The following is a 49,177-nucleotide window of genomic DNA, read 5'->3' on the forward strand; positions in this document are numbered from 1 at the left end:
CCAGAGTTATAGTACCGATCAACTAACTTTTCTATTTTTTTTAATTTAAATATTTCTTCAAAGCTTAAATATTTGTTTTGGAGCACTTCATAGGGTGGATATTCCCTGTACAAATAATGGTGACTTTCAGAGTTTTTACGTATTTCTGAACCTTTAAGCATTTTTAAAAAACCAAGCTGCAACTTATGAGGTTTTAAATTATAGACTTCATCAAATGAATTTTTAAATGAACTATAATTCTCATAAGGCAAACCTGCAATTAGGTCAAGATGTACATGGATATTTCCTAAGTCTATCAATTTTTTTGCATAATAAAACACCTTTTCAGTATTTGTCCTTCTGTCTATCTCCTGTAACGTAGGTTCATTTGTAGACTGAACACCAATTTCAAATTGTATTATACCTTCTGGGGCTTTAGATAATAATTCTAACATATCACTATCAAACAAATCTCCAGCAGCTTCAAAGTGAAAACATGTATTAACTGAGTTCTCTATTACGAACTTAAATATTTCCATAACTCTTTTTTTATTACAGTTAAATGTTCTATCAACAAACTTAACAAGCTTTACTTCCTCATCTAATAATGTTTTTAACTCCTTTTTCACTCTATCCATTGAAAAATACCTTACTCCTTTAAAAGTAGATGATATACAATAAGAACATGAAAAAGGACATCCTCTTGAGGATTCGTAGTAGATAATTTTATCCTTTACCGATTCAATCATTTCCTTTGTATACACTGTAGGTATGTCATCAAGATTTTCTATTAAAGCCGGTTCTTCTCCCGAAACCACCTTTTTATTCTTTCTATAGGCTATACCCTTTATGTCATCAATATTTATATTTTTATGCTCAAAAAACTGTAATAATTGCCTGAAACTAAATTCTCCCTCACCTGATATTATATAATCAATATACTTATTGTTATTTAAAATGCCCTCCGCATTATGTGAAACCTCAGGACCTCCAAGGACAATTTTTATATCAGGAGCTATTTTTTTTAAATTAGCAGATGTTTTTAAGACATGTTCAATATTCCATATATAACATGAAAAAGCTACCACATCACATTTCTTAAAATAGATATTTCCAAGAATATCTTCTAAATTTTCATTTATAGAAAACTCCTTTACCTCTATGTCATCAAAATAATCTTTACAACTTGCCCAAAGATACCAAGGTGCAAGAGCTGAGTGTATATACTTTGCATTAATAGCTGTTAAAAGTACTTTCATATATTTTAAAACTCCATTTATCTTATTCTAATACTCAACCATCTATTTTAAGGGTATGTGCATACACCCCAACAACGCCATCTTGACTTTAACTCTAGCACTTAGACAAAGCAGTGTCAAGCATCACAAACTTTTTTTATTAAAGAAAACCATACATATAATATTTCATTAAAATAGTCACCATACTCCTTTTTAGGTATTTTATTCTTTGTCTTTAAACCTGACCTTGCAATCACTTTGTCATCAATGCAAAATTTTACTTCTCCTACCTCAACATCTTCAAATACAGGTGCATTTATAGTTCTTTTTACAACTATTATTTTTTTTAATTTTTCTTTTTCAGGTAAAGTCAAAGGAATTTTGATATCTTTCATAACTACTGCTAAGGCTTCTTCCTTTTTACCTCTATCTACATTAACCCTGCCTCCTATTTCGCCAAATTCAGCTAAACTATAAATTTTATAATTAGAAAAAGCAAAGTCTAAAATATCTTTACTGCTTTGTGCCCTTGTAGTTCTGCTTGAGCAATTTAAAACAACAGATATGATTCTCCAGTTATCTCTTGTTGCTGATGTTACAAGACATCTTCCTGCTTTTCCTGTATAACCGGTTTTCACTCCATCAGCTCCTGGGTATATACTAAGCATCTCATTTGTTGTATGAAGACTTCTATTTGTTATAGTAGTGTTTTTTGTACCTACTATCTCAGAAAAAACAGGATTTTTTAATGCATAACGTGCAAGCTTAGCCAACTCATATGCAGTAGAATAGTGACCGTTAGCATCTAAACCATGTGGGTTTTTAAAAGCTGTATCCTTAAGTCCTAATTCTTTTGCCTTACTATTCATCATTTCTGCAAATCCTTCTACAGAACCGCCAACATGTTCTGCTATAGCTATAGCAGCGTCATTACCTGACTTTATAAGCAGACCATAAAGAAGCTCTTTTAAAATTAGCTCTTCTCCTGCTTTAAGGTTTATCACTGAGCCCCTTATTGAAGCAGCCCTTTTGCTTGCTTTAACCTTATCATCAAGATTTCCATTTTCAATAGCGACAATGGCTGTCATTATCTTTGTTGTACTTGCCATGGCTTTTCTTGAATGAGCATTTTTTTCGTATAAAATCCTTCCACTAACTGTATCTAAAATAACTGCTGCACCAGCACTGATTTTAGGAGGTTTAATCCCACTATAAGTATCACCTTCAATATAAACTACCTCTTTTAACGGCTCATTTTCGTCAAAATCATCTCCTTTTAGATACATGAATTGGTTTGCCAAAACTACAATGCCCAACAAAATACTTATAATTGATTTTTTTGTCAAAATATCACACCCTGTATTTAAATGATATAACCATATAAATATATGAAGTTTATACAAACTTTATAATTACTATAGTGTAAAAATTTAAACTGGAAGAGTAAAGTTTTTTTACCTTTGCTATTCCGCTTGACTCTAAGCCTTTAAAACAGGAATATTTTTTCTGTATACTTTTTTGTTAAGGTATGATATAAATTTACCGATACACTTTGTGAGGGGGAACGATAAATGAAAAATCAAACTATACACTGTAACGAATATGTGATTATATTTGCAAAAAACAATGAAGTGTACCTTGAAACAATTAAATCTGGCTTTTCATTAGAACAATTCAATGAAATAATTTCTATGTATCCCTATGTTGCTATCGATAACCACACACATGTAAGGAATGTACTAAACGTCGCTCCAAGCCCCCCTCAATTAATAGGTAAAATAACACAAGCAATGGAATTAGTTGTTAGTGATGATGAATTAAAAGCATCACTAACTCTTCATTTATCTAAAGAAGAACTGGAACTTTCATGCCGAAAAGAATTAACAAAAAAAGTATATGCCTTTTTAGGCGAAAAGGGTATATCTCATGGCATTAAACAAGAAATATTTTTTAACGAATTGAAAAATGATACCTCTTACACAATTGCTGAAGGAACACCTCCTCAGCATGGAGAAGACAGCAAAATTAAAATGTATGAAATAAGTGAACCCAAACCAGAGATTAAAGAAGACGGCAAAGTAAACCACTATAATTTAAAGCTAATTAACAAGGTTAAAATTGGCGATTGGCTTGGCGAAAGAATTAATGCCACTAAGGGTATTGAAGGAAAATCTGTCTATGGAACTAGCATACCAGCAGCAGACGGTAAAAACCATCCTTTAAAATACGATAGAAAAACTGTTTATGAAGCACATCAGGAAAAGATAACTCTTATCTTTTCAAAATTAAACGGAGCTGTTAGCTACAATGATGACGGTTCTATCACTGTTTCCAATCACCTTGAAATTGATGGAGATGTTGACTTTAAAACAGGAAATATAAAGTTTGACGGATTTGTTACTATAACCGGAATTGTTGCTGATGGGTTTCATGTTGAAGCCACAAAGGATATAGAAATAAATGGTTCTTTAGGTCTTGGTAATATTAAGGGAATAAAAAGTCTTGAAGGAAATATCTATATTAAAGGTGGAATCGCTTCTAAAAATCATGTCGAAATAAAAGCTAAAAAAAATGTATTTATAAAATTTGTTGATAACGTAACAATACAATGTGGTGGTTCTGCATATATAGGTTTTTACTGTATTAATAGCAATATATATGCTGAGGAAGTATATGTTGAATCATTGAAAGGATGTATAATAGGCGGACTAACTAAAGCTCAGTTTAAAATTTCTGCCCCTATTTTAGGTACAACATTAGAAAAAAGAACTATATTAGAGGTTGCTGGTTTTAATAAAAATGCATTTTTATGTGAATTAGATAACATAGATAAAAAAATAAATGATTTAAAAACCACAATGTCTAAAATAAGGCAAGCTTTGATGAAAGCAGATACAATCAAATCTCTTACTCCACAACAAACATCTGAGTATAATAGAAGGCTAAAAAGGCTTATGTCTATTAAGGATGAAATAAAAGTATTAGAAGAAAATAAAAAAAGCATTTCTAGATATTCCAATGTAAAAGGCGAAGGTGAAATTGAAATCACTAAAAGAATTCATCCAAATTCTTGTGTTTCTATAAAAAATCGCCAAATAGAAATAAAAAATCCTCGTCTTCATACAACTTTCTTTTTCCAAGATGGGAAAATAAGAGAAATATAAACATCTTATAACATCTCCATGTTTTATAAAATGCTCTCTAACACTTGGTATATAAAAATTTATTATACATAAAATATTTCTATGTCAAAATTTAAGTTAACGTAAAAAATCTTTAGTAAAACTTTCTACTCATAATAGACGCTATTTTTGAAAAAATAAGACTAAGGAGGTGATAGTAATGGCAAATTATAATAGTAACAGTAAAACTCAATTTGATAATATGAAGTATGAAATAGCCAAGGAAGTTGGCATTAACTTAAAACAAGGTTATAATGGTGATTTAACTTCAAAAGAAGCTGGTAAAATAGGTGGAAATATTGTTAAAAAAGTATTTCAGACTTACACTGGAAACAGCTATCCAGCTGAACGTTTAGGCGACACTTCAAGATAACTTATGTAATTTTAGGTTATAAAAAAATAAAAGCTCGATGCTATTTTGCATCGGGCTTTTATATATATAAAACAATTTACATGCTCTATACTGCAAAACTTAGTTTCTGAAACATTGTTTTTCACACTTAATATACACACCCTAAAATATTTGGGACTTGTTTTCACATACATATTTTGATAAAATGTTAGTAAGAGTTTATATTAGAAGTAAAATGATATAAGTGAATAAAACAAATCATAATTAAAGCAAATTCGATTGTTAAGGCTCTAAGCACCAGAGCCCTAAGTAAAGACTTCATTTAGTTTTCATATATCTGTGACAAATAGCAGTTTTGTGTCTCAAAAAGACAAAGTATCTCTCTATCAATTAAAAATTTTTTCTGTAGTCATTTTTTTAAAACTTTGTTTTAATAAATTTCACATGTTTCCAAAATACAACAAGGGGTTTATTAGCATCACAATATAGCATTACAATATGCTCTATACTAAGAATAGATGGTGATTAGATGATTAACAATGACCTTTTTGATGGAAAATACAAAATAATAGACATTCTTGGAAGAGGTGGCATGAGCACCGTTTATTTGGCTGAAAATGTTAAGCTTGGCACACTGTGGGCAATTAAAGAAATAGTAAAAGAACCAGATTCTAAAATAGATGTTTACATTGAACCCAATATTCTAAAAAGACTTAACCACCCTGCACTTCCAAGAATTTTTGACATTATTGAAGATGATGAAAAATTTTATATAATTATAGACTATATTGATGGATGTACTTTAGATGAAGAACTAAGAAAATGTGGAAGGTTCTCTGAAGAAATTGTAATTGACTGGGCTATTCAAATATGTGATGTGCTTATATATCTTCACTCCTTTAAGCCCAATCCTATAATATACAGAGATATGAAGCCTTCAAACATTATGCTTACAAAAGATGGCAAGATTAAGCTGATAGATTTTGGAATAGCTCGCGAGTATAAAACATCTTCAGCTACTGATACCGTATATATAGGAACCAAAGGATATGCCGCACCAGAACAATACGGAAGTGGACAGACAAATGAAAAAACAGATATATATAGCTTAGGAATAACCCTTTATCATTTTTTGACAGGAATAGGACCTAATGATCCACCTTATCAGATAAAACCCATAAGATGTTTTGATCAAAATCTTTCAAAAGAAATAGAAAGAATAGTAGATAAATGTACTCGTCAAAACCCTGATGAGAGATATCAGTCAGTGAAAGAACTATTAGAATCACTTAATTTTAATGACAACTCCAGCACCATCCCTAGAAATTCTAATTCTTTTAAAAAAAATGATTCTAAAAAGAAAAAATCTTTTTTAAATCGTCTTATAACAAAACAAAAAGGTGAACCAATAAACCAATTAGACAGATCTTTTAAAAGCATAAGTGGCGGCATGAGTAAGATTGTTGCAATTACAGGCCATAGAGGATCTGGAGTAACAAGTTCAGTTGTGAACTTAGCTTCTGTTGCCTCAAAAAGAGGATTAAGTACCATAATAATAGATATGGACATTGATTACAGAAGCATGAATATGTATTTTAGTGCATTTTATGAAAAAACAAAGAAAGATGAACAAATAAATTCTTCACTTGTAAGAACACTTGCAAGACCACAAGATTATATGACCACCTCATTTAACATCAAGGATAATTTCTGGCTTACATCATTAGGATATGAATTTTGCGATGTAAAGCTTATAAATCAATTTTACAATAATATAAAACTCATTGGCATGCTGTCATTTTTTCGAAATAAATTCAATTTGATAATTTTAGATATGCCTTTAGATTTAATGAAAAACTTTCAGGAAACTCTTATACACATAGATATATTCGGGCTATGTGTTTCAAATAATATTTATTCAATACTCAGTTGCCTTAGAAATATGGAAGTAGCTCTCAATAAAGAACAAATGTCAAATATAAATGTAAAGTTAAAATTGTTAATAACTAAATACAATGATCGATCTAGATTTCAGAAAAAAATCTTTACCCAAGAAAGAGTATGTGAGGTTATAACCTCTGGATTAAGTGAGTATTTTGTAAGTCCAGTATCTTCATCAGGTATTATTCCATATATTCAGGAATTTGACTTACAAATTGAAAGAGATGTTCCGATAATAAATATAACAAAAAATTCTGAAGAAATGTATGGAAATATATTATTAAGATTAATGGAGGGGATTGGATAAATGGATTTAGGTAATGTAAAGAGCGTCTCACCAGGTAAAAAGCTGTTTAAAAAAATACTGGCTATTATTTTTGCTATAGGAGTTATTGTAATCTCTTATACAATATTAACTAATGCTGACAAAGCTGCAACAGATACAATTGAAGTTCTTAGAGTAAGATCTGGAGAGGGAATTCCTGCTTTTGTAGTTTTAACAGAAGATAAAATTGAAAAATATAACATTATAAAAAGAGAATACACTGAAGATATGGTTTTAGCTGAGGATATTTCTGATGTTTTAGGTAAGTTCACTAAATATTATTTAAGACAAAACAGCATCATTTATGAAGATCAATTTACAGATGAAAAGCCTCTTAGAAATGAATGGCTCTACGAAATGAATGAAGAAAATGAAGTACTTACCCTTCCCTACAACCTTTTAGAGTGTGGCGGCGACATACTTATGCCAGGTGACAGGGTAAGGATACGTGTATCATACGAAGTGGAAACAGATGAACCAATTGATGACAACAGTCCCAACAATGTTCTAACAAGAACCAGAGGCAGGACAATTCAAACAGATATTTTATTTGAAAGCATTGTTATAAAAGATATGTTAAACGCAAACAGCCAATCAGTATATGAAGTGTATCAAGAAGTTCTTAAGTTAGATGAAGATTCTAGACAAGACGTTATGAAAAGTGAAGACTTTTTAAACAACATTCAACCAAGAGCCCTTTTGCTTGAAGGGACAAAGGAACAAATGAATGAATTTGCTAAATACAATGCCTATTCTGATAAAGCTTTTTTAATAACCATGTTAAGCAGAGCAGATAGCGATGTTATACTGGATTTTAGGGATGAGGTGGGACTATATGGACTTGAAAGGTAAAAAAAGAGTTTCCAGCATGATAAGTAAGATATCTTCAAAAGAGTTAATAGGTTCAGAGCTTCAAGAAAATAAGCTTATATATAGTGTAGTTGGATTTCTTCCATCCTGTGATTTTGTGGACAATGCACTTTTAATAAGCAATTTAGGATATCTTCTCAGTCAAAAAGGCTTGAATACCTGTATTGTAGATTTAAAGGTTTTTTATCCAAATTTATATCAGTTTTTAGATGTAAAGCCTAATAAAAAGTCTGACGGGTTAATTAAGGTGTTAAAAAGTGACAAGGTTGATATACGTGAAGAAATGCTTCATACAAGATATGAAAGACTATATCTTTTATCCCCTAGTCCCCACGATTTAATGGAAGAGTACTATGATTTTGATTTTGAAAATATTGAACGTGTAATATCAACGCTTAAAAATACATTCGACATTGTGCTAATTGACATTCCCAATAATCCACCTTTAGAATTCTGCCTTGGAGCAATGAATAACTGCCATGTAGGTTTTTTTACTGCTTCAGAGAGAATCGAAGTATCTGGAAACATGATGAAACTTTTAGATTATGCAAATTCAGTGGGAATAAGCACTGCAAAATTTACCAGTGTAATATTAATGAACCTTTTAGGCCTAGACTATGACTACAAAGTTATTGAGGAAATGGGATTTAATATTGCTGCAAAAATTCCTTTTGTTAAATCTGCCATAACCTACTCTCTTGAAGGAAGGATTTATGTAAAAGATAATCCTTTGATAAATAAATATTTTAAAAGAGAATTACATAAACTTGCAGATAATCTTTCAGAACAGTAAAAGTGAGGTGAAAAAATTTGCTTAACAGAGGTAAAATCAGTAATATGCAACAAAAGACATCTTATAAGTCCAATAAGCATGAAGATGGTGAACATTTAAAAAAGAAATATACAACCATTAGTTTTGATGAAGCATTAGAATTATGCCAAAAGTACATTACAAAAATTGCAACAAATGCTTTTAGAAGAGAACACAACCCGGCCAGAAAACGTGAAATGACAAAAGCATATATTTATGAATTTGTAGATTCACAAAAACCTGTAGTAGAAGGTTTTAATGATTTATCAGATTTAAAAAAGTCTCTCACAAATGAAATAACTCATTACGGCCCAATTACAAAAGCCATGCAGGATGCTTCAATAGATGAAATACGGGCTAACGCTCCTGATCAAATTTTTGTTGAAAGCGGAGGTAAAACTCTAAGGTGGGAAGAAAATTTTAATGATAGAGAACATATGGAAAGAATAATATCAAAACTTATAGGTGTGTCTAAAGTTCGACTTACGCCTAAGATACCCATGGTTAATGCTAGGACAATTGAAGGCTACAGGGTAAATGCAACTCATGGAGAAATATCTCCATATAGTGCACCGGCTTTTCTTATCAGAAAATTTAGCAAAAAGAGCATTACTCCAGAGGTAATGATAAAAAATGAATCCTTTTCAACTAACATGTTTAAATTGCTTTCACTTATTCCAAAATCAGATTTATCATGGATTACAGTAGGTCCTACTGGAAGTGGTAAAACCACTTTAAATGAAATTCTTGTAAAGGAAATTAATCCTATGTCTAGGATAATAACTATAGAAAATCCATCTGAAATGAGACTTATTCGTAGAGAAGGTAACAGTGAACATGGAAGAATAATTAATGATGTTTTGCAGTATGAATCTGTTCCAGACGATGATGATTCTAGTCCGGCAACTATGGAAAACCTTCTTATAAATGCTATGAGACAATCTCCCCATTGGATTGGACCGGGAGAACTTAGAACACCAGGAGAATTTGCAACTGCTCTAAGAGCAGCTCAAACAGGTCATTATTTCTTTACAACGCTTCATGCTGAAGGAGACAGAGAAGCAATATATAGATTTTTGACAGCATATCTTATGGCATCTAATGAGCCGGCAGAACTTGCACTTAGAAATATATGCAATGCTGTTAAGTTTGTGGTTTATCAAGAAAAATTAGCAGATGGAACCAGAAAGGTAACTTCTATATCAGAAATCTTAGGTTCAGATGGATTAGAGCCAATAATAAACCCAATTTATAAGTTTGTCTGTGAAGATGTCTTAGAAGAAGAAGGAAGCCATAAAGTACTTAAAATACTTGGAAAACACAAAAGGGTTGGAAGTTTGTCTGAAAAAGTTCAACAATCAATGCTTAAATCAGGAATTAAAAAAAGCAGATTTAATTTTTTGACAGAACCACCAAAAGACTTAGAAAAAGAGGTGTATGAACCAGATGGACTTAACATTAATTATTAGTATTATATTTGGAATAGCAGCATTTGCATTAATTAATATAGTTTTTGAAATTAAATTTTTTGAAGGATTCTTAAATGCTTTCCTTAACATACTGGATAATATGGCAGAGAGCTTGGGCAAATATAATACAAAAAGATATATTGAACGTATAAAAAAAGAGAGAATTGTAAAAAGAAAAGAAAATATCTTTGCAAAGTATAATAGATTGATTGAAAGACTTATACTTGACTTTAATATGCCTTTTACCCTTGAAAGTTTTACGTCCATACTATGTATACTTTTTGCTATAAGTGTTCTTGTTATTGTATTTTTTATGCAAAACATAACATTGTCTGTAGTTATTGCAGTTTCAATTTTTATTGGAATACTTACATACTTTGTAATGCAATCTAAATCAATCAAAGCCGAAAAACTTGAAAACATAATGGATGCTGAGGATTTGATATGTCCTTTAGCTCGTGAAGGTGTTCTTGTTGCAATAAAAAAAGTAATGGAAAGTGATGAATACATAAGTCCAAATATAAGACCATTCTTTCAGCAGTTTATAGACAACTGTGAAAATAACGGCTACTCTTTCAAACAGGCTATAACCCTTTTAAACAGACAGTTAGGCCCTAAATTTGACAACTTTACTAAAAAGGCAATTGTATTTGAATACAATGAAAGAAAAGGTATGGCAGATATATTTTTAGACATCGTAGATGAAAATGCTGTCTTAAGGGAGATAAACACCAGAAAGGATAGAATTTTTAGAAAAATGAACAGAGATTTCATACTAAAAACTATAATTATTATTCTATTTTTTATATATGCATTGACTGTTCAAGAGTTCAGGGAATTTATGATACATAGTGATTTAGGAAAGCTTATTAATACTGTTCTTATAAGTGCTATATGTTTAAGTTTTGCCAGATGTCAGGCACTTCAGGGTAATCTAGGTCCAGGAGGTGAATTTCATTGACTTTTTTAGCAAAACTTTGTGCATTTATTTCAATTTTATACTTAATTAAAGTTATAATTTATCCCTTCTTTAAACCTGTAAGCAAGAAACAGAAAAAGCATGTTCGCATGTACATGAAAGAACGTAAAAATGTAAGGTTTAAAGAAAAATTTAATAGCTTAAAAAAAGAGTTTGCATTCAAATATGTAAGAAATTTAATTGGAAATGCTGAAAAAACAAGATTTCAAAAGATTATTGACAGGCTAGACCTTGGAATTAGACCAGAAGAAATAAGAATAAATCAATTAATGTATACATCGGGAGCTGTGATTTTAACTGTATTTATGACAAGTGCAAACAGACTTTTAGGATGTGTAGCTGCAATATTTATAGTATTAGGATGGTTATACCCGGTAGAAGAGCTTGAAAAGATAATAGAAAAAAAGGATAAAAATATCTCTTTTGAGTTCCCTTCTTTTTACAGCATGGTTTACTATCAGTACTCTAAATCGGTAAATATTTATCTTGCTGATGTTATAAAAGACTATATTAAAAATGCTGGACCTGATATGGCAGATGAACTTGGGGTAATGCTTGACAATATGGTATATGGAGAAGAATATGCAATAAAACAACTTAAAAAACGTGTTCCTCTTCATCATATAATAAAATTTTGTGACATAATGGAAACACGTCTTAACGGCTATGACAATATATCACAAATGTCTTACCTTAAAAATGAATTAGACGAATATAGAATAAGGGCACTAGAAAATGAGCTTCAAAAAAGACAGAGCACTAATTCAAGAATACAGCTTATACTAATTGTAGTTCTTATGATATATATCGCTATATATTATCTATTTATGGTTTTGGCATCCTTAAAAATGTTTCAGTGAAAAAAGAAAATTTTTTTCATATAGATTACAAGTTGTACGTTTTAGCATCTTTTGAAATATTTCAATAAAAAGAAAATGGAGGTATTATTTATGAAAACTAAAAAAATAATTAGAAATTTATTAAAAGACCAATCAGGAGAGTTTGGAGTAAAACAAATTGCTATAACTGTTGCAGTCATAGTAATTATAGGTTTTATTATTGTAATTGTTCAAAATAACCTAGATGGTTGGATTGGAGAGATATGGGATTTATTTATGGAACAAATAGAAAACTTGATATCTTAAGGCGGTGTAATAAATGCAGGGTATAGCAAAGGCTTTGCTGACAACAATACTTGTAACCATATGTATGCTGTTGTTTACAAACCTGATTTTCTTTTTTCCTTGGTATATGACATTGATTATTGAAACTTTTAACATATCCCAAGTTGCTGCCAGTGATAATTACATAAAACAGTCTTATTATGACGATGCAATGGAGAGACTCAGTGATCGACCTATATTCAGGGAAAACGCAGGAGCTATAGAAATAACAGCTATTAATGAAAGTGGCACAAGTGCTATAGGAAACGATAATGAAACATATTATGAAGAACTATCAGAAAATCAAAAACCTTACAGACAACGGGGCACCCCTATAACAGTTGAAATAAGTGCCGTTTATCCTTTGACAATAACTCTTTGGGGTGAGGAGTATGAAAGAGAATTACCTGTTTCCTTTTCTATTACAACAACAGGTCTTAAGCATTATAAAGATTTAGACTATTATTTTGAGTGAATGGGAATGAGGACTATTGAAAAATATTGCAATAGGTATATTAATAATAATATTGACGTCAATAATTATAGAACCAATGGTGGAGACTGTAAATATTTTAAGAGAAAGAGTGATATTAACATCTGCTCTAACCAACTCTTTTCGTGCAGCTAAAGATAGAAGTATTGAAGAAGACAGTAGAAGAGATCTTCACGCAAGTGTGGATGAAGAATTATTTATAGAATATTTTTGTGAGGCATTTGAAGATGCTATGAATTTGAGTTTATCTTCAATTCATGGAAATGAAATAATTTTTGTTTGTGAAAACGAAAATTATAATGATTTTAATATTACAGTTAAAATAGATGAATATGAAGATGATATAACAGGTCAAATAGTAAGTGAAGTTAATTTAAAGGCAGCATCAATATATAATTTTAAGACAAAATATTTAAATCTTGCTGAAAACTCTCTTAGCTCTGATTATATGTTGACAGGAGAGCGAACGTTTCTACTGTTTGTAAGAAACTAACAAGCCTATGTAAGTGAGTGAAGTCGTTTAGCTAAAGCTAAATCAAAAACACGGCTGTGCTACTTATTGCAACACAGCCGTAATTGTATTTTTAAAACTTTTTTAATTTAAGCAAAATATAGAACTTTTAACAGTTACTTTATTGCTGTAATCAGATATTCTTTCACCATTCTCATCTACAACTGCTACATAGTAATCATAACTTCCCCATAGGGAAATTGTAAAAAACATTTTAATTGATGTTTCCGCTATTTTTTCAGGCTCATCCTCTGACCATGATGGCTTTGCATATATACCATAACGAACACATGATGCTTCATTATAATCCCATTTAACCTTCGTTATTAGACCTATTTCCTTAGATATCCTTAAATTCTCAGGTTCATTTAAATATGCTTCAACAGTTACAGCATTACTAAAACCTGATATTCTGTTTCCATCTTCATCAACTAATGCTATGTAGAAATCGTGTATTCCTGGAAGAGTTTCCACAGTTATTTCAGTTTCTGTTGTTTGTGCTATTTTTTCAGGTTGCTCTTCAGAATCTGTCTCTTTTCTATATATTCCATAATTAGCCTCCGAAATGGCATCCCATGTAAAATCTACTGCTAACTCCTCTACATCTGTCATTTCAAAATTTCCAGGTGCTCCTAGCAATAGTTCCACTGAAGTAAAAGCATCTATGACAGTGTTAACATCATCATAACAGTAATAAATGCTGTCTTCTCCTTTTATGCTACTATGACTATACTGTTCATTTTTCAGTAAATTTACAACAGTAACAGCATAACCTGCAAAATCTTTCAGTGATGATTGGGGTACAACATAACCATCAGTCATGGCTTTATAAAATATACCTGCAAGCTTACTATAACCTATGGCTTCTATTTCTTTTTCATTGTGAGTGCCACCTTCTGCAATAAGATATGCGGCCTTTGTAATAACTCCTCCTGCATTATGTGGTATAAAAGGATCCATGTTTGGAACATCGCTATACTGTGTTATTTCAGGATATGCGGCATTTCTCATGACCTTCCCTGTATCCTCGCCTATATACCAGTCAAACTCTCCCTCACTTAAAAGATAGTCTTCTAAGGCATATTCACTGATAACTCCAAATGTATCTGCTAATCCTTCATGCAAAGCCATATTTTCCTGACCATCATTATAGTCCAATCCTTCATGGTAAAGTATTAAATGTGTAAACTCATGTGCTACAATATCCAATGCAGCAGCTGTGCTTTTTCCCTCAGTAATCTCATTTCCCTCTTCATCAAGAGGTTTTCTGTTAAAAAACCAAACCTCACTATGATCTCCCCAATTACCATATGGTTCTGCACGTGCATTATGAGGTCCAAACATTATTCTACACCTTATTAATCCTCCCTCATCATCATATGAATTTCGATTAAAATGGTCATTAAAGAATTCTATTATTTTAGTTAAATTATAATGTGCATCAACTCCATGTGTAAGTCTGCTTATTGGCAAATCTGGATCTGCTTCAAAATGATTTTCTGTGTTGTTAAATACTTGAAAGTTTACTGCTTCACCAGTTTCAAAATTTTCATCTGGATTAATTAAATAAAATATCTCATTTTCTTCAACCATCTTTAAATCCTCAATAAGACCAAACTCACCAACTCCTGTTCCACAAACGCTGTTTTGTGAGTCGGCTCCAACTCTCTCTACATTAATAACATCCAGATTTTCTCCACAAATATAGTAAGTAAAACTATTTGGCTCTGGTTCTAATATACTTGTTGTAACTTTGTAAACATACTGATAAATATCATCAACAGGGTAAAGAATCAATTTAGGTGAAGACATATTAAAAATTTCAATTCTATAACCTAAATCCCTTTCTATTAGATTTATAATTTCTTCTTCTGATATTCTTAAAGGAGTGCTTTTTTTACTTAATTCTCCTATGTTCCCAATGCTTTTTCCTGATACAACTTCAACAACACCTTCATTGTTTACGTGAAAATTTTTTTCACTTCCATATACAGGGACTCCACCTTGCACCTGTACAGTTTTTACAACTGTCCTCCCCATTGAATTTGTAATCTGTTCAGTAATTTCAAATTCTAGTTCATCTACTTTTACTTCCCGTTCTTCAAAACTTTTAGCATAAACGCTTCTTACTATCTCTTCCGGTAATTCTTCTGACCTTTCAGTTAATCTACCTGAAATAAATGTTACGTCATCATTAGTTTTGTTCATTAAAGCTATTTCAGGTGTAAATTCTTTACTTTCCTCTACATCACCATAACTAACAATAGTGCCACTTGCAATAATACCCACTAACAAAATAATGCACAGAACTTTTGCTAAACCTTTCATTTGTAATACCTCCCTGATATATATTTTTGTTGCATACTACACATGTAAGCCAATTGGGTATTTTATGTTAACCAGTGGGTTCAATTACATAATGTTACACTTTCAACTTTTTATACATTTTATCATTTAAAATCCAATTTGTAAACAAAGTTTTACATCACTTCCCTTCCATCTAAAAATTTAAACTGTGATATAAAAAGCTCATAGTACATACCTTTTTTATTTATAAGCTCCTCATGAGTTCCCTCTTCTTTAATACCTTTATCATCAATAACCATTATCCTATCTGAATTCTGTATTGTTGAAAGCCTGTGGGCTATTACAAAAGACGTTCTGCCCTCTAAGAGATTTTGTATCCCCTGCTGGATAGACTTTTCAGTATAGGTATCAATACTGGCAGTTGCTTCATCTAATATGAGTATTCTTGGATTTGCTAAAAGCACTCTTGCAAAAGCAATTAGCTGTCTTTGTCCTGCTGATAACCTAGAACCTCTTTCATTTACATCGGTATCATAACCATCTGGAAGTTTTTTAATAAAATCATGGGCACAAACTGTCTTAGCAGCTTCTATAATTTCTTCATTACTTGCATCTAACTTTCCATATCTTATATTATCCTTTACCGTTCCCGAAAAAAGAAATGTATCCTGAAGCATTATTCCTAACTGACTTCTAAGACTCTCTAATGTTACTTTTGTCACATCTAACCCATCAATTAAAACTTTTCCCCTTGAAGTTTCATAAAATCTGCTTATAAGATTTATAATTGTAGTCTTTCCTGCTCCGGTAGGACCTACTAAAGCTACAGTTTCCCCCTCATTTATATAAAAATTTACATTTTGCAATACTGTCTGACTTTTATCATATCCAAAAGTTATATTTCTAAATTCTACATTTCCTTTTATTCTAGGCATTAAGTCAGCATTTTCACAATCTTTTATATCTGGCTTAATATCCATAATTTCAAATATCCTTTCAGCTCCAGCCAAATTTGTAATCAGTATATTGTAAAAATTAGATATATTCATAACAGGCACCCAAAACATTGATATATAACTTGTAAAAGCCACTAGAACCCCTATAGTGATTTCATCTGCATTTAAAAGTCTTAATCCATACCAAAAAACCAATACCGTTCCACCACCCCATGATAATTCCACTAAAGGCCAGAACATATCATTCATTCTAACAGCCCTCACAAAAGCAATTCTCTGATCATTTAAAAGTTCTCTAAAAGTACGTCTAGTCTTTTGCTCTCCGTTAAAGCCCTGTACAACTTTTATACCTGAGAAATTTTCGTGACTGTATGCGTTTAAATTGGATGTTTTTTTTCTTTCTATCTGCCATCTCTTTCTTGACACTATTTGAACTAAAAACATTAAAACAAATAGTATTGGAAGTGTACTAAAAGAAACCAGTGCCAGTTTGTAATTCATAGAAAACATTATTATAGCAATTACCACCATTTTTATTAAATCAGGAATAAGATTTGTAATGCTATTTGTAAAGAGCTCATTTAGAGCATTCACATCTCCAACTATACGTGCTAATATCTTTCCCACCGATCTATTGTCAAAAAAATTAAATGAAAGTTTTTGAATATGGTTATAAAGCTGTTGCCTTAAAGACAAAAGTATTTTATTAGATACTCCAGACATTATAAGTATTCTATATTTTGCACAAATCATTGCAGCAAAATTTGCAAAAGCCATAATAGATCCTAGTATTAGAAGTCCCTTAACATCACTGTTTGAAATATATGTGTCAATTCCAACTTTCATAAAATAGGGATTTAAAAGTTCAACAAAAATCACTATACCAATTAAAATTAATACTTTTATAACAGTCCGAATATACGGTTTAAGGTATGAAAACAGGCGCATTACAACTTTTATATTTACAGTTTCTTTTAAGTTTTCATCTTTTCTAAAATTATTAACAGGCATTACACTACCTCCTCTTCGTCATAAAATGTTATTTTGCCAAGCTGATTTAAGTAAGTTTCATAATATTTCCCCTTTAAATCCAAAAGTTGCTGATGCTTGCCTCTTTCAACTATTTCACCATCTTCAAATATTAAGATTTCATCTGCATTTTTAACTGCAGAAATCCTGTGAGCAATAATAAATTTAGTTACACCCTTATGTTCATTAAGAGATTTTTGTATATCATGTTCTGTCTCCATATCAAGAGCTGATGTGGCATCATCGAGTATTAATATCTTAGCATCTTTCATAAAAGCTCTGGCTATCGATATTCTCTGTTTCTGTCCTCCTGAAAGCCCAACACCTCTCTCCCCAATGACAGTATCAAACTTTTGAGGCATCTTAGATATAAATTCATAAGCATTAGCATCTTTAGATACTGAAATAAGTTTTTCCTCTGATGCTTCATCTACTCCAAACTTTATATTTTCTTCTATAGAATCTGAAAACAAGAATACATCCTGCATAACAATTGAAATTTTACTACGTAAAAAATCTAAGTCCATATCTTTTACATCAATGCCATTTACCAAAACACTTCCTGATGATACATCATAAAACCGTCCAATTAAATTTATAAGAGATGTTTTTCCAGAGCCGGTAATTCCCATTATAGCAACTGTAGTCCCAGGCTGTGCATTAATATTTATGTTTTTTAATACAGGTATCCCCTTGTATTCAAAAAATACATCTTTAAATACTACATGCCCATTAAATTCTCTAGGCTTTAATGGATTTTCAGGACTCTTAATATCTGGCTGTTCTTTAAATATCTTTTCCACTTTTTTAAGAGACGCATAACACTGAGCAATAATATTTGTCAGCCATCCCATCATTCTCATAGGCCATATAAGCATAAAAATGTAATTGCTAAAAGCAACAAGGGTTCCTAATGAAATCTCATCGCCTATTACCAAAAAACCACCAACAGTTACTACAAGAACTATAATAAAATTTGACAAAAATTCGATTTTTGGAAAATACTTTCCCCACACCTTTGTCTGTTCCATATTGAGTCTGTAATTATGCTGGTTTTTCTTTAAGAATTTATTTATTTCAAACTTTTCCCTAGCAAATGCCTTGACAAGCCTCACCCCTGCAATATTCTCCTGAGCAGTTGTATTTAAGGCCGCTCTCTGATCACTTATTTTTCCATGAGTTTCTCCCACTCTTTTCTCAAGCTTGAAAACAACATATGCAAGAAAAGGCATTATCAGAATAGTCAAAAGAGCCAACTTCCAGCTAAGTGTAAAAAGAAGCACAGAAGCAACTAAAAAATACAGAGCTTGCTCAATACAAAGCATTATTCCAAAGGCAAGGGCATGTAAAATATTTTCAGTATCATCTTTAATTCTAGACATAAGTTCGCCGGTATTTACTTTGTCAAAATAACTAAATGAAAGTTTTTGAATATGATTAAACATATCCTGCCTTAAGTCCATAATTACTTTTGCAGCAGATAAATCAAAAGAATACTCCTTGATATAACAAAAAATTGCTTTTAAAACTGTTATAACTATAAGAGCTGTTATTATTCCAGAAAACAGATGAGTTTCACCTCCAATAATAACTCTGTCAACAATACTTCCTATTAGTCGAGGGCTGAACATATCTAGAGTTATACTTAAAAACATCATTAACAATGCTAATATATAAAACCACTTATATTTTTTCATATATAAAGCCAATCTTTTCAAAACCTTTGACCTCCTATTAACTAAATTCATTCTGCAATCATTTTAAAAACATATTGCTTATAAAATAACTGATTTTTCACCCCATTTATCTCTACTAAATTACAAAAAGGCCACGGAATATAATTCCATGACCTTTAAATATATTAAAGACCATGGGGTAAACCCTTCACCCCATGGTCTTGTTACCAACAAAATCTTATAACAAAAATCCATCATTTGAGGCAGGATTAGCAAAAATCAAATTTAAACGAAAACTTCCATTCAATGTCATATGAATAGTCTTTAACATACTTCCTACCTCCTTTCAAAAAAATTAAAAACACCGTATTTAAAATATTAATACATTACTTTACTTCTGTCAAGATATGTAACGTTTTTTTTAAATAAAATAATTTACATTATATAAATCCCAATTGTTGACTTGTGAATAATTGTAATAATAACTCCGCCTAAAACTGCATATGAAAAGCGAAAAACACCTGATTTGTCTTCATCAAATTCCTGATATTCTTCAAACTTCATTACGGTAAATAAATATTTTAAATATAAAAAAAGCTTTTTAAATCTTTTAGAAAAGTTTTTCCTTTTAATCATTATAATCAATGCTAAAAAACCACCAAATAAAAATGAATATGCCATACAATAGATTATAAATCTCAATCCCATTACAGCACCTATTGCAGAAAATAGTTTAACATCTCCTGCTCCAAGAAATCTTAATGCATAAAACAAAAACAAAATTATAAAGGGAACAATAATCCCTAAAAGAGAATCTTTAAAACCATCAGTTCCCGACATGATTAAGTTGGTTAGAAGTCCTAATAATATAGCTGGATACACTATGAAATTTTTGATTTTTGAGTATTTATAGTCAAAATAGACTGATAAAATAACAGTTAGAGAAAGCAAGACCAGTTTAATTATCATAAAATATTAGCCACCTTTGTAAATTTTTATATCAAGGTTTAAAGCCAAAAACGATTACCATACATTATATCATTTTACCAATATCTCTTCCACACTTTTTTCTTCTCGTAGGTGTATATATAAAATTATAGTTGTCAAAATATCTGTTTAATTGTAAAATAGTATATAAGGGTAATAAATTCTATATATGCAAATCAAAATCGTTCACCTAAAAGGAGGAGCCTCTCTATGAATAATTTCTACAGTGAGAAGCTGGAATTTGATTATGAAAGCAGTGCTTCAGGCAATTTTCTTGTAATAAGTATTGATGCGTCTGAGAAAATACATGAATATCAAGTAGGAATTTTAGCAAATAATCCAAACAAAAATATTTTGCCTTTGGATGTACGGCAAAAAGATGACAAACATAATTTATACTATAACATCACTTCTAAATTATCATTAGCTCAGTACCTTAAGCGCAATAAAATAGACAAAAATACTTTTGTTTCAATTTTTTCAGGCATTACAAAAACAATTTTATCTTCAAAAGACTATCTGTTTTCAGAGAAATCATTTCTCTTAATGGATGAATACATGTACATAAATCCAAACAACCTCGAAATTGCCCTTGTGTACTTACCTTTTAATGTGAATACACAATTGAATATTAATGATGTATTAAAAGAATTCACCAAAAACTTTATAATCAACAGTGCAGACATGGACGAATCAAATAATGATAATTTTATACAAAAAGTTATCAATTTACTTAAACTAGATACATTTACTGTTTTAGAATTTGAAAAACTTTTAAAAGAATTAAAAGTGCAGCAACCTTATAATAAAAACACAATCAATAAACCTGCCCCTACAGCTTCAGAGCAATTTAAAAATAAATCAAACAATACCCCAAAACCTCAAAGCGACTGTTTTGAAAAAAACAAACCTGACATACCACCTAGCAAGAATAATTTTAACATTCCTAAACCTCCAAAGAAAACTCAGAAACCTAAATCTTCTGTAGAAAAATCCAGGAACACAGAAACAAAAATGAAATATAATTCTAATGTAATTGTATTGGGTTTTGTGCTACAACTTATAATCGTGACTGGCTCTGTCATTTTATTAACATCTGATGCTTTAGATTCTTTAGGAAATGATATGGGAACAAATATAGTTGGCATAGTTATTTTAGCAGGTGCTATAAGCCTTCTTCTTTGGAAAAATATTTTAAATAAAAAAAATATCATAGAAACTGTTTCGTCAAAAGAGCCTGCACATCCAAAACCTTCAAACTCAAATATTAGCAAACCACAAGTAAACACCAATAAAAAAGAAATCCTATCTTTCTCGCAAAACAAACATCACCAAGAGCAAAATATCCAACCAAATGTTTTTAATACTAACTCTAAAGCTTCTGATGAAACAACATTATTATCTCAGGAAGGTCAGGACGAAACTACACTTCTTAACTCTCAAGACCCATCGCCACCATATTTACAGGCAAATAAAGATGGTGTATTAGAAGAAATAAAAATAACAAAACCTGAATTTATAATTGGCAGACTAAAAGATCAAGTTGACTATGTAACCCAAAACAAAGCAATTGGAAAAGTTCATGCTGAAATAATAACAAAGAACGGCCAATATTTTTTAAAAGATTTAAATTCCAAAAATGGAACATTTATAAATGATAAAAGACTAAACAGCAATGTAGAATATGAAATAAAAGACAACGATATAATTGTATTTGCAAATAGTAAATATATATTCAAAATTCCTTAAAAATCTATATAAAGTTATTAGGAGAAAACTCATGAATAATTTTAATGTAGGAGCAATATGCGACACAGGGAATATAAAAAAAATAAATCAGGATAATTTACTGGTCAAAATAGGAGAAACTCATTTTGGAGAGTTTGGTCTTTTTGTTATAGCAGATGGCATGGGCGGGCTTTCTGCTGGAGAAGTTGCAAGCAGCATCATTGTGAGTAACTTTAAAAAATGGTGGGAAAAGGATTTGTCAGCACTAATTAATACTGACAATTTTAACTTGCATTTAATTGACATTGGTCTGAAAAAATTAATACAAGCAATTAATCAAAATATACTAGACTATGGGACTTCAATAAAAGAAAGTGTTGGCTCTACCCTTTCAATGCTTTTTTTATATAATAATTCATATTTAATTAAGCATATTGGAGACAGCAGAATATATCTTATAAATAAAAATATAACCAAACTTACTAAAGACCATTCTTGGGTAGCACAGCTGGTAAGAGAGGGAAAACTAACTTGGAAACAAGCTAAAAATCATCCTAAACGAAATGTCCTCACAAAATGCATGGGAGTGTCTAACGATATTGACTTATATGAATTAAAAGGTTCTATAATGGAAACGGATAATTTTTTGCTATGCAGTGACGGATTTTATAATTATCTTGATGAACAGGAAATTTTAAAATATATACAAAAATGCAAAGGTAGCAACAATCATGTTCAAGAATATTTGTCAAGCATGTTAAAGAAAATTAAGTCCAAAAAAGCTCATGACAACATATCAGCTATTGCTGTCTTACAACACCATCAAAAGCCCAATGGTAAAAGACATTTTTTATTTCGTCAATGACCTTTTGGTGTACCATAACCTTCTTTTTCAATAATTGAAATAGCAGGCTTTTTATCTGCTGCTTCCTCTTTTAATTCCTCAAACATCTTTTCTGCCTCTTCTGTAAGAGCTCCTTCTGGTACTACCACAATAAGTGTTCTTGAAGTAATATCTTCATTGTCCTTTGTTTCTGAATACAATTTATTAATATTACCTCTTATTGAACTCTTTGCAACACTTATATTTTGATAGCTTTTAGCATATAGATTAATGCTTCTTACGTCATACACATCCTCCCCTTCCCCTGATTCATATTTTTTTAGTTCCTGTTCTTTTATATAGCTTCCATATTTAAAATTTTCTTGATCCCATACTGACTCACCTGCTTTCTCTATTTCTTCTATCATTAATGCTGGAGATGCATCACCGTCCATCCATCCTCTAACTGTTGCCCTCTGCTTTATATGGATTTCTGGAAGTACATTTATGGGAAGCACCGTTTCAATTTTATAACTAACCACTATATCTATGGATTTATTATCAGAAAAAATACGATTGTCAAACTCAAAAGCTCTTAAAGGATTTTCTCCCTCTCCTACAGCAATATAAGCTCCCGGTCCGCCCTGACTATTTAAAATGTTCTCGTTTATATATTTTCTCATAAAAAAGCGCACAACCGGCTCTGACAGCTCACTTTTAATGTTTTCATATCCTGCTCCGACAAATAGTGCAGCTACACTTATAAACTCTTTTTCAGGCTCATTTTTAACACCTTCTAAAACACCTTCCACTGCTGACACACTGTCATCATACAAACTTTCAAATTCATTTACATCTATATCCTCTCTGTTATTTCCCTGAAAACTGTTTCCCAGTGAATCAAACACTTCTAGAAGACCTGTCATATTCTCAGATGCACTTTCTCCATATTTATCAGTACTTTCAGTAATCTCATCATTCAAACTTTGAAGACCTGAAACTGAGTAAAGATAACTGTATGTTGAAAGCTCGTTGGCTGCACCATTTATAGCATTTTGCACATTATTTTGTATGTATCCCACCCTCATAAAAAAAGCTATGCTTAAAAAAACACACATAAATAAAGGAAGTGCAATTGCAGCTTCTACAGTCAATGAACCTTTATTTTGTCTTATAAGTCCAGAATAAAACAATTTTAATCATCCTCGCCAACTACATCTTCTATTTTTCCAAATACATTTCCAACTCCGTCTCTTACATCTGTTATAATTTCATCACCCATGCCTTTAAAAATTTTATTATCTACTTCTCTGACTATGTCCAATGCAAAATCCGTAGTCCTTATAAACTCAACTGGCTCATTTACAACTGCCTCCGAATGGGTTTTAATGATTATTGTATCTTTTAGACCAAAGGGTCTTAAAATAGGGGCAAAAGGATTTTTATACTCTGCCTTTACAGTTACTCTTATTTTTTTATATATTATATAATCCTCTGCCATTTCGGCAGTTACATCTAATGAGTCAGGCTTACCCAAAATAGATGCATTTGTCATTAGATATTTTGTATATTCTTCAATTTTAGACCTTTTTTTATCTTTTGCCTCTGATGATTCCAAAAGTGGTATTCTCCAGTAAAGACACACATCTTTCATATTATCTTTTAATATCTGAGCTTTAATCATATCCTTTGAAGGATTATTCCATACTTCAGCACCACGACATGCCGTTCTGTCAGCAACAGATTGTATGTATGACTGTTGATAAAGAAATTCTCCGATAAGTATCAACGCAATAAGCGTAAAAATAACAACAGGCACAACTATTGTTGCCTCAACGGTAAGGCTTCCCTTTTTATTTTTCAATATTTTACTGTACATTTTACATTACCTCTTTTAAAAAATAAAAACTTGCGTGTAAGCCCTTGATATTAGTTCTTTCACCAGCCTGCAATACTTGCAACAAACATATTAGGGCAAAGTTCTTTGCCCTAATATAAACTTAATGTCAGTGTTTTGCTGAATTTTAATCTTATTCTAAGACTTCACCTAAAGTCTCGATGCTTAGCTTTGGTCAAACGAGTTCACTACTATTTTAGCCACTTTCTTCTTCTGATATAGGTGTTGGAATCCCTTTAGTAGTTTCTTCTTCAACCTGATCAGTAAAAATTCTATCCATAATACCATTAACAAAATCAAATATAGCTCTTCTGAAAATTAATGCAATAGCAACTAAAACTGCAATAATTATAACTATCTCAACTGTACCTAGTCCGTCTTCTTCCTTTAAAAATTTTTTAATCATGTCTTTTACCTCCTCATATTTTAAATACTTACATACCTCCCATAAGAGATATGACTGCTGGAGTCGCTACTATCAATATAACTGCCACAAACATCAGCATCATTGGAAAAAGCAACTTTGAACTTGCCTCTTCTCCCACTCTCCTAGCTGCATGTTTTCTCATTTCCCAGCATTCACTTGATTGTCTAAGAAGCACTGGTATCATATCCGAGCTTCCCTTACTAAGGTTTTGAATTATTACAGAAGAAAATCTAGTTATCTCTGGTATCCTGCACCTCTTAGCAAAATCCTCAAAGGCATTTATTTCTGATTTACCAGCTCTTATATCACCAAGTACAACTCTTAACTCTTCATATAAAACAGTTTCTTTATCACTTTGGTCAACAATTTTTTCCCAAGCCCTTGAAACTGTCATACCTGCACTTACAAGAAGAATAAGTTGATTTAAAAAGTCTGGAAAATCAATTTGTATGCTAAGCCTTCTTTTTTTCACTTTTCCGTCTAATTCCCTGTAAGAAGCAAATACTATAAGACCTAAAAGAAACAATCCAAAAAATACATACTCAAAGGTGATTTCCTCCATAGAAACTCCTACAAGTGAAAAAAGAAGTAGTACTATAAAGAAGAGAGCTATTTTATTAGCCCAATAAATTTGAAGGTAATAAACTGAATACTTAGGTCCCTTTAACTCAGATATTTTGTTGAGAATTTTTCTATCATATTCTGTATTATAAGAATATTTAAACTTATCAAGAATAATAAGCCCAATAGACAGCAAATCTTTTAACTTATATTCATCTTTATCCAGTGGCTCTGTGTATTCACTATATTTATTCTTTGATAAAAGAAGCAGTACAATAAATATAATCAATACAATTATAAATATTATTAACATATGACCTCCACACCAATCAAACTTTAATATCTATTATTTTGCGAGATACAAAGTAACCTACAGCCATAATAATAATTGAAACTGTCATTACCAATCTTCCTAAAATGCTGTTAAATAAAGGATCCATATATCCTTCTGTCGTTACCGTAAGAAGCACTATCATTATGATGGGCACAAAAGATAAGATTTTATGTTCAAACTTTTTTGATGCAATTGTGGTGTTAATATCTTCTTTGATTTCAATTTTCTCATTTATTACATCTGATGAATTTCTAATGACGCTTACTAAATTCCCGCCTGTTCTTTTACAGGTTTTAAATACCTCTGTGAAATTTTTAATATCTTCAATTTTTGACCTTTTGGCCAAATCATCTAAAGCACTTTCCACAGTTTCATTCATATTTAACTTTCTCACTATATACTCAACTTCTTTGATTATATATACATCAGAAGTTGGATATAAAACTTTTAAGTCTTTTAACACATCTGAAAAAGCAGATTCTGGTGATTTACCTGCAGTCAAAGAAGATGAAAGTGCATACAGCATATCTTTAAACTGCAAATTCAAGTGATTTCTTCTCTTTTTAATTAACTCCTTTTTCTTAAATCTAGGATAAAAAAGAGCAAATGGAGTCAAAAGTAATGATAAAATTACATTTTGATAAAATATAAAGCCAATTACCAAAAGAATAACTGCTGCAAAAAGAGTATATAGAATCTTTTCAATTGGCTTCATAACGTAGACATCATAATCAATTAAAACAGTTTGAGTATCCTTTTCCTTTGCAACACTTAGAGCCATTTTCTCACTCTCCTCGTTCTTAAAATACATCAGATATACCAGCTATTTTAAACTTTAATTTATTAACCATTTTATTATCTGTTCTCTTTAACTTACCTAGCACTCTTTTTTGAGAATCTTCTCCTTCTTCCTCAAATACATAAAGAGGATTTAGTTGAATATTTCCTTCTTTGTAACCAACAACTTCAGTAATTTCCATGGCTTTTCTGGATTTATCTCTAATTCTTGATAAATGAACAATTACATCAATTGCAGAGGAAATTTGATGTCTAATGGCTTCTAAAGGTATATTAGAACCACTTAAAACCATTGTTTCAAGTCTTGAAAGAATGTCTTTAGTTGAGTTTGCATGTCCTGTAGATAAAGAACCATCATGTCCTGTATTCATGGCTTGAAGCATATCTATAGCTTCAGGACCACGAACTTCACCTACTATAATTCTTTCAGGTCTCATTCGAAGTGATGTTTTTATAAGATCTCTTATTGTTATTTCACCTTTTCCTTCAGTATTTGCATTTCTAGTTTCCATCCTTACAATATTCTCTATACCTACAATTTGTAATTCTGCTGAATCTTCTATTGTAATAATTCTTTCATCTTTGGGAATATAATTTGACAGGGCATTTAAAAATGTAGTTTTTCCAGATCCTGTTCCACCGCTTATAAAAATGTTATATTTTGCTCTAACCATCTTGTTAAGGACTTCTGCAACTTCTTCTGTAATTGAACCAAACTCTATAAGCTGTTCTATAGTCATAGGGTTTTCAGGAAACTTTCTTATTGTTACAATAGGTCCATTTAACGCTATAGGCGGCAAAACCACGTTTACACGAGATCCATCTGCAAGTCTTGCATCTGCAATAGGAGTTGATTCATTAACTGTCCTGTTTACCTTTGATACAATAGCCTGAATTACATCTTCCAGCCTTCTTTGATTTTCAAAGCAAACATCTTTCCTATAAGTCCTTCCATCTTTTTCAATAAAAATTGTGTCCGGTCCATTTATCATTATTTCTGTTATACTCTTGTCGTCTATAATTGGCTGAAGTACATCAAGCCTTCTCATAGAGTTAAAAACCATATCAGTAATTTCTTTTTTTTCACTAATACTTAAATAATGCTCTCTTGATGCATTAAAAACCTCAGATGTTATTACTTCTCGAATTTCTTCATCAGAATAATCCTTTGACAAATCAATGCTATCGTTTATCTGCTTTCTTATTTCATCAATAAGTTTTTCTTTTATATCCATTTAAAACACCCTCATAATTTGTATATTATCTGGTTCAACGCATTTCCTAAAGGATTTTCCTTATCCATAAGATACATAATATCAAAGGCTTCCATTCCATTTATATATGGTATTTTTGCAAAGGCAGTCTTTTCTCCTAAAGTCAAATTATTTAAACTCTCTAAGTTTAAGTCAGTACATTTATTTAAAATAAACTCTCCTTTTTCAATAAAATCCAATCCCTTTCTCTTATTTAAAATTTCAAACCCTTTTAACATTTCCTCAAACTTTAGCTTTGAAACTTTATCATAAGATAACACATAAAACAGGTAATCACTTTTTTGAAGCAGTGATATATTGATATTATTTAGCTCATTACCTATATCGGCAATAATCACATCATAATAAGCCATTTTTTTCATCTGCTCAATAAGTCTTTTTATTTCATCAGTGGTAACATCTTCAATATCCAATATATTTTCTGGTGGGAAAAAATAATGTATACCTGTTGTGTCATCAATTATCCTACTTGTCTCTATTTTAAGAGACAGATTTTTGCTGTTCTCTTTTAAAAAAAACATGATATTTGATAAACTTTGACCATTTCCAGCAGAATTGAAAAAAGCTGTTGTAGAAGAAAACCTTTCTAGGTTAAGATAAAATACATTCAAATTATTTTTCACACATTCCAGTGCAGCTGCCACAGCCAAAGTGGACGTTCCTGTTCCTCCACTCGGTGAAAAAAAAGTAAAAACCTTTGTATTTTTAGAACCATCTTTAGTATGGATTTCAAAATTACTCTTTTCTGAAAAAATATTCAAAACAGCACTTACCAAATTATCACCTGTCTGATACTTGCTTATTATTTCAAAGTCTTTAATTTCTTTTGGTAAAATGCCTGCTGACAAAACTACAGGTGCAACTACTTTTTTTAAGTCAATATCTTCCCTGTAAAAAAAGGGATCAATTATCAAAATGTCAACTCTATCAGTTTTATCAATATGCTCATATAAAGACTTTTCATTTGTGAATGACTTAACATAGAATTTGTTTTTGTGCTTTGAGGATATAAAGTCAATGAAACTATCAATGTAATCTTGATCGTTATCTGCAATTACCAATCTTAGTTCATACATTTTTAATACCTCGACAGAATAGTATTTTTTTAAGAGTAGAAAATATTAATTAACTTCTTATATATATTATATTACAAATTATAAGAATTTCCAATACTTTTTTCTTTAAACTTATTCTGTTTTTATTCATTTTTTCAATGTTATGGCTTCAAAGTGTGTGGATTTGCTTATATTTAAGGTTTTTTTATGTTATTTTTTTATTATAATTTTATTTTTTTCGACAGATATTTCTGAAACATTGTTCTTAATTTAAATTATATTTTCATAATAATTGCAGCTACCTATTTGATGTGCTATAATTAATAGATAAAAATTGCGAACTATAAACTCCAAGGCATGGTGGTTATTTTTTTATGATTAAATTTCAATTCAGTGTGAAAAACAGAAAACTATTTCAGTTAGAACCTGCTAAAGTCATAGTATTAAGTTTTATAATAGTTATACTTTCTGGAACTTTACTTTTGACTCTTCCCATAGCTTCAAATGCTCATGTTGAAAAGGCAGATTTTCTAACTGCACTATTTACTGCAACATCTGCCACCTGTGTAACAGGTCTTGTAGTAGTAGATACCGGTACACAGTGGTCACTTTTTGGACAGATTGTTATTCTCACACTGATTCAAATAGGTGCATTAGGATTTGTAACTTTTGCCACATTCTTCTCGGTTTTGCTAGGAAGAAAAGTTGGACTTAAGACAATGATATTGGCTCAACAATCTTTAAGCGACTTTAGTTTTGAAGGTGTAGTAAACCTTATTAAAAATGTAGTACTTGCTACTTTTTCAATTCAGTTAGCGGGTGCTCTTATTTTATCAACAAGGTTTGTTCCACACTTTGGGCTAGAAGGTTTTTACATATCAATATTTCATTCTATATCGTCCTTTTGTAATGCAGGATTCGATATACTGGGAGGTTACCAAAGTCTTACCAATTATAATGATGATCCTATACTTTTATTTATTACATCAACCCTTATTATTTTCGGTGGGCTTGGTTTCGTTGTGTGGAAAAATTTGTGGGAATATCGCAAAGACAAAGTTCTTCTTCTTCACACAAAGGTAGTTTTAGGATTGGTTTTTTCACTTATTGCTTTTGGTACAATATTTTTCTTCTTTTCAGAATTTAATAATCCTTATACCCTAGGCCAATTAAATTTAAGTGAAAAAATGAGTGCTGCCTTTTTTCAATCTGTAACAACTCGAACTGCAGGTTTTAATTCAATTGATACAGGCAGTATGCAGGAAATATCTAAAGCAATGTCAATACTGCTTATGTTTATAGGTGCAGCACCTGGTTCTACAGGTGGTGGTGTTAAAATAACCACTTTTGGAGTTATTTTAGTTGCTGTTATCTCACAAATCAGAGGTTCTCAGCACACTATCGTATTTAAAAGAAGAGTTCCATACCTAACTGTAACTAAAGCTCTTGCAATAGTTAGCCTTAGTGCTATAGTTATCGTTACACTCACAACAATACTTCTGGCAATAGAAGATCTTCCATTTTTAGATGTGTTTTTTGAGTCTGTATCTGCATTTGGAACTGTAGGTTTGTCTGCTATAGGAACAAGTACTTTAAGCAACATCAGCAGAATTTTCTTAATAATCACTATGTTTGTCGGAAGAATTGGTCCTCTTTCTTTTGCAATTGCATTGACAATGCAAAATACACGAAAGAAAAAGCAGGATGTTGTTTACCCTGAAGGAAAAATAATTGTCGGTTAAAAAAGCACCACCTTTTATAAGGTGATGCTTTTTAGAAAAATTTAAATTTTATTTCGCTTACCTACAAAATAATCTTTAAGTTCCATCTGATCTTTGCTTGAAGAAACAGCGATAATATAATCTCCTTCTTTTAAAACTGTAAAACCATTTGGTATTATAACCTCCTCATTTCTTATAACAGAAATAAGAACACAGTCTTTTGGAATATTTATATCCTTTAAAGTCCTATTACACACTGGGGACTCATGAGTTATTACAATCTCATTTAGAACCAGCTTACCACTCTTTAGTCTTAAAAGAGTTTTAATGCCAGAGTAATCAACTTCCTGCTCAATAAGGTCAGCTATTATAGAAGTGCTACTCACTGCTATATCTACACCAAGTTTTTGAAATACTTCAATGTTCTTTGGATTGTTCACCCTTGCTATAGTTCTATTTACTCCAAAATTCCTCTTGGCCAATTGACAGGCAATAAGATTATCTTCATCCTTCCCTGTCACTGCAATAAAAATATCACAATTTTTAGCTTCTATTTCTGAAAGCACATTTAAATCTGTGCCATCTCCATTTATCACTGGAATATGAAGGTCATTTGCAACTTTTCTGCACATATCCTCCAGTGGTTCGATAATAACAATTTTATGTTTGTATGGGAGAAGGGTTTTAACAAGATAGTATCCAAGTTTTCCTCCTCCTGCTATAACAATGTACATCTTTTAACCTCCAACAAAATTAGTTATCAAAAATATCTAGCTCAATGATTTATTTGCAATTACAAGTATATCACTTTTTTCAAGTACAAAATTAGGATTTGCAAAATTAAACTCACCATTTCTTATAACACCAAACAAATGAGAATTTTCACTAGATTTCATGGATTTGAGTTTTTTTCCTATATTAATATTACTCACTTTTTTCTGTTTATAAAAAATCATGGAATTTCCAATAGTTTGTCTGTGAATATCTTCTTTTCCAATCATAATAGACTTTATTACATCAACTGTAATATCAGTGGGGCAAATCGTCTTTAGTCCAAATTGGTGAAATACATGTTCCCTAGTAGGATTATATATCCTAGCTATCACTTTTGGAACTTTAAATATTTCCTTTGCAACCTGACAAGCCATAATATTTACATTGTCACTTGGTGTGACAGCTGCTAGGGCATCTGCAGTTTTTATACCTGCCTGCTTTAAAATATCCTGATCAATAGGAACTCCTGTAAGAGTTATTCCATTAAAGTCTGTCGGCAATGCTTTAAACGAATTACTGTCACTATCAATGATTACAACATCATGACCCTCTTCAGATAAAACATGTGCAAACCTTGATCCAACTTTTCCACACCCAATTATAATTACATGCATTGTATTCCTCCTGCAAAAAACAACTGTTTATATTTTTATTTAATAGTCATAACATCTATTCTATATCATTTATATTATTATTGCATACTGTAATTTATGTTAATTTGCTCTTAAATTCATAAATATACTTTGAACAGAGTTGAATATTTAAATTACACTCAATATTAATACCGATTGCTAAGATTTTTTATATATTGCAAACTAAATAAAACCATAAATTCCTATACATTTTAAAAAAAATATTCGGCAAACTATTAATAATTATAAAGAAAGGATGATATTGTGTTAGTATCTTTTGTCAGAACACTAATATTGTATTTGCTTGTTATTACAGTAATGAGACTAATGGGGAAACGCCAGATAGGAGAACTTCAACCTTTTGAACTTGTTGTAGCTATAATGATATCAGAACTGGCATCTGTTCCAATGCAAAATACAGGAATTCCCTTGATGAATGGTATTATTCCAATACTTACACTTTTAATTGCACAATTGCTCTTTTCTTTTATTGGCCTTAAAAGCACAAGAGCAAGAGGTATTATTTGCGGCAAACCAAGTGTTTTGATACAAAATGGTAAACTTAAAGAACCTGAGCTCAGAAAAGAAATGTATACAATAAATGACCTTTTAGAACAATTGCGAATAAAAAACATACCAAATATTGCAGATGTAGAGTTTGCAATATTAGAAACAAATGGACAGCTAAGTATTATTCCCAAATCTCAAAAAAGACCTGTAATTCCTGAAGACCTAAATATACAGACAGAATATGAAGGGGCCCCCCTTGACCTTATTATTGATGGCAATATAAATATGGATAATTTAAAGATTGCTAATTTAAATGAAAAATGGATTTTTGATGAGTTAAACAAATTTGGAATAAAAGATGTGAAAGATGTTTTGTTTGCCAGCCTAGATTCATCAGGTAATTTGTATTTCCAGATTAGAGAAAAAGGAAGGAGGATAAATTAATTGCATACCTTTAAAGTTTTAGGAGGCCTTGCACTGGTTTTGGCATTGATAATAGGATCATCATTTTTCTCTTCAAGAACTCTTTCTGCATCTTCTCAAAGAATTGAAGAAAAAATTCTTGAAGTTGAGACCAACACATATAAAAATAATTGGGATTTAGCTAGTAATAGTCTTTCAATCATTATAGAAGAATGGCCTGAAACAGAAAAATCTTGGAGTATTTTATTAGACCATTCTGATATTGATGATATTAGCACTTCAATATTTAGATTGTCTAGATATTTAGAAGCAGAAGATTCCACACAAACATTAGCTGAAATAGCTGCTTTAAAGCAGCTATTAAAAACCATTCCTGATAGAGAAGTTCTGTCTTTGAGTAATATCTTTTAGTAAAAAATTCTCCATTTCAATTTGTGTATATGTATTTTATACCATTGACACAAAAAGGCATAAGTTATAGAATGTCTTATGTGTATGTTCTGAACCATTCGCCCTTTTAGATTAACAAATGTAAATGGTTTAAAATACACTATGGGCTACAAATGGGTTGTTTGCTATCAAGGGTATATACTACCCTTGATTTTTTAAAAAGGGGAAAAATTATTACAAATAAAGGAGCTGTATAAAATGGGAAATTTACTTGCTAATAAGAACATTCTTGTTATGGGTGTAAGAAACAAATGGAGTATAGCATGGGGTATTGTAAATGCCGCCATTAATGAGGGTGCAAATATAATAATTACATATCAAGGTGAAAGAGAAAAAAAAGGAGCTTTAGAGCTTGGTGGGGATTCTACATTTCAATGTGATATTTCCTCAGATGAAGACATTGATAATTTATTTTCTAATATTAAAGAAAAATATGGCACAATTCATGGGGTTGTCCACAGTATAGCTCATGCTAATACTGAAGATTTAAAAAATGACTTTGTTTATACTTCAAGGGATGGTTTCTCACACGCTATGAATATTAGTGCATATTCTCTAGTAGCTGTTACTCGTCGTGCAAAAGAAATTATGTCAGAAGGAGGAAGTATCATAACCCTTACATATATGGGATCTGAAAAAGTATTTCCTGGATACAACGTTATGGGAGTTGCAAAAGCAGCCCTTGAGACCAGCGTAAGATATTTAGCTTCCGATTTAGGTCCTTCAGGCATTAAAGTAAATGCTATTTCAGCTGGTCCTATAAAAACATTATCTGCTAAAGGAGTAAAAAACTTCGGAAATATATTAGATACAGTAGAAGAAAAGGCTCCACTGAGAAGAAATATAACTCCTGAAGATGTAGGCAAGTCTGCACTATATCTTTTAAGCGATTTATCTAGTGGCTTAACTGGGGAAGTCATCCATATAGACAGCGGTTACAACATAATGGGCATATAAAATTCAAGATGGGCAATTCAAGATGGATTCAAGATGGGGACGGTTCTTTCCTTTCATAAAATGAAAGGAAAGAACCGTCCCCATCTTGAATCGTCTTTTGTCACTTTGCAAACACTTCTATAGCTTTATTTTTAAACTCAATATTAACTGGCAAACAGCATCCTTTTTCACCATCAATAGACAATGCTATATCATCATAACTTTTTATAACACACTTTTTTGTTCTAAGTTTAATTACATTTTTATTTTGTAAATTATCTTTTCCTAAAACTTTAAAGAAAATTCCTGCCATCTCAATAGGATTGCAATTTTTTATTATTATAATATCCATCATTCCATCTGTATAATCTGCATCTTTTATTATATTATTAAAACCTCCTGCCTGATTTCCATTTAAAATAAAAAACAGCAAAATATCTTCCTCAATAATTTCATCATCTGTTTCAAATCTCATTTTAAATGATTTCAAGCTTGTAACTTCACTTATTGCTTTTAAATAATATGCAAAAGGGCCAAAACTTTTTTTAAGCTCTTTATGTGTACTAAAAGACACTTCAACAAAAGCTCCACCTGCAAATGAGCTAAAAAAATGCTTTTCATTACTTACAAGCCCAACATCAACTTTCTTAGTTTTTCCTGAAAGTATAATATCGATACACTTATCCAACTTATCAGGAATATTTAGTATAGAAGCAAAATCATTACATGTTCCAGAAGGAATTAATCCCATAGGCACATTTATATTTTCCTTTAAAAGTATATCTCCAACGCTACTTATAGTCCCATCTCCCCCAGATGCCACTACAAAATCAAATTGATTATTTTTTAGTACTTGAATAAAATGTTTATTATCTTTACTTGTCCGATATGGTTGAATTAAAATATTTTTTTTCTGAAATCTGTCAATTATATAATCAAGTTTATTTGGTGTACTCTGAACACCTGAAAACGGATTATAAATTAAAAGAGCTCTCTTCATATTCACTCTTCCCTTCTCTTTATTCACTCTATTTTATAATTATATTATATTGCAAAACAATATGCAATATAAGGAATAATCAAAGAGTATGTATATTTATTGTAATTTGTATATTCTGTTATCTCCCCAAGCAAAAAACGGTTATTCTATTTTCTAAGCTAAAATAGAATAACCGTTTTTATATACATTAATTATGATTTTTTACACTATCGTATTTTTACTCACAATTACTGGAAAACCCTCGGTTCCTTCAAGGTTAATTCCCTTTGTTATTCTAACACCTTTATCCACAATTAAGTGTTCTATTTTCACACCCTCTTCTATTACGGAGCCTTGCATTATTATACTATTTTTAACAACTGAATCTCTTTTAACTGTAACACCTCTAAAAAGCACAGAATCTGCAACTGATCCTTCAACTATAGATCCATCTGCAACTATAGAATTTTCCACTTCTGCTTCCTCATTATACTTTGCAGGTGGTTCATCTTTAACTTTTGTATAAACACGACCATATTCAGCAAAAAGCTGACGTCTAATATCAGGATTCAACATTTCCATATTAATTCTGTAATATGCATTAATTGTACTTATATTTCTCCAATAACCATCAAACTTATAACCATATATATTAAGTACATTCAGCTTTTCAATAAGAACATCCTTTACAAAATCATACTTCCCGTGAGCAGCACATTCTTGAAGCAATGAAATCAGTAATTCTCTTTTTAAAATATATATTCCCATTGAACAAATTGTTGATTGGGGATTTTTGTGTTTTTCACGTAAATCTGTTATTTTTCCATTTTCGTCTACATCCATATTGCCCATATACTGCAATTCTTCATAGGGAAAATCATGCATATCTCTGTATGCAATTGTTATGTCTGCATTTTTCTCAATGTGATAATCAAGCATACCATCAAAAGGCATTTTGTAGACACAATTACCCTGTGCAACAACTACATATTCCTCAAAACTTCTCTCTAAAAAAGTAATATTATGAACCATAGCATCAGCACTTCCCTGATACCATCCTGAATTCTCTCCTGAAAGAAATGGTGGAAAAACAAATAAACCATCATTTCTTCTGTCCAAATCCCATTCCTTACCAGAGCCTAAATGATCCATTAGAGAGCGAAAGCTGTACTGAGTAAGAACTCCAACATTAGTTATTCCTGAATTGACCATATTGGATAAAACAAAATCTATCATTCTATACTTTCCACCTACTGGAACCGCTGTACTTGAACGATGCTCAGCTAATTCTCTTAGCCTGCCATTTTTACCTCCGGTAAGAATGATTCCCATTGTACTTTTCATTCACACTCTCCTCCCTTTAAAATACTTTCTCCTGACTCAATATTTAGAGAACAGTACTCACCAGAGTCAATGTATGAATCTATCACTACATTTTTGCCTAGTTTGCATTTGTCAGGAACTTCAGCTTTTTCTCCTACAACTGTTATACCAGAAGAATACAGATTTGGTTTTTCTTTGTTTGGTATGTTTTCACCAATTCCCATAGTCACATTGTTGCCAATCTTCGCACCTTCACCTATTATACTCTGTTTTATAACTGTCTTTTTCCCTATAGAAGTATCCATCATAACAATTGAATCTTCAATTTCAGAATCCTCATCTATGTAAACTCCCGGGAAAATTACAGAGTTTTTGACTTTTCCATAAACCATGCACCCTTCTGCTACAATAGATTTTTTCACACTGCCCTTAGGTCCAATATAATGAGCTGGTTTTACATGGTTAAGAGTGTATATCTTCCAAGCAGGATCAAAAAGATTAAACTCTGGAACCCTGCTAATAAGATCCATGTTAGACTCCCAATACGCCTGTATAGTACCTACGTCTCTCCAATATCCACTAAATTGATAAGCCCACATATTTCTGTTTTCATTAAGCATCATGGGAATTATATTTTTTCCAAAGTCATGATTTGATTGAGGATTTTCATCATCACGAATAAGGTACTCTCTTAAAACTTCCCAAGTAAATATGTAGACACCCATTGAAGCAAGATTACTTTTAGGATTTTTAGGTTTTTCCTCAAATTCGTAAACTTTTCCATTTTCATAGGTATTCATTATACCATACCTACTAGCCTCCTCCCATGGAACATTTATCACTGAAATAGTAGCATCTGCATTGTTTTCCTTGTGAAAATCAAGCATTTTTGAATAATTCATCTTATAGATATGATCACCTGATAAAATCACTACATATTTAGGTGAATGTTTGTCTACATAATGAATGTTTTGACAAACAGCATTTGCCGTACCCTTGTACCACTCTCCTATTTCCGCCTTGAGATAAGGTGATAATATGGTAACTCCACCATTTATCCTGTCCATATCCCATGGTTTACCAATGCCGATATGTGCATTGAGTTCAAGGGGTTGATACTGTGTCAATACACCTACAGTGTCAATATCAGAATTGACACAGTTACTCAAAGAAAAATCAATTATTCTGTACTTAGCTCCATATGAAACAGCTGGTTTTGCTATTTTATTTGTTAGTACACCTAACCTGCTACCCTGTCCTCCAGCTAGCAGTAATGCAAGTATCTCCTTGTTTTGCATTAAATCCCCCCAACTTGTTTAAGTATAATTATTGTATTCTATATAGAGAAATTTAATCCTCTAAAAAATCATATAAATATTAATAATATTATAAAAAAATTAAAATAAATATGTTAATGATGAATAATTAATGTTATAATGTAATTGTATTAATTTCTTTTAATAGGTAACAGGTTAGATTATAAGCTTTACCATAAGAACTATATTTTTTAGCTTCACCTAAAAAACAAATAAATATAATCTACAAACTTCTAAAATATTGGAGTGATAAAATATGGAATTAAAAGTTGGAGATCTTGTATCCATTCGACATTTCTCTGGAACAAAATTATTTAAAAGTCTAGTATTAGAATCAAACAGTGATACTATTTGGGTTAAACTTGTTGAAGATATCGCTCTTTTAAATTGTTCCATTGGAGACCCTATAGTACTTGGATATGAATTGGAGGATGAAGTTTACATATCTAGCTGTACTCTTCTAGATATGGACAAACCCCAAAATGCATTGAACGTAAAAATTGACAACTTTGAGACAACAACAAATAAAAGATTATTTGTAAGGTTTCCTGTTTCCATTTATGCAGAGGCCAGAATTGGACAATCTCAAACAAAGAATCTTGCCATGGTGAAGAATATCAGCTTTAATGGTATGATGATACATTCAAAACATGACTTCCCTCTATATCAGGAATTGAAATTTGATTTACATGTTGGAATTACCATCCATATAAAAGCTGTTGTCATTAGAAAAACAAAAGATACACATAACTATGAATATGGGTTAAAAATTCTTTATACTGATGTCCACACACCTAATTTATTAAAAAAATATCTCGTGCTGTTAAAAAAAGAACAGGAAGAATTTATGAAAAAATTTAAAGAAGATTAAAAAAAGTTTTTGTTAAAACTTTTAAACCTATTTAGTAATACCTTAGCCGCTTATTATTAAATTTATAAGCGGCTAAATAAATTTATCTAATATCTCTTATAAAATTAGAGCCCTTAATAACCGTGAGTTGAAATTTACAGATTAAAGACATCTTGCTTAATTTCTATAAAAACTTCATAAGATTTGCCATCTCAATGGCTGTCGCTGCTGCTTCATATCCTTTATTCCCAGATTTTGTTCCTGCCCTTTCTATTGCCTGTTCAATGGTATCTGTTGTCAACACTCCAAACACTACAGGCATACTCTCATCTAAAGATACTTTGGCAATTCCCTTTGACATCTCATTTGAAACATAATCAAAATGAGGTGTAGAACCTTTTATTACTGCACCTACACAAATTACAGCATCATATTTTTTTGATTTTGCCATCTTTTGAGCTACAAGTGGAATTTCAAATGCACCAGGTACCCAAGAAACTTCAATATCTGACTCTTCTGCACCATGTCTTACAAGGCCATCTATCACTCCCCCTAAAAGCTTGCTGCTTATAAATTCATTAAACCGTCCAATCACCACTCCAAATTTTAAACCTGTTGCTATTAGCTTCCCTTGATTTGTTTTAACCATTTTAATTGTCCTCCTTATAATCCTTTAAATCTAATTCTGATAACATATGCCCCATTTTTTCTTTTTTTGTCTTTAGATAAAATTCATTAACCTTATTTTCTTTTATCTCAAGAGGTACCCTGTCCATAAGTTCTAATCCATGCCCTTTTAATCCCACTAACTTTTTAGGATTGTTTGTAAGAAGTCTTATTTTGTTAATGCCAAGGTCACGTAGTATCTGAGCACCAATTCCATACTCTCTTAAATCTGGTGGAAAGCCTAATAATACATTGGCTTCTACAGTATCCTTTCCTTTGTCTTGAAGCTCATATGCCCTTACCTTATTGACAAGACCTATGCCCCTTCCTTCCTGACGCATGTATAAAAGCACCCCTCTACCCTCATCACTTATTTTACTCAGGGCAGCCTCTAATTGCTCTCCACAGTCACACCTTAGTGAGTGAAAAGCATCTCCAGTTAAACACTCTGAATGAACTCTAACAAGCACTGGTACATCCTTATTTGAAATATCACCTTTCACCAGTGCAACATGGTGTTCACCACTAATAACATTTTCATAGGCAACTATTTTAAATTCTCCATATTCTGTAGGCATCTTTGCCTCTGCAGCTCTTTTAATGAGTTTTTCAGTATTTCTCCTGTAGCTTATTATATCAGCAATTGTAATAATTTTAAGATTGTGTTTTTTTACATATTCCATTAACTGTGAAACTCTAGCCATTGTTCCATCTTCATTCATTATTTCACATATTACGCCTGCTGGATAAAGCCCTGCCATTTGTGCTAAATCTACAGATGCTTCAGTATGTCCTGCTCTTTTTAAAACTCCTCCCTCCATTGCAATTAATGGGAAAACATGCCCCGGTCTTAAAAAATCATCAGCTTTTGCTTGCTCTTTGGCAAGTTCTTTTATGGTATTTGCTCTTTCAAAAGCAGAAATGCCTGTGGTGGAATCTTTATGGTCTACAGTAATAGTAAAAGCTGTTTTCATATGTTCATTGTTTTCTTCAACCATAAGATCAAGCTTTAATTTTTCTGCTTTAGATTTTTTCAAAGGTGCACAAATCATCCCCCTTCCATAAGTCGCCATAAAATTTATGCTCTCAGGGGTTACCTTTTGTGCAGCCATTATTAAATCCCCTTCATTTTCTCTGTCCTCATCATCAATTACAACTACCATCTTTCCTTGTTTTATGTCTTCTAAAGCCTCTTCTACTTTATTAAATTTCATTTTAAAAATCTTCCCCTCTCTTTAAAAAATAACCTCCCTATTCTGAATCAGAGTTTATTCACTAAGCAAATCCATTTTGTTTTAAAAAATCTAAATCTATTTTTTCAGTTGAATCTTCCATTACTGCATCTTTGTTTGCCAATTTCTCAATGTATTTTCCTATCATGTCACATTCTATGTTTATTATATCTTCAGGTTTTTTTGTGCTAAGAGTAGTCATTTCCGCTGTAAGAGGAATTAGTGAAACTTCAAAACTTCTATCTTTAACATTAGCAATTGTAAGACTGGTTCCATCTAGTGCCACCGACCCCTTCTTGATAATATATTTTAGTATATTTGAATTTGCAGTAATTTTAAGCCATATTGCATTATCCTCTTCCGATTTATCAAATATTTTTCCAGTGCCGTCAATATGCCCTGTTACAATGTGTCCCCCCAAACGGTCTCCTAATCTTAAAGCTCTTTCAAGGTTTACTTTTTCTCCAACTTTTAAGCTTCCCAAATTTGTCTTTCTCATTGTCTCAGGCATAACATCAGCAATAAACTCTCTACCTGTAAAATTTGTAATGGTTAGACATATACCATTTACAGCTATACTATCTCCTAACTTTGCATCCTCTATAATTCTCATACACTGAACAGCTAATTTAATCGACTTACTTGACGGTATTATTTTTTTTACTATCCCTATTTCTTCAATAATGCCTGTAAACATATCCTTCTCCTATTCTTTAAAATAACCTTCAATTAAAATATCATTACCAAACTTACTTAACGAAATATCTTTTAATTCTAATGCATCTTGCATTTTATTTATTCCCCCTCCCTCAACAGGAGTAACAGCATTTTTACCTCCTATTATCTTTGGTGCTATAAAAAACATTGCCTTGTCTACTATTTTTGAACAAATAGCATGGCTGTTAAGATTGCCGCCCCCTTCCAATAATACACTGTCTATATTAATCTTGTATAGCTCACACATTAATTGATCTAAATTCACATGCCTTCCTTCTGTTTTTATCACTTTTACACCTTTTTTTGTTAATCTTTCTTCTTTATCTTTGTCAATTGAACAGGTCGTTGCAAGTATCGCAGGTGCTTTTGAGTCAGAATTAAATACATTACTACTCTCTGGCACAATCCCCTGACCATCCACAATAACTCTTAAAGGGTCTTGCCCCTCCTTTTCTTCAAGTCTTGTAGTCAAAAAAGGATTGTCTTTTATAACTGTGTTTGAACCTACCATTATGGCAGCTACTCTATCTCTCAAGGTATGTACATGCCGCCTCGCCTGAGTCCCCGTAATCCATTTAGAATGCCCTGAAGAGGATGCAATTTTTCCGTCTAATGTCATGGCTGTTTTCATAATTACAAAAGGCTTTCTTTTAACCACATAATTTATAAATATCTCATTTAAAATCTTCGCTTCACTTTCTAGCACTCCAACTTCTACTTCTAAACCTGCTTCTTTTAAAATGTTAACCCCTCTCCCTGAAACTTTTGGATTAGGATCTATCATTGCAATAACAACCTTTTTTATCCCAGCCTCTATAATTGCTTTTGTACAGGGCGGCGTTCTTCCATAGTGAGAGCAAGGCTCTAAGTTGACATACATCGTACTTCCAGCTAAAGAAGAATTAGTATTATTAATTGCAGCAACTTCAGCATGGGCACATCCTACAATTTCATGAAAACCTTCAGAAACAACCCTGTCATTATTAACAATAACAGCTCCTACAAGAGGATTAGGATTTGTCTTTCCCCATCCTCTTTTAGCTAACTCTATCGCTCTTTTCATATAATATTCATGATTATACATAAAACTCTCCATTCTGCAAACTTAAAATCTCAAAAACTTCAAAAATATTATCTTTATCTTAAGGCATTTTATCTATTTCTAAGTTCCTACCTAAAACTTCCATTTTTAGTTTTTCTAAAAAATTTGGCTTTTTAAAATTAAAAAATCTCCCTAAAACTTCACAGGGAGAATTTATACTAATTAAAAGAGTTAATCATATCTTCTCCCATCCAGACTTTCACGCACAAAGACGTTTTACTGTCGGCTCCGGACTTTGACCGGATCTGCCTAAAAAGGCTCGTGGGCTTGTAGAAATTATCTACCTACCACCGGTAAGGAATTTCACCTATCCCTGAAGATAAAAAGTATTAATTTTTAATAAAATATACCATAGTAATTTTCTTAAGTCAAGGAATTTTTTATAGAATCTATTTGTTTTTGTTTTTGCTTTCTCAAATAGTCTTTCATATAGTTCATTGCACTTATGTCTTCATAAATAACTCTTATTCCGTATTCAATATGGTTTTTATTTGGCATTTTTCTCATGATTTCACCTTTTAAAAATATCATTTTTTTATCCATGTATATATCAATTTCAATTTCATCACCTGCCTCTAAATCTACTTTAGAGTAAATAAGCATCCCGTAATAACTAATATCCTTGATTAATCCTAGATGCTTTTTCCTTCCAAATTCTCCTCTGACATCAGAATATAAAGAAACTGGAAACCTTTCATGCCTTCTTTGACTTGCTTCTTCTTCAGATTTGTCAATTACCACTTCCAATATTCTTTCTTTTCCGTCAATTTCTTTTATATCGCACCCAATCACATACATCTCTCCATCTTTTTCCACACCTAAAACAACAGGATCTCCTATTGAAAAATCCAAAACAGCAAAATCCTTTGTTAGTTGAATTTTAATTTTATCTTCATAGACATCAGTTACAATACTTTTATAAGACTTGATACTAGAATAGTGCCTTACAGTAATACAATCACCAGACTTAATTAAATTCATAGGATATCCTCCTGAAGCAAATTATTCACTTACTATTATTATAATACTGTTTTTAACTAATGTCAAAGCAAAGGAAGTCTTTGGGTGTATAAAGACTTCCTTTTTTATCCTTTTATATTCCCTTAAAACACTTTTCTACATGTTTTTGATCAATATCTTTTTTATTGTTAAATTTATATATCAACCAAACTACAGCAGTTACAACAATTGATATCGGAAGTGCAATAATCACAGGGTCATAATTAGAAAGAAATTCTAGAGATGTTCCCTGCACTAAAAAAGGTTTTCCAAATATCAGTCTACAAAGTTGCAAACTAGACGCATTTGCACTATGAATGAAAAATATCCATATAAAGCTACTTACAAAACCTGATACAATTCCACCAATTGCTGATGCCTTAGGCATCTTTTTTAGATATATAGCCCCTACATATACTGGAAGAAATGTAGCAGCAGTAAGCCCCATAAACAGAGCAGTCCCTCTAGCTATTATTTCCATGCTTGCATCAAGTTCATTTGACAACCAAGTTAAAACAGTGCTTAAAACAATAACAATCAATAGTCCGATTCTGGTAATCAGCAGAGAATTTTCTTTTTTCTTAAACCCCTTTTGATATACATCTCTTCCTATTGCAGTTCCCATAGTGTGAAACAGTGAACTCAATGTCGACATACCAGCTGCAAGAAGTGCTAAAAGAAATATTGTGCCAAACCATTCAGGCACATAATTACTTATATAATGAGGTATTATATTATCAACACCAACTGCAACAACTGAAATCTTATTTGTATCTTCAAAAATTATTACATTAGATAAAGCTCCCATAATAAAAGCAACGCCAGTCATCATTAAAATAAATACTCCACCTGAAACAACTGCTCTATTAAGCTCCCTGTTACTTTTAACGGTCATGAACCTTACCACAAGCTGTGGCTGTGCTAAAACACCTATACCTACTCCCATAACTATTGAAGAAACTAAAGCCCACCAAAATGGCGAATTAAATTCAGGCATTGATGTCCAACCTCTAAAACCTGCCTGAATGTTGTTCATTGTCTGTTCTTGCACCGAAGAATTATTAAAGAGTTCTGTAAGTTGATTATGAGCATTGACAACTCCGCCTAATCTTGCATATGTGAAAATAAGCAAAAATATCATTCCCAAAAACATAATAGATCCTTGAAATGCATCTGTATACATAACTCCTTTTAAGCCTCCCATTGAAACATATATAGCAACAACTGAGACAAAAAGCAAAAGAGCCACCTCAAAAGACATTCCAAAAAAAGACTCCATAAATGCCACTCCACCTCTTAAAACAGAAGAAGCATAAATTGGCATAAAAATAAAAATTACTATTCCTGAAAAAATTTGAATAAATCTAGAGTTAAATCTTTTTCCTAAAAGTTCCGGAAAAGTATGACTGTCAAGGTTATGACCCATTTTCCTGGTTCTCTTTCCAAAAAATACAAAAGCAATAAAAACTCCAACAAATATATTTAAAAAAGTAAGCCATAAAATTCCCATCCCAAAATTAGCCGCAGCACCTCCAAAACCTACTATAGCAGCTGTGCTGATAAAGGTAGCTCCATAAGATAACGCCATTACTAGAGGATGAATTTTTCTTCCCGCTACCATAAAATCCTGTGAACTTTTTGTTTGTTTATATCCGATATAACCTAGAAATGCAATTACTGACAAGTAAACAACTATTAAAATAATAGTATATAAATTAATCGTATATGAATCCATTTTTAATCCTCCCTAAAATTAAAGTATAATCAAAAAACCAGATAATATAGCTTTTTGAAAAGTATACACTTTTTATAAAGTGCACCTGATAAAATACGTTAATCTTAAGGATCAAGCTATTTCCTGAATAATCGACCTGTTCTCTTATTCCAAACTGCAAGTCCTATAAACGCAGTAATATCTCATTGTTTATTTGGATTTAAAGATTTGATTCTATCTCTCGTTCTTTTTCTTCCCATGTTTCCTCTTCTTTAATATCCATTTCTTCACTTTCTATCCCCTTATTCCAATTCAAAAGACCATAGACAACACATACAACTGTACTTAAAATGCATAATAAATATACACTCCAAATCCAAAAATCAGGTAAACCCAACAAAATACTCCCCCCCTTCAAAGCATTACACCTTTGTAATGATTCTTGCCTTACGTACCCATCGCTACTGGATTTACACAAATATGTAACCTTTTACAACATTTGAAAATACCAGAGTGAAAAAGTACTCCTATGAAAGTCATATAAAATCTCTAACTTCATTTTACTAAAAAAAACTCTTGTTATCAATCTTATTTTACATAAATAATATACTTCCTTACATGACAGGTGCATATATTATTTATATTCAAAATATAAAAGGAATATTTTCATTTATTTTAAAATATTATTTTTTACACCTACAATTATGGAACCAAATTAAAAGATAACTGTACTAAAATTAAATTAATTGTATATACATATTATTTAATTGTACATAGGTGTATTTAAATATATTTGACAGAATGTATTTCTGTGATATAATTGTTTATAGTAAATATTTCTGATATGTGATTAAAGAAAATAGTCTATAAAAAAGAGGGGAATTAGAAATGAAACTTATTGAACTATTTAAAACTAAAAAACCTGTAATATCCTTTGAAATATTTCCACCTAAACTGGATATGCCTATAGAGTCTATATATAATAAGCTCAGTGACTTTAAAGCTTTAAAACCTGATTTCATGAGTGTAACCTATGGTGCAGGCGGCAGTGCTAAAGATCGCACCATTGAAATTGCGACAAAAATAAAAAAAGACTATAATATCGAAAGTATGGCACACTTTACATGCGTAGGTCATTCTAAAGAAGAAATAGATGCCCTGTTGGACTCTTTAAAAAAGCATGGGTTAGATAATGTATTAGCCCTAAGAGGAGACCCTCCAGCAAATCAACCTGATTTCGATTTTAGCAAGAATGTATACCAATATGCAAGCGAATTGATAGAACATATTAAAAAGAAGAACGATCTTTGTATAGCTGCTGCCGCATATGCTGAAGGACATATAGGCAGTTGCCGTATCAAAGATGACCTTATAAATTTAAAACATAAAGTTGATAAAGGAGTTGATTTTTTAGTTACACAGTTGTTTTTTGATAATAGAATTTTTTATGACTTTTTGGATAGAGCCTTAGCTTTAGGAATCACCTGCCCTGTAACAACTGGCATTATGCCTGTTTTTAAAGCAGACCAAATTAAAAAATTGGCTTCTCTTTGTGGTACGTCAATTCCCGCTAAATTACTTATTATGATGGACAAATATGGTGACAATCCAGATGATATGCTAAAAGCAGGAATAGAATATGCAAGTAACCAAATACAAGATTTAATAGACAATGGTGTTGATGGCATCCACCTTTTAACTATGAACAGAGCTAAATCTACAAAAAGGATTCTCCAAAACCTTAATATGCCACAAAACTAATCACAGTGAACACAGTAAGGGTATGTATATTAAAGATGAAGTACATATAGTTTTTGTAAGAAAAAAGGAATTGGTTTAGCTAAAGCTAAACCAATTCCTTTTTCATTACTTCTTCAAAAGAGATTTCTGCATTGTATTTGATTATGTAATCCAATACTTCCTGTTCTGTAAACACTCTAACAAGATCCATGTCTTCGTTTAGTACATATAAAATATGAAATCTATCAAAATCCATACTCTTTATGATATCCCCCAGTTTTTTTGTGTTTAGCACTACAAGCTCTCTTACTGGATAGATACCTTTTTTTTTAAATCTTGATCTCCTGTATATGAGATTTTTAATGTTCATTAATGCTACCTCCATTTTATAATTCTTTAAAATAAATGAAAAATATATTGCTAAAACCAGCAAGCTAATATTGTATTTGCTGGTAAAATACTGAACACACCCTAAAAAACACAACAATATTAAAAATCCAGTGGATATTATTCTTATATATTTTGAAGCTTTAAATAAACCAAACTTCTCTTCAAAAATGTCTTTTAGTATCCTGCCTCCATCTAAAGGGAATACCGGTGATAAATTAAATGCAGCCAGTGAAATGTTAGCATAGATAAAAAAAAGCATATTATTTACACAATATGCTTTTAAAATAAAACATGTAATGAAAAGTAGAAGGTTCGCAATGGGACCACTGATATTAACAATGCTACGTTTTACTAAAGATAAATGGTTATTCTCAATAGCTGCACTTAGTCCTATGGGCAATACTTTAATTGACTCTATCCTAGATTTCATTAATTTTGCTGTAAAAACATGAGCCAATTCATGAACTGTCATTGAGAAAAATATAATGCTATACTCAATAAAATAATTAAAATATATTGTTATTGCAATAAATCCAATAAAAATAAGATTTACTCTTACTTTAACAGGTTTTTTTAAAATTACTATAAAAAAACCTCCTTGTTTTTTTATGTGTCCTACTCAACCGAACCACCAATATAATCCAGAGGGTTTACAGGCACGCCCTCCTTAAGTAATACAAAATAAAGAGACGGATTTTTAAACTTCCCTGTGTTACCTACCTTTGCTATAATATCTCCCTTGTCAACATATTGACCTTTTTCTACTAGTACTTTTGAACAGCAGGCATAAATTGTCACCATGTTTTTTCCATGTTTAATTTTTATAAAATTCCCCTTTTCTGAATTTTCTCCAGTTTCCAACACTTCTCCACTATAAGCTGCTTTTATAGAAGTATCCATCCCAGCTTCAATATTAATTCCTTTACTATATTCAGAAATATCACCTGTCATATTAAGCTGTTCTCCAAAGAAAGAGGATATTGTCCCCCCTACAGGAATAATAAACGAATACTCTTTATGCTCTGATAAAAAATCTCTATCCTCTGCAAAAATTTCATCATCACTGTTATAACTAATGCTGTCAACCATTTTTTCTTCAAAAAGAATTTCATCAGATATATCCTTTTCCTGTAAACTCAAATCATTATCATTTATATTATAATTTTCATTCTGGCTGTTTGAACTGCTATTATCATCTTGAGTTTTCAAAATACCTGTATCGGAATTTAACCCATCTGTTCTTTGAATAATGTCATCTATTTGAGAAAAAAATCCTTTAATATCAATGTTATAACTTAATGCAGCTACTATTTTATTTTCAAGATAGTTTGTAACAGTGCTATCTACACCTTTAATAATTCCTCCAAAAGTCAGCAATAATACGCATAAAACCGTTTGTAATATCAGCTTTTGAATTATGGTAAAGGATTCCCGTTCCTCTTTTGACTTTTTAATCTTTCTTGTCTTTCTCCGATTTTGAATTGACTGTCTCGGATATCTGTTTCTTATCATAATATCGTCCACTTGTATAGCACATC

The 49,177-nt window shown here is 31.4% G+C and carries 45 protein-coding genes, 1 pseudogene and 1 riboswitch (1 of these 47 running past the window's edge); of the genes and pseudogenes, 19 read left to right on the forward strand and 27 right to left on the reverse strand.

Annotated features, from left to right (window positions below):
- Together RBH29_RS04465 and RBH29_RS04470 are read right to left on the reverse strand one after the other, a co-directional pair.
- On the reverse strand, positions 1-1,238 hold the 5' portion of the coding sequence (locus tag RBH29_RS04465) for a B12-binding domain-containing radical SAM protein (RefSeq protein WP_306695485.1). 502 nt of this gene lie to the left of the window's left edge; only the first 1,238 of its 1,740 coding nucleotides appear in the window; it begins with the start codon at positions 1,236-1,238; its stop codon lies off the left edge, out of view.
- Positions 1,239-1,354: 116 nt separating this feature from the next.
- Positions 1,355-2,563, reverse strand: coding sequence for a D-alanyl-D-alanine carboxypeptidase family protein (locus tag RBH29_RS04470; RefSeq protein ID WP_306695486.1), 1,209 nt, complete (start codon positions 2,561-2,563; stop codon positions 1,355-1,357).
- 225 nt (positions 2,564-2,788) lie between these two features.
- Here RBH29_RS04470 and RBH29_RS04475 point away from each other — a divergent pair, with 225 nt between their 5' ends.
- The 11 genes from RBH29_RS04475 to RBH29_RS04525 all read left to right on the forward strand — a co-directional run bounded on the left by RBH29_RS04475 (position 2,789) and on the right by RBH29_RS04525 (position 13,295).
- Entirely contained in the window at positions 2,789-4,381 is a 1,593-nt protein-coding gene (locus RBH29_RS04475) for a DUF342 domain-containing protein (RefSeq protein WP_306695488.1), read from the forward strand.
- Positions 4,382-4,559: 178 nt separating this feature from the next.
- Positions 4,560-4,772 (forward strand): alpha/beta-type small acid-soluble spore protein, encoded by a 213-nt coding sequence (locus RBH29_RS04480; protein WP_306695490.1) that lies wholly within the window; start codon positions 4,560-4,562, stop codon positions 4,770-4,772.
- A gap of 508 nt (positions 4,773-5,280) precedes the next feature.
- Positions 5,281-6,999: a protein kinase domain-containing protein gene (locus RBH29_RS04485; protein ID WP_306695491.1), complete on the forward strand. Its 1,719-nt coding sequence runs from the start codon at positions 5,281-5,283 to the stop codon at positions 6,997-6,999.
- Positions 7,000-7,869: a flagellar biosynthesis protein FlgA gene (locus RBH29_RS04490; RefSeq protein ID WP_306695492.1), complete on the forward strand. Its 870-nt coding sequence runs from the start codon at positions 7,000-7,002 to the stop codon at positions 7,867-7,869.
- Positions 7,853-8,680: an ATPase gene (locus RBH29_RS04495; protein WP_306695493.1), complete on the forward strand. Its 828-nt coding sequence runs from the start codon at positions 7,853-7,855 to the stop codon at positions 8,678-8,680. The genes RBH29_RS04490 and RBH29_RS04495 overlap by 17 nt, the downstream gene beginning before the upstream one ends.
- A 17-nt stretch (positions 8,681-8,697) precedes the next feature.
- Positions 8,698-10,167: an ATPase, T2SS/T4P/T4SS family gene (locus RBH29_RS04500; protein ID WP_306695495.1), complete on the forward strand. Its 1,470-nt coding sequence runs from the start codon at positions 8,698-8,700 to the stop codon at positions 10,165-10,167.
- Positions 10,145-11,128, forward strand: a complete 984-nt coding sequence (locus RBH29_RS04505; RefSeq protein WP_306695496.1) for a hypothetical protein — start codon at positions 10,145-10,147, stop codon at positions 11,126-11,128. Before RBH29_RS04500 ends, RBH29_RS04505 begins: the two co-directional genes overlap by 23 nt.
- Entirely contained in the window at positions 11,125-12,006 is an 882-nt protein-coding gene (locus RBH29_RS04510; RefSeq protein ID WP_306695498.1) for a hypothetical protein, read from the forward strand. The genes RBH29_RS04505 and RBH29_RS04510 overlap by 4 nt, the downstream gene beginning before the upstream one ends.
- Positions 12,007-12,096: 90 nt before the next feature.
- Entirely contained in the window at positions 12,097-12,291 is a 195-nt protein-coding gene (locus tag RBH29_RS04515; protein WP_306695499.1) for a hypothetical protein, read from the forward strand.
- Positions 12,292-12,304: 13 nt separating this feature from the next.
- The gene (locus RBH29_RS04520; protein WP_306695501.1) at positions 12,305-12,784 is read left to right on the forward strand and encodes a hypothetical protein; all 480 of its coding nucleotides are present in this window, start codon (positions 12,305-12,307) and stop codon (positions 12,782-12,784) included.
- 16 nt (positions 12,785-12,800) lie between these two features.
- Positions 12,801-13,295 carry a hypothetical protein gene (locus RBH29_RS04525; RefSeq protein ID WP_306695504.1) on the forward strand — a complete coding sequence of 165 codons (495 nt, stop codon included), beginning with the start codon at positions 12,801-12,803 and terminating at the stop codon, positions 13,293-13,295.
- A 102-nt stretch (positions 13,296-13,397) separates the two neighbouring features.
- On the opposite strand, the gene RBH29_RS04530 is transcribed toward RBH29_RS04525, so the two are convergent.
- From RBH29_RS04530 to RBH29_RS04545, 4 genes are all read right to left on the reverse strand, one after another.
- A complete protein-coding gene (locus RBH29_RS04530) occupies positions 13,398-15,641 on the reverse strand; it encodes a M4 family metallopeptidase (protein WP_306695505.1) in 2,244 nt (747 codons plus the stop codon).
- Between the two features lie 152 nt (positions 15,642-15,793).
- Positions 15,794-17,587, reverse strand: a complete 1,794-nt coding sequence (locus RBH29_RS04535) for an ABC transporter ATP-binding protein (RefSeq protein ID WP_306695506.1) — start codon at positions 17,585-17,587, stop codon at positions 15,794-15,796.
- Complete coding sequence (locus RBH29_RS04540; protein ID WP_306695509.1) at positions 17,587-19,323, reverse strand: ABC transporter ATP-binding protein; 1,737 nt, start codon at positions 19,321-19,323, stop codon at positions 17,587-17,589. Before RBH29_RS04540 ends, RBH29_RS04535 begins: the two co-directional genes overlap by 1 nt.
- A 393-nt stretch (positions 19,324-19,716) precedes the next feature.
- Entirely contained in the window at positions 19,717-20,250 is a 534-nt protein-coding gene (locus RBH29_RS04545) for an A24 family peptidase (protein ID WP_306695511.1), read from the reverse strand.
- A gap of 228 nt (positions 20,251-20,478) precedes the next feature.
- On the opposite strand from RBH29_RS04545, the gene RBH29_RS04550 reads away from it, so the two are divergent.
- Both RBH29_RS04550 and RBH29_RS04555 read left to right on the forward strand, forming a co-directional pair.
- A complete protein-coding gene (locus RBH29_RS04550) occupies positions 20,479-22,017 on the forward strand; it encodes a DUF6382 domain-containing protein (protein WP_306695512.1) in 1,539 nt (512 codons plus the stop codon).
- 31 nt (positions 22,018-22,048) lie between these two features.
- Entirely contained in the window at positions 22,049-22,861 is an 813-nt protein-coding gene (locus tag RBH29_RS04555; protein ID WP_306695513.1) for a PP2C family protein-serine/threonine phosphatase, read from the forward strand.
- On the opposite strand, the gene RBH29_RS04560 is transcribed toward RBH29_RS04555, so the two are convergent.
- The 7 genes from RBH29_RS04560 to RBH29_RS04590 all read right to left on the reverse strand — a co-directional run bounded on the left by RBH29_RS04560 (position 22,855) and on the right by RBH29_RS04590 (position 29,186).
- Entirely contained in the window at positions 22,855-24,012 is a 1,158-nt protein-coding gene (locus RBH29_RS04560) for a TadE/TadG family type IV pilus assembly protein (protein WP_306695515.1), read from the reverse strand. The two genes, RBH29_RS04555 and RBH29_RS04560, sit on opposite strands and share 7 nt — an antisense overlap.
- Before the next feature lie 2 nt (positions 24,013-24,014).
- Complete coding sequence (locus RBH29_RS04565) at positions 24,015-24,698, reverse strand: TadE family protein (protein WP_306695517.1); 684 nt, start codon at positions 24,696-24,698, stop codon at positions 24,015-24,017.
- A 214-nt stretch (positions 24,699-24,912) separates the two neighbouring features.
- Positions 24,913-25,122, reverse strand: a complete 210-nt coding sequence (locus RBH29_RS04570; RefSeq protein ID WP_306695521.1) for a Flp1 family type IVb pilin — start codon at positions 25,120-25,122, stop codon at positions 24,913-24,915.
- 28 nt (positions 25,123-25,150) lie between these two features.
- Positions 25,151-26,017, reverse strand: coding sequence for a type II secretion system F family protein (locus tag RBH29_RS04575; RefSeq protein ID WP_306695524.1), 867 nt, complete (start codon positions 26,015-26,017; stop codon positions 25,151-25,153).
- A 16-nt stretch (positions 26,018-26,033) separates the two neighbouring features.
- Positions 26,034-26,819 (reverse strand): type II secretion system F family protein, encoded by a 786-nt coding sequence (locus RBH29_RS04580; protein WP_306695527.1) that lies wholly within the window; start codon positions 26,817-26,819, stop codon positions 26,034-26,036.
- Between the two features lie 19 nt (positions 26,820-26,838).
- Positions 26,839-28,071 carry a CpaF family protein gene (locus tag RBH29_RS04585; RefSeq protein WP_306695531.1) on the reverse strand — a complete coding sequence of 411 codons (1,233 nt, stop codon included), beginning with the start codon at positions 28,069-28,071 and terminating at the stop codon, positions 26,839-26,841.
- An 11-nt stretch (positions 28,072-28,082) separates the two neighbouring features.
- Positions 28,083-29,186, reverse strand: coding sequence for a P-loop NTPase family protein (locus tag RBH29_RS04590; protein ID WP_306695534.1), 1,104 nt, complete (start codon positions 29,184-29,186; stop codon positions 28,083-28,085).
- Positions 29,187-29,539: 353 nt separating this feature from the next.
- On the opposite strand from RBH29_RS04590, the gene RBH29_RS04595 reads away from it, so the two are divergent.
- On the forward strand, positions 29,540-30,907 hold the full coding sequence (locus RBH29_RS04595) for a TrkH family potassium uptake protein (RefSeq protein WP_306695536.1): 1,368 nt from the start codon (positions 29,540-29,542) through the stop codon (positions 30,905-30,907).
- Between the two features lie 41 nt (positions 30,908-30,948).
- On the opposite strand, the gene RBH29_RS04600 is transcribed toward RBH29_RS04595, so the two are convergent.
- Positions 30,949-31,620, reverse strand: a complete 672-nt coding sequence (locus tag RBH29_RS04600) for a potassium channel family protein (protein WP_306695537.1) — start codon at positions 31,618-31,620, stop codon at positions 30,949-30,951.
- Between the two features lie 36 nt (positions 31,621-31,656).
- Positions 31,657-32,280, reverse strand: a pseudogene (locus RBH29_RS04605) (potassium channel family protein); the annotation flags it as partial.
- Positions 32,281-32,556: 276 nt separating this feature from the next.
- Here RBH29_RS04605 and RBH29_RS04610 point away from each other — a divergent pair.
- The 3 genes from RBH29_RS04610 (at position 32,557) to RBH29_RS04620 (ending at position 34,632) form a co-directional block, all read left to right on the forward strand.
- Positions 32,557-33,246, forward strand: a complete 690-nt coding sequence (locus RBH29_RS04610) for a DUF421 domain-containing protein (protein WP_306695540.1) — start codon at positions 32,557-32,559, stop codon at positions 33,244-33,246.
- A complete protein-coding gene (locus RBH29_RS04615; protein WP_306695543.1) occupies positions 33,247-33,636 on the forward strand; it encodes a DUF4363 family protein in 390 nt (129 codons plus the stop codon). It begins immediately after the preceding gene.
- A gap of 237 nt (positions 33,637-33,873) precedes the next feature.
- Positions 33,874-34,632, forward strand: a complete 759-nt coding sequence (locus tag RBH29_RS04620; RefSeq protein WP_306695545.1) for an enoyl-ACP reductase FabI — start codon at positions 33,874-33,876, stop codon at positions 34,630-34,632.
- Positions 34,633-34,732: 100 nt separating this feature from the next.
- On the opposite strand, the gene RBH29_RS04625 is transcribed toward RBH29_RS04620, so the two are convergent.
- The 3 genes from RBH29_RS04625 to RBH29_RS04635 all read right to left on the reverse strand — a co-directional run bounded on the left by RBH29_RS04625 (position 34,733) and on the right by RBH29_RS04635 (position 38,211).
- Positions 34,733-35,611: a YegS/Rv2252/BmrU family lipid kinase gene (locus tag RBH29_RS04625; RefSeq protein WP_306695548.1), complete on the reverse strand. Its 879-nt coding sequence runs from the start codon at positions 35,609-35,611 to the stop codon at positions 34,733-34,735.
- Positions 35,612-35,812: 201 nt separating this feature from the next.
- Positions 35,813-36,934: a glucose-1-phosphate adenylyltransferase subunit GlgD gene (gene glgD / locus RBH29_RS04630; protein ID WP_306695550.1), complete on the reverse strand. Its 1,122-nt coding sequence runs from the start codon at positions 36,932-36,934 to the stop codon at positions 35,813-35,815.
- Positions 36,931-38,211, reverse strand: a complete 1,281-nt coding sequence (locus RBH29_RS04635) for a glucose-1-phosphate adenylyltransferase (protein WP_306695552.1) — start codon at positions 38,209-38,211, stop codon at positions 36,931-36,933. Before RBH29_RS04635 ends, glgD begins: the two co-directional genes overlap by 4 nt.
- A 274-nt stretch (positions 38,212-38,485) precedes the next feature.
- On the opposite strand from RBH29_RS04635, the gene RBH29_RS04640 reads away from it, so the two are divergent.
- Positions 38,486-39,100 (forward strand): PilZ domain-containing protein, encoded by a 615-nt coding sequence (locus tag RBH29_RS04640; RefSeq protein WP_306695555.1) that lies wholly within the window; start codon positions 38,486-38,488, stop codon positions 39,098-39,100.
- Between the two features lie 163 nt (positions 39,101-39,263).
- Here RBH29_RS04640 and ribH read toward each other — a convergent pair whose 3' ends face one another.
- The 7 genes from ribH to RBH29_RS04675 all read right to left on the reverse strand — a co-directional run bounded on the left by ribH (position 39,264) and on the right by RBH29_RS04675 (position 45,909).
- Positions 39,264-39,728: a 6,7-dimethyl-8-ribityllumazine synthase gene (gene ribH / locus RBH29_RS04645; RefSeq protein ID WP_306695557.1), complete on the reverse strand. Its 465-nt coding sequence runs from the start codon at positions 39,726-39,728 to the stop codon at positions 39,264-39,266.
- A gap of 1 nt (position 39,729) precedes the next feature.
- The gene (locus tag RBH29_RS04650; RefSeq protein ID WP_306695559.1) at positions 39,730-40,959 is read right to left on the reverse strand and encodes a bifunctional 3,4-dihydroxy-2-butanone-4-phosphate synthase/GTP cyclohydrolase II; all 1,230 of its coding nucleotides are present in this window, start codon (positions 40,957-40,959) and stop codon (positions 39,730-39,732) included.
- 61 nt (positions 40,960-41,020) lie between these two features.
- Complete coding sequence (locus RBH29_RS04655; protein ID WP_306695561.1) at positions 41,021-41,674, reverse strand: riboflavin synthase; 654 nt, start codon at positions 41,672-41,674, stop codon at positions 41,021-41,023.
- A 9-nt stretch (positions 41,675-41,683) separates the two neighbouring features.
- Positions 41,684-42,778: a bifunctional diaminohydroxyphosphoribosylaminopyrimidine deaminase/5-amino-6-(5-phosphoribosylamino)uracil reductase RibD gene (gene ribD / locus RBH29_RS04660; RefSeq protein ID WP_306695562.1), complete on the reverse strand. Its 1,095-nt coding sequence runs from the start codon at positions 42,776-42,778 to the stop codon at positions 41,684-41,686.
- 193 nt (positions 42,779-42,971) lie between these two features.
- Positions 42,972-43,121, reverse strand: a riboswitch (FMN riboswitch).
- A 38-nt stretch (positions 43,122-43,159) separates the two neighbouring features.
- Positions 43,160-43,777: a PilZ domain-containing protein gene (locus RBH29_RS04665; protein WP_306695565.1), complete on the reverse strand. Its 618-nt coding sequence runs from the start codon at positions 43,775-43,777 to the stop codon at positions 43,160-43,162.
- Positions 43,778-43,889: 112 nt separating this feature from the next.
- Entirely contained in the window at positions 43,890-45,530 is a 1,641-nt protein-coding gene (locus RBH29_RS04670; RefSeq protein WP_306695566.1) for a sodium:solute symporter family protein, read from the reverse strand.
- A gap of 199 nt (positions 45,531-45,729) precedes the next feature.
- Positions 45,730-45,909: a symporter small accessory protein gene (locus RBH29_RS04675; protein WP_306695567.1), complete on the reverse strand. Its 180-nt coding sequence runs from the start codon at positions 45,907-45,909 to the stop codon at positions 45,730-45,732.
- A gap of 488 nt (positions 45,910-46,397) precedes the next feature.
- On the opposite strand from RBH29_RS04675, the gene metF reads away from it, so the two are divergent.
- Entirely contained in the window at positions 46,398-47,270 is an 873-nt protein-coding gene (gene metF, locus RBH29_RS04680; RefSeq protein WP_306695568.1) for a methylenetetrahydrofolate reductase [NAD(P)H], read from the forward strand.
- Between the two features lie 85 nt (positions 47,271-47,355).
- Here the strand turns inward: metF and RBH29_RS04685 are convergent, their stop codons facing one another.
- Positions 47,356-48,249 (reverse strand): site-2 protease family protein, encoded by an 894-nt coding sequence (locus RBH29_RS04685; RefSeq protein WP_373463292.1) that lies wholly within the window; start codon positions 48,247-48,249, stop codon positions 47,356-47,358.
- Between the two features lie 5 nt (positions 48,250-48,254).
- Positions 48,255-49,177: M23 family metallopeptidase (locus tag RBH29_RS04690; RefSeq protein ID WP_306695570.1), on the reverse strand; the 923-nt coding region annotated here is incomplete at its 5' end.

Source organism: Herbivorax alkaliphila, assembly GCF_030848475.1.
Taxonomy (GTDB): Bacteria; Bacillota; Clostridia; order Acetivibrionales; family Acetivibrionaceae; genus Herbivorax.

Bases quoted from the DNA above. Each gene is read 5' to 3' on its own strand.
- RBH29_RS04600 (WP_306695537.1), bottom strand. From the start codon at position 31,620: ATGTACATTGTTATAGCAGGAGGAGGAAAACTTGGATACTATCTTGTT.
- RBH29_RS04545 (WP_306695511.1), bottom strand. From the start codon at position 20,250: ATGATAATTAAACTGGTCTTGCTTTCTCTAACTGTTATTTTATCAGTC.
- RBH29_RS04515 (WP_306695499.1), top strand. From the start codon at position 12,097: ATGAAAACTAAAAAAATAATTAGAAATTTATTAAAAGACCAATCAGGA.
- RBH29_RS04625 (WP_306695548.1), bottom strand. From the start codon at position 35,611: ATGAAGAGAGCTCTTTTAATTTATAATCCGTTTTCAGGTGTTCAGAGT.
- RBH29_RS04635 (WP_306695552.1), bottom strand. From the start codon at position 38,211: ATGCAAAACAAGGAGATACTTGCATTACTGCTAGCTGGAGGACAGGGT.
- RBH29_RS04580 (WP_306695527.1), bottom strand. From the start codon at position 26,819: ATGGCTCTAAGTGTTGCAAAGGAAAAGGATACTCAAACTGTTTTAATT.
- RBH29_RS04530 (WP_306695505.1), bottom strand. From the start codon at position 15,641: ATGAAAGGTTTAGCAAAAGTTCTGTGCATTATTTTGTTAGTGGGTATT.
- RBH29_RS04650 (WP_306695559.1), bottom strand. From the start codon at position 40,959: ATGAAATTTAATAAAGTAGAAGAGGCTTTAGAAGACATAAAACAAGGA.
- RBH29_RS04595 (WP_306695536.1), top strand. From the start codon at position 29,540: ATGATTAAATTTCAATTCAGTGTGAAAAACAGAAAACTATTTCAGTTA.
- ribD (WP_306695562.1), bottom strand. From the start codon at position 42,778: ATGTATAATCATGAATATTATATGAAAAGAGCGATAGAGTTAGCTAAA.
- RBH29_RS04535 (WP_306695506.1), bottom strand. From the start codon at position 17,587: ATGCCTGTTAATAATTTTAGAAAAGATGAAAACTTAAAAGAAACTGTA.
- RBH29_RS04520 (WP_306695501.1), top strand. From the start codon at position 12,305: ATGCAGGGTATAGCAAAGGCTTTGCTGACAACAATACTTGTAACCATA.
- metF (WP_306695568.1), top strand. From the start codon at position 46,398: ATGAAACTTATTGAACTATTTAAAACTAAAAAACCTGTAATATCCTTT.
- RBH29_RS04485 (WP_306695491.1), top strand. From the start codon at position 5,281: ATGATTAACAATGACCTTTTTGATGGAAAATACAAAATAATAGACATT.
- RBH29_RS04620 (WP_306695545.1), top strand. From the start codon at position 33,874: ATGGGAAATTTACTTGCTAATAAGAACATTCTTGTTATGGGTGTAAGA.
- RBH29_RS04505 (WP_306695496.1), top strand. From the start codon at position 10,145: ATGGACTTAACATTAATTATTAGTATTATATTTGGAATAGCAGCATTT.
- glgD (WP_306695550.1), bottom strand. From the start codon at position 36,934: ATGAAAAGTACAATGGGAATCATTCTTACCGGAGGTAAAAATGGCAGG.
- RBH29_RS04575 (WP_306695524.1), bottom strand. From the start codon at position 26,017: ATGTTAATAATATTTATAATTGTATTGATTATATTTATTGTACTGCTT.
- RBH29_RS04550 (WP_306695512.1), top strand. From the start codon at position 20,479: ATGAATAATTTCTACAGTGAGAAGCTGGAATTTGATTATGAAAGCAGT.
- RBH29_RS04590 (WP_306695534.1), bottom strand. From the start codon at position 29,186: ATGTATGAACTAAGATTGGTAATTGCAGATAACGATCAAGATTACATT.
- ribH (WP_306695557.1), bottom strand. From the start codon at position 39,728: ATGGTTAAAACAAATCAAGGGAAGCTAATAGCAACAGGTTTAAAATTT.
- RBH29_RS04665 (WP_306695565.1), bottom strand. From the start codon at position 43,777: ATGAATTTAATTAAGTCTGGTGATTGTATTACTGTAAGGCACTATTCT.
- RBH29_RS04495 (WP_306695493.1), top strand. From the start codon at position 7,853: ATGGACTTGAAAGGTAAAAAAAGAGTTTCCAGCATGATAAGTAAGATA.
- RBH29_RS04475 (WP_306695488.1), top strand. From the start codon at position 2,789: ATGAAAAATCAAACTATACACTGTAACGAATATGTGATTATATTTGCA.
- RBH29_RS04585 (WP_306695531.1), bottom strand. From the start codon at position 28,071: ATGGATATAAAAGAAAAACTTATTGATGAAATAAGAAAGCAGATAAAC.
- RBH29_RS04670 (WP_306695566.1), bottom strand. From the start codon at position 45,530: ATGGATTCATATACGATTAATTTATATACTATTATTTTAATAGTTGTT.
- RBH29_RS04570 (WP_306695521.1), bottom strand. From the start codon at position 25,122: ATGATTAAAAAATTTTTAAAGGAAGAAGACGGACTAGGTACAGTTGAG.
- RBH29_RS04565 (WP_306695517.1), bottom strand. From the start codon at position 24,698: ATGTACAGTAAAATATTGAAAAATAAAAAGGGAAGCCTTACCGTTGAG.
- RBH29_RS04640 (WP_306695555.1), top strand. From the start codon at position 38,486: ATGGAATTAAAAGTTGGAGATCTTGTATCCATTCGACATTTCTCTGGA.
- RBH29_RS04655 (WP_306695561.1), bottom strand. From the start codon at position 41,674: ATGTTTACAGGCATTATTGAAGAAATAGGGATAGTAAAAAAAATAATA.
- RBH29_RS04490 (WP_306695492.1), top strand. From the start codon at position 7,000: ATGGATTTAGGTAATGTAAAGAGCGTCTCACCAGGTAAAAAGCTGTTT.
- RBH29_RS04555 (WP_306695513.1), top strand. From the start codon at position 22,049: ATGAATAATTTTAATGTAGGAGCAATATGCGACACAGGGAATATAAAA.
- RBH29_RS04480 (WP_306695490.1), top strand. From the start codon at position 4,560: ATGGCAAATTATAATAGTAACAGTAAAACTCAATTTGATAATATGAAG.